Below are 56843 nucleotides of genomic sequence, written 5' to 3'. Positions count from 1 at the left end.
GCCTGGCGCGCCAGGGCGATCAGGGCGCTGGTGGAGGCGTCGTGCTGCGCGGCATCCGGTGCGGTGTCGGACTTCAGTTCGGCCAGGATGGTTTTGGCCAGGACCTTGCCCAGTTCCACGCCCCACTGGTCGAAACTGTTGATGCCCCAGATCGCGCCCTGCACGAAGGTCTTGTGTTCGTACAGCGCAATCATCGCGCCCAGCGCATGCGGGCTCAGTTCGGGCAGCAGCAGGGTGTTGCTGGGACGGTTGCCGTCAAAGGTTTTGTGCGGGATCAGCGCCGCGAGTTCCGCTTCCGGCAAGCCCTGCGCCTGCAGGTCGGCGCGCACTTCGTCGGCATCCTTGCCGCGCATGAAGGCTTCGGACTGCGCGAAGCAGTTCGCCAGCAGGGCTTCCTGATGCTCGGCAATGGCGTGCGAAGGCTTGAGTACGGCGATGAAATCGATGGGCGTGATGTCCGTGCCCTGGTGCAGCAGCTGGAAATAGGCGTGCTGGCCATTGGTCCCCACATCGCCCCAGATGGCCGGACAGGTCTCTACCGAGACGGGTGTACCGTCACGGGTGATGCGCTTGCCGTTGCTCTCCATGTCCAGCTGTTGCAGGTAGGCCGGGAAGAAGCGCAGCCATTGGTGATACGGGGCGATGGTGAGCGAGGCGCTGTCGAGGAAGTTGCGGTTCCAGATCCCGACCAAAGCCTGGATCACCGGCATGTTCGATTCCAGCGGGGCTTCGCGGAAATGGCGGTCCATGGCGTGGGCACCGGCCAGGAACTGCGCGAAGTGGTCGTAGCCGATCAGCAGCGCGATCGGCAGACCGATGGCCGACCACACCGAGTAACGGCCACCGACCCAGTCCCAGAAGGGGAACATGTTCGCGGTATCGATGCCGAAGGCCGAGACTTCCCCGGCATTGGTGGAGACGGCCACGAAGTGCCTGGCCAGATCTTCGGGCTTGCCATGCTGCAAGAACCACGCGCGCGCCGACTTGGCGTTGAGCATGGTTTCCTGGGTGGTGAAGGTCTTGGAGGCGACGATGAAGAGCGTGGTCTCGGGATCGATGCGCGAGAGCACCTCATCCAGATCATGGCCATCGACGTTGGACACGAAGTGCGCCGTCAGGCGCGCATGGCGATACTCGCGCAGGGCCGTGCAGACCATCTGCGGACCGAGGAAGGAGCCGCCGATGCCGATGTTGACGATGTCGGTGATCTCGCGTCCGGTATAGCCGCGCCAGGCGCCGCTGCGCACCCGCTCGGAGAAGTCGCGCATGTGCTGCAGAACGGTGTGAACCTCCGGCGCCACCGGCTGTCCGTCCACTTGGGCGGTGCGGTCATCGGCCGGTGCGCGCAAGGCCGTGTGCAGGACGGCGCGTTGTTCGGTAAAGTTGATCTTCGCGCCGCCAAACATGGCTTCGCGCAGCGCTTCCACGCCGCGCTCACGGGCCAGGCTCATCAGCAGGCCGAGCGTGTCGGCGTTGAGGCGGTTCTTGGAGTAATCCAGCAGCAGCCCGGCAGCACGCACGTGCATGCGTTCGAAACGGTCGGGCTGGCGCGCGAACAGGTCGCGCAGATGCCATTGAACTGCCGTGGCGTGATGTGCTTGCAACGCCTTGAAGGCGGCCGTGTCGGTCAGGGCGGTGGTGTGCATGAGTTGGAGGTCGGTTGGCGGTCGTGATCGGGTAGCAGCGAGGCCGTGCCGGTCATGTTCTCGGGACAACGCAGACGACTATACATCAAATGCCGTCAAAGTGGTAGTTTCACTACAGTTTATGACAGCCCCGTTACGTTGCTGCACGGCATCGGCGGGATGAACGTCAAAGTCCGAAGTGATACGGGTTTTGAAGCGCAATGATGGTGACCAATGAAAAGACGGGCAGCACTGGCCTGTCGCGGTGCTCTAAGTGTATGATTTCATTCGGCCAAAATTGTGTAGTAAAATTACAGTGTTAACGCTAACAGGAAACCGACAATGCCTCTCCACGCTACCTTAGCCAGCGTCACCCAACGCATCGCCGAACGTAGCCGTCCTTACCGGACCGCTTATCTCGAACGCCTGGAAGCGGCTCGCCGCAAGGGCGCACAGCGCGGCGCGCTGGCCTGTACCAACCTGGCGCACGGCTTCGCCGCCTTCCCTGCCAATGACAAGCTCAAGCTCAAGGAAGACAAGGCACCGTCGCTGGCCATCGTTTCGGCCTACAACGACATGCTGTCGGCGCACCAGCCCTTCGAGCGTTTCCCCCAGATTCTGAAAGATGCCGCCCGTGAAGCCGGTGCCGTGGCGCAGTTCGCCGGCGGCACTCCGGCCATGTGCGATGGTGTGACCCAGGGCCAGAGCGGCATGGAACTGTCGCTGTTCTCGCGCGACGCCATTGCCATGGCCACTGCCATCGCGCTGTCGCACAACATGTTTGATGCCGCGTTGTATCTTGGCGTGTGCGACAAGATCGTGCCGGGCCTGCTGATCGGTGCGTTGCACTTCGGCCATCTCCCTGCCGTGTTCGTGCCTGCCGGTCCGATGACCAGCGGCATGAGCAACAGCGACAAGGTCAAGATCCGCCAGCTCTACACGGCCGGCAAGATTGGCCGCGCCGAGTTGCTGGAAGCAGAATCCAAGTCCTACCACGGTGCCGGTACCTGCACCTTCTACGGCACCGCCAACAGCAACCAGATGTTGATGGAGGCCATGGGCCTGCACCTGCCGGGCGCCGCTTTCATTACGCCGAATACGCCACTGCGCGATGCGCTCACTGCGGCGGCCGCCAAGCAGGCCGCCAAGATCACCGATCTTGGTTCGCAATACACGCCGGTGGGCCGCATGATCGACGAGAAGGCCATCGTCAACGCCATCGTCGCGCTGCATGCCACGGGCGGCTCCACCAACCACACCCTGCACCTGGTGGCCATCGCCAAGGCGGCCGGCATCGTGATCGACTGGGATGACTTCGACAAGCTTTCTGCAGTGGTGCCGCTGATCACCAAGATCTATCCCAATGGCACTGCCGACGTGAACCACTTCCATGCGGCCGGTGGCACCGGCTTCGTACTGCGTGAACTGATCGACGCCGGGCTGATGCACGACGACGTCACCACCATCCTCGGCCAGGGGCTGCGTCAGCATTGCAAGGAACCGATGCTGGCGGCCGAGGGTGAGAATGGCCGTCCCGGCATCGTCACCTGGCATGATGCACCGGCCAAGAGTGGCGACGAAGGAGTGCTGGGCACGGTGGCCAAGCCGTTTGCTGCGGATGGTGGACTCAAGCTGCTGCAGGGCAACCTCGGCCGTGCGGTCATCAAGATTTCGGCAGTCAAGCCCGAGCATCGTGTGGTGGAAGCGCCGGCCGTGGTGTTCCACTCGCAGGAAGCCTTCATGGCCGCCTTCAAGGCGGGCGAGCTGGACCGTGATTTCGTGGCCGTCATCACCTTCCAGGGACCGCGCGCCAACGGCATGCCCGAGTTGCATTCGCTGACGCCGGCACTGGGCATCCTGCAGGACAAGGGGCGTCACGTGGCGCTGGTCACTGATGGCCGCATGTCGGGCGCATCGGGTAAAGTACCGGCGGCGATCCACGTCACCCCTGAAGTGCTGGGCGGTGGCCCGCTGGGCCGTGTGCGTACCGGTGACCTCATCCGTCTGGATGCCGATGCGGGTACCCTGCAAGCCAAGGTGGATGCGGCCGAGTGGGAAGCACGTGGCCAGGACAGCAGCGACCTGTCGGGAAATCAGCACGGCATGGGCCGCGAATTGTTCAGTCTGTTCCGCAACGCGGTGGGAACCGCAGAAGAGGGCGGCGCCACCTTCGGCCTGCCGCCGATTTTTGAGAAAGAGAAAGTCACGGTATGAAGACCACACTGGAAATCATGCGCGCCTCGCCGGTCATCCCGGTGATCGCCATCGACAAGTTCGAACACGCCGTGCCGCTGGCGCGCGCCCTGGTCGCGGGCGGCATCCGCGTGCTGGAAATCACCCTGCGCACCGAACACGGCCTGCCGGCCATTCGCGCCATTGCCGAGTCGGTGCCGGACGCCATCGTCGGTGTCGGTACGTTGACTTCGCCCGAAGAGTTCACGGCCTCGCGCGATGCGGGCGCGGTCTTTGGTGTCTCGCCCGGCCTGACCCCGGCGCTGATCGAAGCGGCCAAGCGCAGCGGCCTGCCGCTGCTGCCGGGCGTGATGACGCCTTCTGAAGTGATGGCGGCGCGCGAAGCGGGCTTCCGTCAGTTGAAGTTGTTCCCGGCCGTGCCGGCCGGTGGCGTGGGCATGCTCAACGGTATGGCCGGTCCCTTGTCGGACGTGTCTTTCTGTCCCACGGGCGGTATCACGCAAGAGACCGCACCGCAGTTCCTGGCCTGCAAGAACGTGGTCTGCGTGGGCGGTTCGTGGCTGACCCCGAAGGCGGCCATCGAGGCCGGTGACTGGGACAAGATCACCGAGATTGCCAAGGCGGCGGCTGCGTTGAAGAAGGCTTGAGTTTTCCACAGCCTTGAGAGAAGGCGGTCGCGGGTTTCTCAGGCCGCCTGATCGAATCAAAAAGCCTCGGTTTGCAGCCGGGGCTTTTTGTTTTGGTCATCTCCTGCTGCCCAGCCAGTAGGCTGGTAGTGCGATCATTTCGCGAGCGAGGGAATAGGCATCTCGGGCTTCAAAGTAGTTGGCATGTGCTGAATGAACGGTGTCGATGCCGACACGGTGTAGCGCGTAACGACTGCGCGGAATGTGGAAGAACTGTGTGACGACCAGGGCGCTTCGGAAACCATGGGCCTGCATGATGGCTGCGCTATTGACAGCCGTTGCCCTGGTGGTGTTGCCTTGCTCATCCAGAAGGATGGCCGAGCGGGGAACAGATTGTATTTCGCTCAGGTAGGCGGCCATGACTTGCGCCTCGCTGAAGCCTTCCTTGCCTGTGCCTCCGCTGACAATGATGCGCGGGAATATGCCTTGCCGATACAGTTCGGCAGTCTTGTCCAGCCTTGCGCGCAGGCGGTCAGAAGGTGTGCCGTCGGGCATGATCTTGGAGCCGAGTACGATGCCGACGTCGCTCTTCTGGATGTCATCGAGCAGACCGGTCAGTACGATGCCCAGCAGGGTGCTCAGGCCGATCAGGAGCACGCTTGTCGTGATGATGATGAGTCGTCTCATTGGATTGTTCAGGATCGTGGCTGCATGGTGATGAACCAGGAAAAAGGGCGGGCGCGATTGATTCGCTGCCCGCCCTTTTTCTTTACCTGCTTTTACTTTTCATTCCTTGGCGACCGCTGCCGGCACCAAAGGCGGCTGCGCTTGCTGCTTGAGCCTGTAAGCCAGGACCAGCAGAATGATCCCCAGCACGATCATCGGCACCGACAGCATCTGCCCCGCCGAGATGGTGATGCCACCGAAATGCACCTCATAATCCGGCACCCGGAAATACTCGGTGAAGAAGCGCGCGCAGCCATACAGCAGCGAGAACATGGCCGCCACCGCCATGCGTGGACGGGCATGGCGCGCGAAGATCCACAGGATGATGAACAGCAGGATGCCATCGACCAGCATCTGGTAGATCGGCGAAGGATGGCGCGGGATGTTGTCCACGTTGGGCCAGATCATCGCCCAGGGCAGCGAGGGATCGGCCGGACGGCCCGGCAGTTCGGCATTGATGAAGTTGCCCAGGCGGCCGGCCGCGTAGCCCAGCGGCACCAGCGGCGCGATGAAGTCCATGATGTCCATCAGGTTGCGCCCGCGCTTGCGTCCCCACAGGTACATCGCCAGCAGTACCCCGAGGAAGCCGCCGTGGAAGGACATGCCGCCCTTCCACACCGCGATCATGTCAGCCGGATGGGCAAAGTAATACGCCGGGTTGTAGAACAGGATCTCCCCCAGCCGCCCGCCCACTACCACCCCGAGCACGCCATAGAAGAGCATGTCGTCCAGGTCCTCCTTCTTCCAGCCGACGGCGGCGATGTGCGGTTGCTTGATGCGCAGGCGGCCCACGGCGATGAATTGAGCGAAGGCCAGCAAATACATGAGGCCGTACCAGTGGACGGCCAGCGGCCCGATGTGGATGGCGATCGGGTCGGGCATGGGGTGGACGAGCATGAGTTTGATCTTTCTGTTGTTGGGCGGAACGGCGGTTGGAACGCGCCAAGCGGCGCAAGTTCGCCGGGCGGATTCCCGTGCGTCGGGATCAGGTGGGCATCTCCAGCAGATCCAGCAGCGCGCGCAGCACGCCGGAAGGGTTGTCACGGCGCCAGGCCAGGCCGGTCTGGATCTCCGGTGCCGCATCCGAAAGCCGACGGTAGTCCACGCCAGGGCGTTTCAGATTCGACACGGATTGTGGCACAAGCGCCATTCCCATGCCAGCCGAGACCAGGCCGACGATGGTCTGCATCTGGATCGCCTCCTGGCCGATATGGGGTGTCACACCCGCATCGCGAAAGCACGACAGGATGGTGTCATGGAAGGCCGGCGCAATGCGCCGCGGGAAGATGATCAGCGGCAACTCGCGCAGGCTGTTGAGCGACACCGGGCCGCGTTTGCCGATGGCGCCTTCAGGCAACGCCGCAATCAGCGGCTCCGAGAGCACCGGGCGCACATCCAGCACGGCCGCGGCTTTCTCCGGCAACGGCGGCAGCAGCAGGCCGGCGTCGATCTTGCCCTGCATCAGGTCGTCCAGCTGGATATCGGTGGTGGCTTCGCGCAATTCGATCTGGACTTGCGGGTAGCGGGCGCGAAAGCGCTGCAGGAGCGGGGGCAGGATGCTGTAGTCCGCGCTCGATATGAAGGAAAGGGATAAAAGTCCGGAAGCGCCGCTGGCCGCGCGCCGGGCCAGGTCGGGCAGGGCGGCGGCCTGTTGCAGGATGCGCTGTACTTCCGGCAGCAGAGCTTCCCCGGCGGGCGTGAGGGCCACGCTGCGCTTGGTGCGCTGGAACAGGGGCGTGCCCAGTTGCTCTTCCAGCGCGGCGATGGTTTGCGACAGCGGTGGCTGGGTCATGTGCAGCCGGGCTGCGGCGCGACCGAAGTGCTTTTCTTCGGCGACGGCAGCAAAGTAGCGCAGCTGGCGCAATTCCAGGCGAGGATGGTCGGACATGGACTGATATGAGATCCGAATGAGTCGGGCGCCCATGATATCCCCGGCCCATCATGGCGACAAGCCGTGGCCGGGGCGATCTTTCCGTCATGGAATTTGATCTATGACAGATATACGCCGGAGCAGATAGAGGGGCGGCTGCGAAGCCGGGTAGAATAGCCCCGCCTGCGAAGCGCCTGGAGAATGCCGCTGCAGGCGTGACCGTCGTCCACTGCTTGCTGAGGAGCCCCCATGAAATACCTGTTGTTGATCGCCACCCTGGTGGCCGGTTCGGCCATTTCCGCCGAAGCCCTGGCCAATGCGCAACTGGCCAAGTCCAAGAACTGCATGGCCTGCCATTCGGTGGATGCCAAGATCGTCGGCCCCGCCTTCAAGGAAGTGGCCAAGAAATACAACGGCCAGAAGGATGCCGAAGCCAAGCTGACCCAGAAGGTCCTCAACGGCGGTAGCGGTGTCTGGGGCGCGGTCGCGATGCCGGCCAACAAGGGCCAGGTGACCGAGGCCGAGGCGAAGGAGCTGGTGAAGTGGGTGTTGAGCCTGAAGTAAGCCTCAGCAATACGCCATGAAAAAAGGAGACCGAGGTCTCCTTTTTTCATGCAACCATCGTCGCTTTCCGATCACTGTCAGCCTGGAAGGACCAGCATGAGCAAGCGTATTTCACTCTCAACGCTGCCGCCTTTTGATGCAGCCTTGTTCCTTGTTGATGAAGACAGCATTGACGTGTATCTGCGCGAGATACGTGCCAGCAACGATCCTGATTTACTGGCTAGCGCAATCGAAGATGCCGAACGTGCGCGCCTGATGAACCAGTCCGCTTGCCCGTTGGACTGACCGAACTGATTCATCACTACCTCGAGCATCTGCTTACTTCAACCACTCCCTGATCCGCCGGCTCAACACCTCGCAACTGATCCCATACCGGTCATGCAAGGTCGGCAGCGCCCCCGCATCGAGGAAGGCATCCGGCAGGCCGGCCATCTGGAAGCCCGCCGGCTGCACTCGGTGGCGCATCAGCGTGGTGGCGACGATCTCGCCGAGTCCGCCGATGACCGAATGGTTCTCGGCCACCACCACCAGGCGGTTCTTCTTCCTGACCTGTTCCACCACCGTGGCTTCGTCGAAGGGCTTGATGGTCGGGCAGTGCAGCACGCCCACGCTGACGTTGTCGGCCTCCAGCGCCTTGGCCACTTCCAGCGCGCGCATGGTCATGAAGCCGCTGGAGATGATGAGCACGTCGTTGCCGTCGCGGATTTCCCTGGCTTTGCCCAGCTCGAACTGGTAGTCGTATTCATCCAGCACCAGCGGTACGTTGCCGCGCGCCAGGCGCATGTAGACCGGCCCCTGGTGCGCCGCGATCTGCGGCACGGCCTGTTCCAGGTCCAGCGCATCGCAGGGGTCGACGATGGTCAGGCCGGGAATGGCGCGCATCATCGCCAGGTCTTCGGTGGCCTGGTGGCTGGGGCCGTAACCGGTGGTCAGGCCGGGCAGGGCGCAGCAGATCTTCACGTTCAGGTTTTCTTCGGCGATTACCTGGTGGATGAAGTCATACGCACGACGCGTGGCGAAGACCGCATAGGTGGTGGCGAAGGGCACCAGCCCTTCCTTGGCCATGCCGCCGGCCGCGGCCATCAACAACTGTTCGGCCATGCCCATCTGGAAGAAGCGCTCGGGATAGGCCTTCTGGAACAGGTGCAGGTCGGTGTATTTGGCTAGATCGGCGGTGAGACCGACGATCTCGGGACGGTCGGCGGCATACTCGACCAGGGCCTTGCCGAACGGCGCCGCCTGCACGCGCTGCCCCTCGGCGGCGATGGAGGCGATCATGGCCGACGTGGTCAGGCGCGGTTTCTTCTCTGCGACAGTGTTCATGCTTGGCTTCCTTGTTGATAAGTCTGGTCGAGAATGGACAGCGCCTGCTGCCATTCGGGCGGATCCACGCGGATGAAGTGGTTCTTCTCGCGCTGCTCCAGGAAGGGCACACCCTTGCCCATCAGGGTATCGAACAGGATCACGCGCGGCTTGGCGTCCTTCAGGTTGCGCGCATTGTCGAAGGCCTGCACCACGGCCGCCAGGTCGTTGCCATCGACCCGTTGCACGTACCAACCGAATGACGCCCACTTGTCGGCCAGCGGCTCAAAACCCATCACCTTGCTGGAAGGACCATCAGCCTGCTGGTTGTTGATGTCGACCAGGCAGATGAGATTGCCCAGCTGGTGATGCGCCGCACCCATGGCCGCTTCCCAGGTCGAGCCCTCGTCCAGTTCGCCATCGGACATGGAGTTGTAGACGAAGGCCGAATTGTTGTTGTAGCGCAGGCCCAGTGCCATGCCCACGCCGATGGCCAGGCCCTGGCCCAGCGAGCCGCCGGAGATTTCCATGCCCGGCGTATAGGTCGCCATGCCCGACATGGGCAGGCGGCTGTCGTCGCTGCCGTAGGATTCCAGCTCGGCGTCGGGGACGATGCCGGCTTCGATCAGGGCCGCATACAGCGCGATGGCGTAGTGCCCGTGCGAGAGCAGGAAGCGGTCGCGGCCGCTCCATTGCGGGTCGTCCGGACGCAACTGCATGGCGTGTTTGTAAGCCACGGCCAGCACATCGGCCCAGCCCAGCGCCTGGCCGATGTAGCCCTGCCCCTGGACCTCGCCCATGCGCACGGCATTGCGGCGGATGCGATATGCGCTGGCGCGCAGGTTTGCCAAATTGTCAGACATTGCGTGTCCTTGCTAGATGAATGAAAACGTAAAAATCACAGGAAACCCACCGAGAACCAAGGCACGAAGGCCACGATCAGCAGGCCCAGCACCAGGGCGCCCAGGTAAGGCCAGATGCGCTTGACCGCCACGTCCGGATGCACGCGGCCGATGGTGCAGGCGGCGTAGTAGCCCAGACCGAAGGGCGGCGCGAACAGGCCTACGCCCATGGAGAGGATGATGACCATGGCGTAATGCACCTCATGCACGCCAATGGCCTTGGCCACCGGGAACAGCAGGGGCGCGAACAGCACCATGGCGGGGATGCCTTCCAGCACGCTGCCCAGCACCACGAAGGCGGCAATCGACACCAGCAGGAAACCGTATTTGCCGCCCGGTACGCTGGTCATGGCCTCGGCCAGTGCATGCGAGAAGCCCGACTGCGTCAGCGCCCACGACATGCCGGTGGCCGTACCGATGATGAAGAGGATCGCGCCCGACAAGGCGGCGGTGTCGACCAGCATGGGATAGAGCCGCTTCCAGTCGAACTTGCGATACACCACCAGACCGGCCACCACCGAATAGGCGATGCCGATGGTGGAGACCTCGGTGGCCGTGGCCACGCCCTCGACCACGGCGGTACGGATCAGGATGGGCAGCAGCAGTGCGGGAAGGGCGATGATGAGCGTACGCAGCACCACGCGGCCCGGGGCGCGCTGGATGCCTTCCATGATCTCGGCACTGCGCCAGCGCGCCAGTATCGCCAGCAGCACGGCCAGCACGATGCCCGGCATGATGCCACCGGTAAACAGCGCAGCAATGGACACGCCCGCCACCGAACCGATGGTGATCAACACCAGCGAGGGCGGAATGGTCTCGGCCATGGCACCGGAGGCCGCCAGCAGCGAAATGAGTTCGCCCTCGTGATTGCCGCGGCGCTTCATCTCCGGCAGCAGCACCGGGGCCACCGCCGCCATGTCGGCGGTCTTGGCGCCGGAGATGCCCGAGACCAGCAGCATTGCGCCCAGCAGCACGTAGTTCAGGCCGCCGCGCACGTGGCCCAGCAGCGAGGCCAGGAAGTCCACCATGGCCTTGGCCATGCCGGTCATCTCCACCAGGTGTCCCAGCAGGATGAACAGCGGCACCGCCAGCAGGATCAGCGAGGACATGCCTTCATCGAAGCGCCCCGCCACCACCGCCAGCGGACTGCTGGTCACCGTCAGCATGAAGGCCACCGTGGCCAGGCCGAAGCAGAAGGCGATGGGAATGCCCATGAGCACCGACACCGCCAGTACCAGGCCGAAGAACACCACCAGGTTCCAGTTGCCGATGGCCTGCAGCCAGTCCGCGCCGAAGTACATGGCAGCGGCCACCAGCGCCAGCAAGGCCAGCACGCCCACCAGGTCGACCAGCTTCTGGCGCGAGATGCGCAGCAGCGACAGCGCGATCATCAACGCCGCACCGACCCCCACGGCGGCGGCCCGCACGGTGTTGGGCCAGCCCAGCGCCGGGGTCTGCACGAACATTTCGTCTTCGGCGTATTCCCACATCGGATGGATCAGGATGAGCAGCATCACGCAGGGCGCGATGATGGCCAGTGCTTCAGCCCAGGCTTTTCCGCGTTCGCTCAAGAAGCCCACCAGCACCGTGGTGCGCATGTGGGTGCCGCGCCGCAGGGCGACCGCTGCCCCCAGGTTGGCCAGCCACAGGAAGAGAATGGAGGCCAGCTCATCGGCCCAGGGTATCGGGTTGTTGAAGATGAAGCGCATGATCACGCCCGCCAGCAAGACCACTACCTCGCCCACCACCAGGGCCGCAGCGGGAATCTCGATGGCTACGCCCAGCCAGTGCTCCAGGCGCGCAGACAGCGAGCGCTCATCGCTGACCGGCTGCTCCAGCGAGAGGGCGCTCATCCCAGGCTCCCGACGGCGTTCTGCAGCAGCTTCCAGGCATCCTCGCCGAACTTGGCGCGCATGTCCTTGTAGAAGTTGGCCTGCGCCAGGGCCTGCTTGAAGGAGTCCTTGTCGGCCTCGATGATCTGCAAGCCCTTGCCCTGCAATTCATTGCGGGCGAAGCCGGCCAGTGCGGCGATGTCGGCGCGTTCATCGGTGGCGGCCTTGTCCAGCTCGCGGCGCACGATTTCCTGGATGTCCTTGGGCAGCTTCTCGAAGGCGCGGCGGTTGCCCAGGATCCAGTAGGCATCCCATACGTGGTTGGAGATGGTGCAGTACTTCTGTACTTCATAGAGCCGCGCGGTGCTGATGATGGCCAGCGGGTTTTCCTGTCCCTCCACCAGCCTGGTCTGCAGCGAGGAATAGACTTCGTTGAAGTTGATCGGTGTGGGGCTGGCGCCCAGGGCGGTAAACAGCGAGGTCAGCATCGGTGCTGCCGGTACGCGCAGCTTCAGTCCCTTCAGGTCGGCGGCAGTCTTGATCGGCTTGGTGGAGGTGGTGATCTGGCGGAAGCCGTTGTCCCAGGGCTTGGACATGGTGAGCAGGCCGACCTTCTCGATCTGCGCGCGCACATAGGCCCCCAGCGCACCATCCATGGCTTGCCAGACTTCCTTGTAGTCGTGGAAGGCAAAACCGGTATTGACGATGCCGGCCGCCGGCACCAGGGTGGACAGCACCACGCTGGCCTGGTTGAAGAATTCCACGCCGCCATTGCGGATCTGCGACATCAGGTCGGTATCCGAGCCCAGCTGGTTGGCCGGGAACAGCTTGATGTCCAGACGACCCCCGGTGGCTTCGCGGATGCGGTCGATGGCTTGCTGGGCACGCTTGTTGACCGGGTGCGACGGGTCCTGACCGGTGGCGAACTTGTAGTTGAACTCGGCTGCATGGGCAGGACGGGTCATGATGGAAAACAGCGGCAGGGCCGCACCGACGGCGCCGGCCTTGAGCAGTTGGCGGCGGCTCAGGGTGGTCTTGCCGGATTTGCTGTTGTCTTGGGTCATGTCAGGTCTCCTGTTTGTTCTGATGTGGTAAAGGATGCCGGCCAGGCCGGCGCACGAGCATTAAGCTGCGTTTAATGAATCAGCATTCCACCATTAACGTCCAGCGTGATGCCGGTGCAGTATTGCGAGAGATCGCTACCAAGGAAGACGCAGGCGCCGCCGATGTCATCGGCTCGGCCCAGGCGCGCCAGCGGAATGGTCTCGGCGATTTCGGCCTTCTTTTCTTCGGTGAGCTTGCCCTTGATGATGTCGGTGCCGATCAGGCCGGGGGTGATGCAGTTGACGCGGATGCCTTCCGGACCGAACTCGCGCGCCATGGCGCGCGCCAGGCCCAGCACGCCGGCCTTGGCCGCCGAATAGTGCGGACCACCCAGGATGCCGCCGCCACGCTGGGCCGACACCGAGGAGATGCAGATGATGGAACCGTTCTGTTGCGCGCGCATGGCCGGCAGCACCGCCTGCGACATGTAAAGCGTGCCACGCAGGCTGACGTCGAGGATGCGGTCATAGTCGGCGCCGGTGATCTCCAGCGTCTTGACCGGCTGGGTGATGCCGGCATTGTTGACCAGGATGTCGATGCGGCCAAAGTGCTTGAGGGCGGCGCCGATGGCGCTCTCGCAGGAAGCCTTGTCAGTGACGTCGGCCACCAGACCCAGGTGCTGGCTGCCGATGCGCGCTGCCGCCGCAGCCGGGTCGGCCTGCGCCAGATCCAGCACCACCACGCGGGCGCCTTGTTCGGCCATCAGGCGTGCCGTGGCGTAGCCCAGTCCGTTGATGCCTGCACCGCCGGTAATGACGGCAACCTTGTCCTTGAGCAGCATGTCGAGTTCTCCAGATGTTTGCGTTGAGGTGAGCAACAGCGGAGACAGCGCGGATGCGCGATGGCGCGTGCGGCCGCGCAGCATGCGAGGCAGCATGCAGGGCAGTGGACCATGTCTCCGTTTTTGTTCTGATGCGCATGGTCGGACTTTCCTCGCGTGACGACAAGCGAAGTCTCGTCATGTTAAAGTGACGGATCTTCATCTTAGCCAGAGAGCCCGTCCATGGCCGTTCTCCCGCCTCTACCCAACCTTCAGGCCTTCGAAGCGGTGGCCCGGCGCAAGAGTTTTGCGCTGGCCGCCGCCGAACTGCATCTGACGGCCTCGGCGGTGAGCCATCAGGTGGCACGTCTGGAATCCTATCTGGGCATACGTCTGTTCGAGCGCAGTGCGCATGGGGTGCGCATCACCACGGCGGGGGAAAGCTATCTGGCGCGCATCCAGGGGGCGATCTCGGCCATCACGGCGGCCTCCGTGGATGTGCGCCAGGGCGTCAACAACACGCTCTACATCCACAGCGCGCCCAGCATCGCCAGCCTGTGGCTGATGGCGCGGCTCAATGATTTCGCGCGCAATCATCCTGAGATCACCTTCAATCTTTCAGCGGCGCATTCGCAAAGCAATTTCGAACTGGGCGAAGTGGATATCGACATCCGCTACGGCATTCCCAACTGGCCGGGCCTGGTGGTGGAGCCCTTGTTCGAGGAACGCATCGTGCCCCTGGCCAGCCCGGCCTTCATGCGCGAATACAAGCTCAGGAAGCCCGCCGATCTGCTGGGTGTGAAGCTCATTCGCAGCAATGTGAGCGTGGTGCAGTGGGCCGACTGGTTCGGGGAGTTTGCGCAGGTGCGCGCGCCGGACCAGTTCGCGGTGCGCTTCGACCGCGCCCAGATGTCACTGGATGCGGCTACCCAGGGACTGGGCGTGGCGCTGGAGAGTGCGACCGTGGCCGCACGGCATATCGAGGAAAAGAAACTCAAACCGGTCTTTGGCCTGGAGCGCGCCATCAAGGTCAAGGCGCACTTTGCGGTTTATCCGGCGCACCATGCGCGGCGGCCGGCGGTGGCGGCGTTTCTGGAGTGGTTGCGCGAGCAGGCCGGTGGACAGGATTAGGGCCTGTTCACATTCAATCTGTGAGATGCGTTGCCCCCAGAAGGCGTGGTGGCAAGGCGCGCGTCAGGGCTGGTGGTGGTGCCACCAGCCCTGACGTGCAACGCGGCCAGCGCGCCTTCTGGGGGCAACCCTCCGGGAGAGGCCGCCAAGCGTCGCCTGCCGTTGTTGCAGCTCCTTGCCGTGGCACCACCACGGCGCGTCGCTGCGCCTAGGCAGACAACGCTTGGCGACCTCTCGCACTCACAGATTGAATGTGAACAGGCCCTAGAACGCATCTCACGCCTATTGATGAAATGGGTTCTACTGAGCCTCCGGGTGAGCAGCCTTCTGCTGTCGCGCCACTTCCTTGCGCTTCATGGCGAGATACGCTTCCCGGCTGAGCTCATGCAGCTGGCGGGGATATTGTTCGGTGGCGCCATACCAGGTAGTCAGGCGCTTCTCCAGCCGTTCGCCAGGCGGTGCCGTCAGGCCCGACAGATAGGCATCGATGGCCAGGTAGTAGCGCATGGTATTGCGCTCCACGGTCGCGCGGCTGCCCGAGACATAGAGCGGCTGCCCGTTGGCCTCGCGTTTGACGACGCTGAAGCCGACCTTGTCGCGGCCTGCCGTCATCAGGTAGGCCCGCAGCGCGATCCGGCTGGCCATGCCATAGGAATAGGCATAGCTGAAATGCAGGAAGGAGCGCTGCTCGTCCAGCGCAATCGCCTCGATTTCGATACGGTAGCGGGAAGTGTCCAGCGGCCCCTTGTCGGCCAGCATCGATGAGGAGAAATAATCGGCCGTACTGACCCCGCCGTGATAGCGCAGGTCGATGCGGTAGGTGTCGTCGATGTCCTGTTCGGTCTTCTTGCCGACCTGCATGCGCAGGATAGTCTGCCCACCCTCGCGCATGAGCCGGCAATACTTGGTGTTGAGGTGCAGGATGAGGATGTCGCACCAGTGCTCGGGACTGTCCAGCGAGCCGCGTACCTGGGCGAAGGGATAGGCCAGCACGGCATAGATGTCCCCCTTGACGTTGCCTCCGTCCTCGCGCGAATTCAGGTAGAGCGGGCGATGGTAGGCATTGTTGTTGAGCTCGCCCTGCAGTTCCTGGTACCGGCTCTTCAGGGCTGCCGCACCGTTCAGGGTTTGGGCATGGGCCCAGGTGCAGGCCGCCAGCACCAGGCCGGTGGCGACGATGAGGCGTGCGCGCAGGCGCGAGAACGGTGGCCGCACCTCGGACTGCTCTCGGATTTCAGTACATTCGTTCATAAGCTGGCACCTTCAGTCGGGCTCACAGCAGGCGGGACCAGACACTGGCGCCGAATTCCTTCATACGCTCGCTGAGGGGCCGCTGTTCCCACTGTTGCCTGGTGATTTCCTTGGAGGCGCCGAGATCCCGGTCGAACATGCTTTTCATCTGTACGCCGAATTGCGGGCTGAGGATCACGGCATTGATTTCCTGGTTGTAGACGAAGCTGCGCCAGTCCAGATTGGTGGAGCCGATGGTGGACCACACGCCATCAATGAGCGCGGTCTTGGAGTGCAGCAGCGCGTCCTGGCGTTCGTAGATGCGTACGCCCGCTTCCAGCAGTTCGCTGTAGAAGGAGCGCGAGGCGTACAGCACCAGCGAGGAATCGCTGTGCGAAGGCAGGATCAGGCGCACGTCCACCCCGCGTCGGGCGGCCGCCTTGAGCGAGTCGCGCAGTTGCGGATCGGGCACGAAGTAGGCGTTGGTCAGGTAGATCGTGCTTTCCGCATGCTGGATGGCCGAGATGAAGGTGGCGTAGATGATGCTGTAGGGATCGTCGGGCGAGCTGCCGATGGCGCGCACGATCTCGTTGCCGGCCGGTGCTACCGGCGGGAAGTAGCGGTGCTCGCCGAGGTCGGGGCCGCGCTGCCGGCCCCAGGTCTCGATGAAGAGTTTCTGGAATTCCAGCGCCACCGGACCATCGATGCGTACCTGCGTATCACGCCAGGGGATTTTCTGGCCCTGCTGGTCGAGCTGCGGCTTCTTCCTGCGGGTACTGAAGGAACCGCTGGAGTAGACGCTGCTGATGTTGATGCCGCCCACGAAGGCGGTCTTGCCGTCCACCACCAGCAGCTTGCGATGATCGCGCTGATTGACTTCCCAGTCCTTGCGGACCTGGGTGGGATTGATGGGGTTGTACTCCAGCACGTGAATGCCGGCATCGATCATGGGCTGGAAGAATTCACGCGGGGTATTGATGCAGCCTACGCTGTCGTACATCAGGTTGACCTGCACGCCTTTGCGCTGCATGGCGATGAGGAGATCGGCGAACTGGCGGCCGACCTCGTCATCTTCCATGATGTAGGTTTCCATGTTGATGTGGTGGCGCGCGCCCTCGATGGCTTGCCGCATGGAGGCATAGGTGGCCGGACCATCGATCAACAGGGTCACCTTGTTGCCGGTGACCAGCGGCGCGCCGGTGATGGCACCCTCGATGGCCACGTGCCGGTCCAGCAAGGTGTTGTCGGCATTCTGCGCGCGCAGCCGGTCCAGCACGGCCTTGGCCTGTGCCTCGGTGAGCACGCCGCGTCCGCCCTTCATCTGGATGCTGCGGGCCGATTGCGTGTCCATGTCGGGCACGATGGTGGGCAAGGAACTGCAAGCGGCCAGCAGGAGCGAACTCAGCAGCAACAGCAGCCATAGCAGCCATGTGGCGCACCCGCTCCTCAGGTGGATTTTCTTGTTGGTCATGGAAGTATCCCGGTTGGGCGCGGCCATGCAGCCCGACGCGGTGGGGCATCTGCAGGCAGGGCCGTGCGCACGAGTATAGGCCCGGCTGCCGCGCTGTTGCGCGGCGCCAGGCACGAATCGGAACTGTCCTACAGAGAAAAGCGGGGGCTGCCTACAGGATGGCGCGGCAGGTGTTGTCTGCCTGCCGCCGCAGCGATCAATAAACGTCGCGACGATAGCGGTTCTGTTCGATCAGGGCATGCAGGCCGGCCTCGCCCAGCAGGTCGGTGAGGACGGCATCGACCCCGGCGGCCATGCCTTCCAGGCTGCCACAGACATAGATCACCGCGCCCTGGGCCAGCCATCGGTGCAGTTCAGGTGCGGCCTCGCGCAGGCGGTCCTGCACATACAGGCGTTGCCCCTGGTCGCGCGAGAAGGCCAGGTCCAGTCGGGCCAGGTGACCCTGTTCCAGCCAGGCCTGCAATTCATCGCGATACAAGTAGTCGGCACGTTCGTTGCGTTCGCCAAACAGCAGCCAGTTGCGCGTCTTCGTTTCTCCGTGCTGCAGGCGGGCGCGCAGATGGCTGCGCAAGCCGGCCAGGCCGGAACCGTTGCCGATGAAGATGGCAGGGGTGTCGGCGGGCACGGGAGCGAAGCCGGCGTTTTCCACCAGACGCAGGTCGACCGCTGCATCGCTTGGTGCAAATTCGGTCAGCCAGCCCGAGGCCAGTCCCAGTCCATCTTCATGCCGGACCTGGCGCACCAGCAGGTGCACGGCACCATCCTGTGGCACCGAGGCCACCGAATACGAACGCGCGGCCAGCGGCTGCAACTGGTCGGCCAGGGCCTGTGCCTGGCGCTCGGGATGCAGCGGCAGGACGCTGCAGGCCAGGGCCTCGGCCAGCGTCCGTACTTGCCCTTGATGTTTCACCATGGCGGCGCCATCGAGTTGCAGGCGCTGCAGCAGCAGGGCGACACGATCCGGCGCGTGGCGCGGCAGGATCTCCACCAGGGCACCGGCTTGCCAGTCGGGCAGGGCACTGTCCTGCGCTTGCAATTCGAGGTGGTACAGCGCTGCGCCCTGGCTGCCCGGATTCATCAGGACGCGGCGCTTCAGCCGCCAGGTCTGCCAGGTCGGGCCCGTGGTGGGCAGGAGCTCGGCCACCCGGGTTTGCAGGCCGTGGGCGGCCAGTTCGTTTTCCCATTTGCGCAGCGCTACGCCGGCCATGCGGTCGACTTCGATCAGCGGGAACAGGGGCTGGGCGCCGCACTGGCGCAGACCGTGGTCGAGCGTGTGACCGAATCCGCAGAACTGCGCATAGTGACGGTCGCCCAGGGCCAGGATGGCGTAGTGCACGTGCGTCAGCGACTGGCCTGGCGCCTGGCGCAGGCGCTTCTCGAAGCCGCGCGCGCTGTCCGGGGCATCGCCTTCGCCGAAGGTGCTGGCGATGAAGAGGATGCGGCGGTGATGGCGCAGGCTTTCCGGCGTGCATTGCGCCAGTGATTGCAGATGCACGGCGGTACCGCTGCGGCGCAGTCCGGCGGCGGTATGCAGGGCGATGCGCTCGGCCTGGCCGGTCTGCGAGGCATAGGCCACCAGCACCGGTTCGGCGTCGCCCTGGTTGGCCGTGTCGCCCAGGCCGGCACGTTCGGCGCGCAGGGCGGCTTTCTTGCGGCGACGATCCAGGTACAGCAGCCAGCCGGTGATGCCGAAGAGCGGCATCATCAGACTGGCGATGGCCATGATGATGCGGCCCGGCAGGCCGAAGTAGCTGCCCATGTGCAGCGGGTAGATGGCGGCGATGAGCTTGCCGCCCTTGCTCTTGTCTTCGTAGCGCTCCAGTTGCCGGATCTCGCCACTTTGCGGCAGCACCACCATGCGGCTGCGGGCGCGCTCATGGGGCGCAGCGTGATCGAGGAAGAAGATCTGCACCGGCTGGGAGCCCTGTTCCGGCAGGCGCAACTGCGCACTGCGGTAGTCCGGCGCCTTGCTGAGGAAGCTGTTCCAGACCCGGGTCAGGTCCAGCGGCACGACCTGGTCCGATGCCGGGTTCTTCCGGCCCTCGCCGCGCTGCATGGGCGGCCGACGGCTCTCGCCGGCCAGCGTGTTGACGCCGTCCTTGAACCAGTCCAGCGCCCAGTAGGCGCCGGTGGTGGCCAGCAGCACATACATCACCAGCGACCAGGTACCGATGACCGAATGCAGGTTCCACAGGAAGGAGCGTCCCTGCAGCTGGAAGTCCAGTCGCAGCCAGGCGCGCAGCGACAAGGGGCGACGCGGCCAGCGCAGGTACAGGCCCGAGAGCGCCAGCATCAGCAGCGACAGCGCCAGCGTACCCAGCACGATCTTGCCGATCTCGGTAGGCAGCAGCAGCCAGCGGTGGAAACGTTCGACCAGTTCGAAGAAAGCCGCGCCTGTCACCGGCGGCAGCAGCGCGCCCGTATAGGGATCGGCATAGCGCGCCTCACCGCGCCGCACGCCCGGTGGCGGGGCGAATACCACGCGCACCGAGGCGCCCGCGTCGGTACTCAGGGTCAGGGTCGTGACACGTCGCTGCGGTTGGGCCTCGTGCAGCTTGTCCAGCAGTTGCTGGGGCGTGAGCGTGGCTTGCTGGCGTACCTCGACGTGCATCACGCCAGGGCTCATGGCCTCCATGATTTCCTCGCGGAAAGCCAGGACGGCGCCGGTCACGCCGATGGTCATCAACAGGGTGCCGGCGGTAATGCCGATGAACCAGTGCAACTGGAACCAGATCTTCTTGAACATGTATCACTAAAGCGGCGAGGGCGCATGCGCCTTGTTGGTCTTGTCAGCCGTGCCGCAGCGGGGGCGGTCGGCGGGGCAGGCCGCTATTATAGTTCAGATGAAAATGATTCTTATTGTTGTCTCGGGCGGGGCAGTGTAAGGCGCTGTCCACAAAACTTTTCGAGATTCCCCGCCAATTTGCTAGCCAAAAATGATTTGCCCGCGCGACTGGTTACGCTGGCGAGCCACGCCAGGAGCGACTGTTGCCGGTAACTCTCCTGCCATGTTCAAAAAATTCTTTTGACGGAATATGTCTTTGGAGGAATATTCGATGCAATGCGATGTAGAATTCACTGACGAATTCGAGCGTTGGTGGGAGCAACTCGACGAGGCCGAACAGATTTCCGTTGCCGCCTGCGTCGGCCTGCTGGAGAAGAACGGAACGGCGCTCAGGTATCCCTACAGTTCGGGAATTTCCGGTTCCAGGCATGCGCACATGAGGGAGCTCCGGATGCAGCACAGGGGGCGACCTTACCGCGTCTTCTACGCATTTGATCCGCAGCGGCATGCGATTCTGTTGATCGGCGGGGTCAAGAGCGGCAATCAGCGTTGGTACGAGCAATACGTCCCGCTCGCGGACAAGCTCTACGACGATCATCTCGACACATTGAGCAAGGAGGCAATCGACCATGGCAAAAAAGTTTAGCGAACTGCGCGCCCGCATGCGACCGGAGGCGCAACTGCAGGCAGAGGCAAGAACGGAATCCATGCAGACCAGCATCAAGCTGCAAGCCTTGCGCAAGCGCTTGCAAGTCACGCAGGCCAGTCTGGCAGAGCGCCTGCAGGTGCAGCAAGCCGCCATCTCGAAGATGGAAAGCCGGGATGATCTGCTGGTCAGCAGCGTCATGGATTTCGTGCGGGGTCTGGGCGGGCAGTTGGTCTTGACGGCCACGTTCCCCGACAAGACCAGCTTCGACCTGACGCCGGAACCGGTGAAGCTCGGGCGTCCGAACATGGCCGTTTCTGAAAAGCCGCGCGCCAGGATCCGCCGTCCCCGCAAGACCCCCTGAAGCATTTCCTCCTCAGCGGGCAGCCAGGCACAGGGATGGCCGCATCATCCCAGCATCATCTTCAGCATGGTCCGGGTCAACACACTGCCCGCATCCGCAGCCACATCCACCACGCTCAGGTGGTGCTGACCCGGCAGCGCCACCACTTCCACGGCATGCCCCGACTGGCGCAGGGTGGTCGCATAGAGGTCACGCTGGCGCAGGAATTCCGCTGACTCTTCCGCGCCCGCACACAGCAGGGCCTGTACGCCATTGGGCATGGCCAGCAATTGCGGGCTGGCCTGCTGGGCGTCCGAGGGCGAGAGGTGCAGCACTTCATTGAGATAGGACAGTCGCACCGGTTCCAGGTCATAGATGCCGCTGATGCCGCACACGCCGCGCACGGGCGCTGCGCCCAGCGAGGCGATCAGCGCGGCCAGGTGGGCGCCGGCGGAGTGGCCCATGAGCCAGATCGCATCCGGATCAAAGCGCAGTGCCGCCGCCTTGGCATAGAGCAGGCGCAGCGCGCGGCCGCAGTCGGCGGCGATGTCGCCCATGCGCGCCTGCGGTGCCAGCCGGTAATTGATGAGGGCCACGTTGATGTCCTGCGCCAGATAGGGCAGAGCAATCTGGCTGAACTGGTGCTTGTCCAGCGAGCGCCAGTAGCCGCCGTGGATGAACACCAGCAGCGGCCGGCCATTGGTGCTTCCGGGAAAGAAATCCAGGGTCTGCAGCGCGTCCTCGCCATAGGGCACATCGGCCAGGTGCGGATGGGCTTGCCGCGCCGCTTCTCCCTGGCGGGCGAAACGGTCGAACCAGTCCTGGAAATCGGTGATGCGCAGACGCACGTTGTACTGCTGGTCCAACGCCTGGCGGTCATAGTTGCGATAGATGTGCATGTGTCTCCTCCCTTGCCTTGCGGCCAGTGTCTTGGTTCCGGTTCAGATACCGCCCGGATTCATTCTGCAAAGTGCGCCGAGATCAGGTTGCGCAGCCAGACATTGCCCTCGTCCTGATTGTAACGGCGATGCCAGAACATGTTGGTCTGCAGCGCCGGCAGGCGCAGCGGTGGCTTGATGTAACGCAGCCCGAAGGGCGCAGCCGCACTTTCGGCCAGCTTGCGCGGCACGGTCACGACCAGGGCCGTGGTACTGACGATATAGGGCACCGCCGTGAAGTGCGGTACGCGGAAGCGCACACTGGGCAGGATGCCGGCCTTTTCCAGGTTCTGGTTGATGCGGTCGTAGGGACTCTCCAGCGAGGACACCATCAGATGCTCGGCCGCCAGGAACTCCTTGAGACCCACTTCGCCACGCCGGTCCAGCACATGACCGAGGCGGAACATGCTGACGTATTCCTGGCGGAACAGCCGCCGTTGATAGAGCGCCTCCGACAGATTGTCGAAGGCGCCGATGGCCAGGTCCACCCGGCCTGCTTCCATTTCGCGCTTCAGATCGACGGCGCCGGCGCGCACGGTGGACAGGCTCACCCCCGGCGCGACTTCGGCACAGGCCTCGACCAGACGCGGCATGAAATACACCTCGCCGACGTCGGTCATGGCGATGGTAAAGCGGCGCTCGCTGGTCTGGGGGGCAAAACCTTCCTGCCGGTTGAGCGCGCGGGCGACTTGTTGCAGCGCCGCAGCCACCGGCTCGGCCAGCTGCTCGGCAAACGGTGTGGGCTGCATGCCTTGCGCCGTGCGCACGAACAGCTCGTCGCCGAAACTGCGCCGCAGTCGCGCCAGCGCATTGGACACGGCCGGCTGCGACAGCCCCAGCCGACGCGCCACCGAGGAAATCTGGCGTTCCTGGAACACCTCCTGGAAAACCACCAGCAGGTTGAGGTCGATGTCACGCGGTTCGATGAGGGGCATGGTCGGGTCAGCCGCGCGGCAAGGCTGCGTGCGCTGCAATATTCATGAAATGAATGGATCGTATTTTCGTATTTATATCGTAAAAGAGGGACGATTGCACTACAGTGACGTCGCGATAAACACCATCAAGAGCCGCGCGGCAGCGCATGCGCATACGGCCATGCGAATCTGCCATTGTCAGCCTCAACGGCGCGGCAATGGCAGGCCAGACAACTAAAAAAAAGTAAAGACAGACGAGGAGCAAGACAATGAGCATCCACAATCGTGGCGCTCTCCCCACCGTCCATGTGGACCAGGTGGTGGAGCAGGGCCAGTTCGGTTCTTTCCAGTTCGGCCTGCTGCTGCTGTGCGGCCTGTGCCTGATCATCGATGGCTTCGACGTGCAGGCCATGGGCTACGTGGCCCCGGCCATCATCGCCGACTGGGGCGTGAGCAAGGCCAGCCTGGGTCCGGTATTCGGTGCCGGTCTGTTCGGCATGCTGCTTGGTTCGCTGATGCTCACGCCGGTGGGCGACCGTTACGGACGTCGTCCGGTACTGATCGTCTCCACCCTGTTCTTTGCGGTCTGCATGCTGGTGACGCCGCTGGTGACGACCCTCGATCAGTTGCTCATCGTGCGCTTCATCACCGGCTTCGGCCTGGGCAGCATCATGCCCAATGCGATGGCGCTGGTGGGCGAGTTCAGCCCGCAGTCCTCGCGCGTGACGCGCATGATGCTGGTCTCCTGCGGCTTTACCGTGGGCGCGGCAGCAGGCGGATTCGTCAGTGCCGCACTGATCCCGGCGCATGGCTGGCATGCGGTGTTCTGGGTGGGCGGCGCGGTGCCGCTGCTGCTGGGGCTGGCCATGCTGGTCTGGCTGCCGGAATCGATCCAGTTCCTGGTCCTGCACCGCCGTCCGCGCGCGCAGGTGAGCCGCTGGCTACGCAAGCTCGCGCCCGCTCTGGTCATCGATGACCGCACCGAGATCGTGGTCAAGGAAGCCAAGGCCGAAGGCATGCCGGTGGCGGCCCTGTTCCGTGATGGCCGCGGCACCGTTACCGTGTTGCTGTGGCTGATCAGCTTCATGAACCTGATCAACCTGTATTTCCTCTCCAACTGGCTGCCCACGCTGATCCATGATGCCGGCTATTCCACCAGCATGGCGGTGCTGATCGGTACCTCGCTGCAGGTGGGCGGCGTGGTCGGTACGCTGACCCTGGGCCGCTTCATCAACCGTTTCGGTTTCACCCGCGTGCTGGGCAGCTGCTTCCTGCTGGCCTGCCTGTCCATCGCCTTGATCGGCAAGGTCGCTGCCACACCGGTGCTGCTGTTCCTGGCGGTGATCGTGGCGGGCTTCTGCGTCGTCGGCGGCCAGCCGGCCGTCAATGCGCTGGCCGGTACCTTCTATCCGACTGCGCTGCGTTCCACCGGCATCGGCTGGGCGCTGGGGATCGGGCGCATCGGCTCGGTGGTTGGCCCGGTCATCGGTGGCCAGTTGATCGCGTTGCAGTGGAGCAATGGCTCCCTGTTCATCGCCGCGGCCGTGCCGGCCCTGATCTCGGCACTGACCATCGCCCGGTTGCATCGTACTTCCCGAGGAGTCTCCGCATGAATACCGTCACCGATTCTGCCGTCAGCCACCACGTGCATACGCGTGGCTACCAGTCCGGCTTCGGCAACGAGTTTGCTACCGAAGCCCTGCCCGGCGCCTTGCCGTCGCATCGGAATTCGCCGCAGCGCGTGGCCTATGGCCTGTATGCCGAACAGATTTCCGGCACGGCCTTCACCGCGCCACGTGGTCACAACCGCCGCTCCTGGCTCTATCGCATCCGTCCGGCTGCCGTGCATCATCCCTTCGAACCGATGGAACGCGGCCTGCTGGTGAGCCACTTCGACGACGTCGCGCCGCCACCCAACCAGTTGCGCTGGGATCCGCTGCCCATGCCGACCGTGCCGACCGACTTCATCGAAGGCCTGGTTACCATGGCCGGCAACGGCTCGCCGCAAGCGCAGAGTGGCTGCGCCATTCACCTCTACGCGGCCAATTGCTCGATGACCGATCGCTTTTTCTATTCGGCCGATGGCGAACTGCTGATCGTGCCGCAACTGGGTCGCCTGCAATTGCGCACCGAGCTGGGCGTGATCGACATCGAACCGCAGGAGATCGCCGTCATCCCGCGTGGGGTGCGCTTCCAGGTACGTCTGCCCGATGGCGAGGCACGCGGCTACATCTGCGAAAATTTTGGCGCGCTGCTGCGCCTGCCTGATCTCGGTCCGCTGGGTTCCAACGGCCTGGCCAATCCGCGCGACTTCGCCACACCGCATGCCTGGTACGAGGACCGTGAGGGAGACTTCCAGCTCATCGCCAAGTTCGGCGGCCATCTGTGGCAAGCGAAGATCGGCCATTCGCCGCTGGACGTGGTGGCCTGGCACGGCAACTACGCACCCTACAAGTACGACCTGCGCCACTTCAACACCATCGGCTCGATCAGCTATGACCATCCCGATCCGTCGATCTTCCTGGTGCTGCAGTCGCAGAGCGATACCCCCGGCGTGGATACGATAGACTTCGTGATCTTCCCGCCGCGCTGGCTGGCAGCGGAAGACACCTTCCGTCCCCCCTGGTTCCACCGCAACGTGGCCAGCGAATACATGGGCCTCATCACCGGCCAGTACGATGCCAAGGAAGGCGGCGGCTTTGTGCCCGGTGGCGGCAGCCTGCATAATTGCATGAGCGGTCACGGACCGGATGCGGCCACCTTCGAGAAAGCCAGCCGCATCGATACCAGTACGCCGAACAAGGTCGATCACACCATGGCCTTCATGTTCGAGACCCGCAACATCCTTTGCCCGACCCGTCACGCCTTGTCCGCGCCGACCCTGCAGCGCGATTATCAGGACTGCTGGCTGGGCATTCAAAAGAACTTCAACCCGGAGCGCGCATGAGCCAGAGCAGCCTGACACTGAACGAAACCCACGATCCCTCGCTGCGGAGCTGGGTCCGGAGTGCAAATGCAGAAAACAGCAGTTTCCCGATCCAGAACCTGCCTTACGGCGTGTTCCGTCGCAGCGGCAGTGAAGAAAGTTACCGCACTGGCGTGGCCATCGGTGACCAGATCCTGGACCTGCCTGCGGCCCAGGCTGCCGGCGCCTTCTCCGGCTTTGACGAAGCCACGCGCGCAGCAGCGCATGCAGCCTGTAGCGGCAGCCGTCTCAATGCGCTGATGGCGCTGGAGCCGGCGGCCTGGTCGGCACTGCGTCTGGCACTGTCGCGCCTGCTGCGCAGCGGTTCGGCGCACCAGAGCGAACTGGCTGCCTGCCTGGTGCCCCAGGCGCAGTCCGAGTTTGACGTCCCCGCCGTGATCGGTGACTACACCGACTTCTATACCTCCATCCATCACGCGACCACGGTCGGCAAGCTGTTCCGTCCGGACAATCCGCTGCTGCCCAACTACAAGTGGGTGCCGATCGGCTATCACGGTCGGGCTTCGTCCATCGCCGTCTCCGGCCAGCAGTTCCGTCGTCCGGTGGGCCAGACCAGGGCCCCCGATGCGGAGCTGCCCAGCTTTGGTCCCTGCAAGCGGCTCGACTATGAACTGGAACTGGGCATCTTCATTGGCGGCGGCAATGCCCTGGGCGAACCGGTGCCGATGGATCAGGCCGAGGACAAGGTGTTCGGCCTGTGCCTGTTGAACGACTGGTCCGCACGCGATGTGCAGGCCTGGGAATACCAGCCGCTGGGCCCCTTCCTGTCCAAGAGCTTTGCTTCCACCATTTCGCCCTGGATCGTGACCCTGGAAGCACTGGCACCTTACCGTTGCGCCTGGACGCGTCCGGAGGACGATCCACAACCGCTGCCCTATCTGGATGCACCGACCCTGCGCCAGAGTGGCGCCTTCGATATCGAACTGGAAGTGCTGATCCAGACCGCCGCCATGCGTGAAGCCGGCAGTGCGCCGCAGCGGCTTTCGCTGGGCAATTATCGGGACGCCTACTGGACCGTGGCGCAACTGGTCACGCACCATACCGTCAATGGCTGCAATCTGCGTCCGGGCGACTTCTTCGGTTCGGGGACCCTGTCCGGACCGGCAGCCGATCAGGCCGGTTCGCTGCTGGAGCTGAGCAGTGGCGGCAAGTCGCCGCTGACCCTGGCCAATGGCGAGAAGCGCGTCTTCCTGGAAGATGGCGATACCATCATCCTGCGCGCAGTAGCGCGCCGCGATGGCCTGCCGACCATCGGTTTCGGCGAGGCGGCCGGGACCGTGCTGCCTGCGCGCAGCCTGGCATGATCCGATCTTCTTTTCTGGAGCAAGCAAGCGCATGACGACTCTCTACAGCTATTTCCGCAGCTCGGCCTCCTATCGCGTGCGCATCGCGCTCAATCTCAAGGGCGTGGCCTACGAGACGGCGGCCGTGCATCTGTTGAACCAGGGCGGTGAGCAGTTGCTGCCCGCCTTCACGCAATTGAATCCGCATGCGCTGGTTCCGGTGCTGGCCGACCAGGGCCGCTTGCTCACGCAATCCATGGCGATGCTGGAGTATCTGGACGAGCGCTATCCCACGCCATCGCTGTTGCCTGGCGACGCCTTTGCGCGCGCGCACATCCGTGAGCTTTCGCTGGCCATCGCCTGCGAGATTCATCCGCTGAACAATCTACGCGTACTGCGTTATCTCAAGCACACGCTTGCAGTGGATGAAGCGCAGAAGACGGCCTGGATCCAGCACTGGATCAAGCTTGGTTTCACGGCGCTGGAGCAGCAACTGGCGGCCGACACCACGCGCGGCCATTTCTGCGTGGGGGATGCGCCGACCATGGCCGATTGCTTCCTGATTCCGCAGATCTTCAACGCACGCCGTTTCGAAGTGGACATGGCACCGTACCCGACGCTGTGCGCCATCGAGGCTGCCTGCAATGCGCTGCCCGCTTTCGAGCAGGCGCATCCGGCACGGCAGCCCGACGCCGCGTAAGCGTTCAGCCCGGGCTGCGGCGCGGTACCAGCAGGTTGCCGGTCATGATGAGCACGGCTTCGTCGTGCTGGTTGTAGGTGGTCACACGATGGTTGAGGAAACCCTGCTGCGGCTTGGATTGCGAGGTCTTGATGCCGAGCACTTCCGCTTCAAGACGCAGCACATCGCCCGGACGTGTCGGACGCGGCCAGCGGAATTCATCGAAGCCGGCACCGATGATGCCGCCCTGGATGTGCAGGGTATCGACCAGCAGGCGCATGGTCAGCGCGGCGGTATGCCAGCCGCTGGCGGCCAGGCCGCGGAAGAAAGTCTGCTGCGCCGCCGCTTCGTCGAGGTGAAAGGGTTGGGGATCGTATTGTCGGGCGAACTGCTTGATCTCTTCGGCGCTCACGGTGAGCGTGCCCGGCGAGCGCAATACCTGGCCGGGTTGGAAGTCATCGAGGTAGTTGAGGGTGGTCACTGTGTCTCCATTCCTGGTTTGCACGCTGCAAGGTGCTTGTTGTCGTCATGAGGTAGACAACCAGTATAACGATACCGCGCCATCTATGGACGGGCGGCCAGCCAGGTGGTGATTTGCTGGTGCTGGTGCATCCGGCAGAAGGTCTGTGGTGAACGCCACGCGATCAGTTGGCCGATCAATCGATACTCGGCCTCCAGCGCACGATGGAATATCGGTTCGTGATGGGCGATGCGGTTACGCAATTGCCGGATCGTTTCCAGTGCATCATGGATGGCCTTGCGATGTTGTGCCACTGAGCGGTGCGCATCGAGATGCGGGAAGACGCGTCGCAGGTGAGGGTTCCATAGCCTTCCATCATGCCGTGCCGCGAACATGCGTTGCCAGAATCCATTGGGCTTCGGATGAAGCGGAGCAACTTGGGATTTCTTCGATGCAGCGGCGACGCGCTCCCTGCAAACGGGTGTCACCGCTTCCCCGGCCACGCCATCTGGCGCGACCCTGTTCATCACGACGACTTGGACAACTTCGCCAGCTGCTGCGTCAGATAGCTTTGCCGCGACTGCATGGTCGCCAGCGTGAGATTGAGCCGGTTGAACTGGTTGGTGTAGTTGTCCTTCAGGTTCTGCAGTCGTGTATTGGCGGCGCTCTGCTGGTCGGTCACGATCTTGAGGCTGTCCTGCAGCCCGCGGGTCTTGGCGGCCAGCGTGCCGCTGTCGCCGAGGATGCTGTCCATCACCTTCTGCAGCTTGGGTACCACGCCGCCGGCGCCGCTGAAGAGATTGCTGACCGCCTCGAAATCCTTGTTGCCCGCCGCCGTCAGCTTGCTGGCCTCCAGCGCCAGCGTGCCATCCTTCTGGAACGAGATCCCCACCTGCGAGAGATTCATGCGACCGTCCGCGCCCAGCGCACCCAGCATGGTGCTGCGGATCTGCGCCATCATGCTCAGTACCGAGGACTCGGCTGCCAGCGGGGAGCCGGTACTGGCCTGGCCCTTGGTGGTGGACGGGGTCTGCCTGGTGAGGTTGGCGACCGCCTTGGCCAGCGTATTGTAGGCGCTCACGAAACTGTTGGCCGCCGTGGTCAGACCGCTGGTGTCGTTGGTGACGGACAGCGAAAAGTCGTCGGCCGGGGTGGTGAGCTTGGTCAGATTGAGCGTCACCCCCGAAATCGCATTGCTGACCTTGTTGGTCGTGCTGGTCACGGCCACGCCATCGATGGTCAGCCGGGCATCCTGCGCCTTGGCCAACTGCCCCATGCTGCTGCCGGCCAGGTCGGCGTAGTCATTGCTGCCGACCAGCTTGATGGGCGCATTGCCGGCCGGGGTCAGCACCAGATGGTCCTTGCTGCCGTCATTGCTGATGCTGGCGGTGACCCCGGTGCCGGCATCGTTGATGGCCTTCATCACGTCGTTCAGTCCGATCGCGCCGCTGTTGTCGAGATCGCTCGGGGTGATGGTGAAGGACGTGCTGCCCACCTGCAGCGTCAGGCTGCCCGTGCCATAGGTCTGGTTGGTCGCCACGCCGGTGGTGGTGACGGTGCCGCTCGGGTCGAAGTTGAACACCGCGAAATTGCCCGTGCCGCTCACCCGCAGGCTGTTGGCCGCACCGCTGTCCTTGGCGGTCAGCACCAGGTGGTCGTTGCTGCCGTCGCTGACGATGGCCGCATTCACGCCCGCCTCGCTGGCATTGATGGCGTCGCGCACGCCGGCCAAGGTGTTGGACTTGGGCTGGATCAGGGTGGTCGAGCCGTTGCCGGTCTTGATGGCCAGCACGCCATTGTCGAAGGTCGTGCCCGGTGCGATGCCGGCCGAACTGACCTTGACCGCCTGCGCCAGCTGGTTCACGCCGATGCTGTACTTGCCGGCGGCGGCCTTGGTGGCGTCGCGCGGGGCCTGGATCTGGGTGACCGAGCCCGCGACCGCCGGGTCGTAGTTCAGCCCCGCCAGCGAATTGTTGGCCGTGAGCTTGATGGTGTTGGCCGTGCCGCCGGTATTGGCTTCCAGCACCAGATGGGCGCCGCTGCCATCGGTCACGATGGAGGCCGACACGCCCGCCTTGGCGGCGTTGATGGCGTCACGCACCCCGGCCAGCGTGGCATTGGCCTGCAAGGTGATGAAGCGGGGCGAGCCGGTGCCGACCTTGATGGCGATGGAGTCGCCGGCATTGAAGGTGGTGCCGCTGGCATAGCCGCCGGATTTGAGCTTCTGCGCCAGGACCTTGGTCGAATCGTCGCTGTTGGCCTCGGCCGTGAACGGATCGGTGGTCAGGTTGCTGCCGGCGCCGGCGTTGGAGACGGTAGTCTTCTGGGCGCTGAAGCTGGCGGCCGTCATGAGCTTCAACGCACTCTGGTAGCTCGATAGCGCATTCTTGAGCGAACCATAGGCGGAGATGAGCGTATTGAACCCGCTTTCCTTGGCCTTCAGTGGTGTGAGTCTGGATTTGCTCTCCACCGCAATGAGCTGATTGACCAGCGTCGCGACGTCAAGCGGACCGGCCGATGTCGATACCGTCCCCGTGGAAGTTGCCATGTTGACCCCTGAATAACGATGATTTTCTTGTAATTTGAGAAACTGACGGTCCGTCAGCACACCCGAAGGTTAACGGCGCATCTTTACAAAAGTAAAGGGCAGTTTGCTGACCGATGGTGGGGATTTCCGGGGGTTTTTGTGGAGATTCGATGGAGATGCTGCAAGCGGGCCGTTGCGGCCTGTCGTGATGGCGGCTCAGGCAGCCGCCAGGGGCAGGCGCGCGGGGACGGCGCTTGCGGGGCGAAGTGAAGGAACTTGCGCAGAAGGGGCCGCGCGGCCCGCCAACGGGCGATGGCCCGCCAGCGGACTCAGGTCTGGATGAACTTTTCCAGCGGGTAGTGGTGCTTGATGAACGGCGACTTGATGACGATGTAGCTGAAATACTTCTCGATGCGCAGGTTCTGTTCCAGCAGCGACTCGATCACGCTCTGGTAGTGCACCACGCTGCGGGTCATGAACTTGAGCAGGTAGTCATAGCCACCGCTGACCAGATGGCATTCGATGATCTCATCGACATTGCGGATGGTGGCTTCGAACTTGGCGAAGTCTTCGCGGCGATGGTCCGACAGCGTCACTTCGGTGAAGACGATCTGGACGTCGGCCAGCTTTTCCAGGCGGATATAGGCGCCATAGCCGCTGATGTAGCCAGCCTTCTCCAGGCGCTTGACGCGGATCAGGCAGGGGCTGGGGGAGAGGCCGACGGCGTCGGCCAGGATTACATTGGTAATGCGGCTATTTTGCTGCAGGTGACACAAAATCCTCAGATCGATCCGGTCCAGTTTCAACGCGCCGTTAGTCATCATGTTGCCTCGGGTTATTCGACTCAGCCTGCCGGTCTTGCGCGCGTGTGTCACGCAGCGAAGTCCGGCAGGATGTAGCAGGGCATTTTAACCCCTCCCGCCGTGATTTCCCCATCGGACAGGAGGCGATACTCGCATTGGCCGCTTCAGCGCACGGCCTGGCGAACCTCGGCTTGGGCCAGCACTTCATCGAGGATGGCCCGCAGACGCGCAAACATCAGCGCAAAATCGTCTTCGGTATAGCACAGCGCCGGTGCGAAGCCGAGGATGTTGTCGCCAAAGGCGCGGAACACCAGCCCGTGCCGATAGGCCACCTGGAAGATGCGATCATGCAGCTTCAGTTCCGGCGCGAAGCGCGCCTTGGTCGTCTTGTCGGCCACCAGTTCCAGCGCACCCAACAGGCCCCGGCTGCGGGCATCGCCCACCAGCGGATGATCCAGCAGCGCGCGCAGGCCACCGGCAAACACCGGTTCCAGACGGCGGCCGTTTTCCAGCAGGCCGCCTTCCTCATACAGCCGCAGGACCTCCAGCGCCACCGCCGCACTGACCGGATGGGCCGAGTAGGTCTGGCCATGGCCGACCACGGTGCTCATCGGGGCACCATCGGCGATGCCGTTGTAGATGCGGTCCGACATCATCACCGCACCCATGGGCGCGTAACCCGCGGTCAGGCCCTTGGCCATGGTCATCAGGTCGGGCTGCACGTCCTCATCCAGGCAGGCGAACATCGGACCGGTGCGGCCGAAACCGGTAATGACTTCGTCCACCACGAACAGAATGTCCAGTGCATTGCAGGCCAGCTGCATGGCCTTCAACCAACCCTTGGGCGGCACCACCACGCCACCCGAGCCCTGGATCGGTTCGCAGAAGAAGGCGGCGACATTGTCCGCGCCCAGTTCGGCGACCTTGTCGCGCAGCGATTGCACCGAGGCCGCGATGATCGCTTCGTCGCCCTGCAGTTCGCTGCGGTAGGGATAGGGCGAGGGCAGGTAATGCTGGGTCGGCAGCGGCAGGTTGAAATTGAAATGGAAATTGGGCAGCGCCGTCAGGCCCGCCCCCACGGAAGACGAGCCGTGATAACCGCGTTGCAGCGAGATGAAATGCTTCTTGCCCGGCTTGCCGATGGAATTGTGATAGTGCGTGATGTAGCGAATGGCCGCATCTACCGCGTCCGAGCCGCCCAGCGTGAAGTAGACGTGCTTCAACGATGCCGGGCTGATGTCCACCAGCTTCTTGGCCAGCAGGATGGCCGGTTCCGAGGCGAAGTGGAAATAGCCGGTGGCATACGGCAGGCGCTGCATCTGCTCGGTGGCCGCGCGGATCACGCTTTCCTGGCCATAGCCGGTATTGACGCACCACAGGCCCGAGAAGGCATCCAGCAACTGCTTGTCCTGGTGGTCGGTCAGGTAGGCACCCTGGCCGGACTTGAGGATGATGGGCCCCAGCTCTTCATGTTCGCGGAAGCTGGCAACAGGGTGGATCAGGTGGCTGCGGTCAAGCGCGGCCAGGGCGGAAGTTTGCATAGAGATGGACTCGCTGAAGATGCGTTGAACAAGGCCGTGCAGGCAAACGGCACAACCGGCATGTGTTCTATCCTATGCCCCTGGCCTCGCAGCCGATGCGCAAGATGCGGGGCTGAAAAAGCATCTTCATGGGTTTTGCGGGCCGCTGCGGCATTTTCTGCGGCAGCAGCACGACCACCTCAGCCCAGCGCCTGATTGACGATGGAAAACAGCTGCATGCCCGCATCGCGCGCCGGCGCTTCACCCTTGCACATGCGCGTGACGTGGTCCACGCAGGTCAGGCCCAGCTTGTCGAACCAGGCCGGCAGGCCGCTCGATTCGAATACGTCGATGCGGATGAACGAATCCGAATAGGTATTGATCCAGTGCGCGATCAATCCCTTGGCACGTTCCGCGTCCGGCGCCACCACCGGCCCGATCACGCGGCCATGGCCGAAGCGGCGCACCAGCGCAAAGCCCAGCATCTCGCCATCACGGTCCAATGCCACGCCTTCGGACATCTCCAGCAGTGCCAGCAGCAGCTTGCTGCGATCCATGCCGGTGGCTTGGGCATCCAGTTCCAGCAGGCGATGCACGTCATTCTTGCCCATCGGCCGCACGCGCTCGCCCGGTGGCAGTGAGACCAGCACCGGTTGCGCCGAGGATCCCTGGAACTGGTGCAGCACATCCTGCTGCACGAAACCCAGTTGCTTGTAGAGCGGCATGCCGGCAGCCGTGGCATTGACGATGAGGCTGCGGCCATTGACCTGGCTGGCGGCGTGCTGCATGAGCCGCCGTCCGAGGCCGCGCCGCTGCAATTCAGCCTGCACCAGCAACATGCCAATGACTGCGTGGTGCTCGCCATAGGTGGTGCAGACCACGCTGCCCACCGTGCGCAGCGGGGCATCCGATGCCGTATTTTCGAGCAGGTAGCCTTGCCCCATCTGCAGCAGGAAATTCCAGTCTTCCAGCCGGTGCGGCCACTTGAAGCGCAGCGACAGCCGGTGGCAGTGGCCCAGGTCATCTGCGGCCATGGGCCGCAAGAGCAGATCGGGCAAGGGCGCGCGGACGGTCTCGGGATCGTGGGTGGACAGCGCGGGCATGGGGACTCCTGTTGGTTTCAGTGGGAGGGGCGGCAGTGCAAAGCCTGCCTCAGAGCTGGCCCTGGCAAACGTATTTGGTATGCAGGTAATCATCCAGGCCATGTACCGAACCTTCACGGCCATAACCGGATTCCTTCACACCGCCGAAGGGCGCGGCTTCCGCCGCCAGCGCACCTTCGTTGACGCCCACGATACCGCTTTCCAGGGCATCGGTGACGCGATGGATGCGGCGCACATCGGTCGAGTAAAAATAGGCCGCCAGGCCAAAGGGCGTGGCATTGGCGGCGAGGATCACTTCCTCTTCGGTGGCGAAGCGGGTGATTGGCGCCACCGGTCCGAAGGTCTCTTCGCAGCTGCACTGCATCGCGCCGGTGACGTTGGCCAGCACGGTAGGCGCGTAGTAGTTGTCGCTTTCAAAGCCGGGACCCTGCAGGCGCTTGCCCCCGGTGATCACGCGCGCACCCCGTTCGATGGCATCGCGCACGTGCTGGTCGATCTTGGCGATGGCGCGGGCATTGATCATGGGGCCGATCTGCGAGGCAGCATCGGTGGCCGGACCGACCTTGAGCGCTGCGACCCGCGCGCCCAGCTTGGCCACGAAGGCTTCATAGACCTTGTCCTGCACGTAGATGCGATTGGGGCTCACGCAGGTCTGGCCGCCATTGCGGAACTTGGCGGCCATCACGCCATCGATGGCGGCATCCACATCGGCATCGTCAAAGACGATGAAGGGCGCGTTGCCCCCCAGTTCCAGCGAGAGTTTCTTGAGCGTATTGGCCGAATGACGCGCCAGGTGCTTGCCCACGGCGGTCGATCCGGTGAAGCTGATCTTGCGCACGCGCCCGTCGGCCAGCCACACGTCGACCACTTCCGGGGTGCGTTCGCGCGAGGCGGTGACGATGTTGATGACGCCAGCCGGCACGCCTGCTTCCAGCGCCAGGCGGATCAGCGCCAGCGAAGTCAGCGGCGTATCCTCGGCCGGCTTGCAGACCACCGTGCAGCCCGCAGCCAGGGCCGGGGCGATCTTGCGGGCGATCATCGCCGCCGGGAAATTCCAAGGCGTGATGGCCGCCACCACACCGACCGGTTCCTTCAGCGCCATCATGCGACGACCACTGACCGGTGCCGGGATGATGTCGCCATTGGCGCGCGTGGCTTCCTCGCCGAACCATTCCACATAGCTGGCGGCATAGGCCACTTCACCCTTGGCTTCGGCCAGCGGCTTGCCCTGCTCGCGCGAGATCAGGCGACCAAGGTCTTCCTGGTGCGCCAGCAGCAGGTCGTTCCAGCGCTTGATGATGGTGGCGCGCTGCTTGGCCGGCGTGGCACGCCAGGCCGGGAAGGCGGCGACGGCGGCATCGACGGCGGCGCGGGCATCGGCAGCACTGCCGTCAGGGACGGTGGCGAACACCTGGCCGGTGGCCGGGTCGGTCACCTCCAGCACACGGCCATCGGCCGCAGCGCGCCACTCGGCGCCGATCAGTTGGGTGCCGGGCATCAGGTCCTGGCGTTGCAGAGTCAGAGTCAGAGAGGTCATGGTGAGCATTCAGCAAAAGTTAATGCAGCTATCAACGAGCATTCAATAAAAGTTAATGCAGCCGGCGGCGCGTCATCACGCCAACTTGTCCTTGATCTGGTAATACAGGCCGATCACCGGCAGGAACCAGGGCGGGCCGAAGTGACCGGGGATGGCCGGCCACTCGCGTTCACGCCAGGGGTTGGCCAGCGTGTCGCCGGCCAGCACCCGCGCCATGCACTGGCCCATGTGTACCGACATCTGGGTGCCATGGCCGCTGTAGCCCATGGAGTAATACAGGCCATCGCGTTCACCGGCTTGCGGCAGGCGGTCGCGGGTCATGTCGACCAGCCCGCCCCAGCAGTAGTCCAGGCGCACCTGGCCCAGTTGCGGGAAGGTCTGGTGCAGGCCCTGACGCAGGATCTCGCCGCTGGCCGCATCGGATTGCGGGCTGGAAATCGCAAAGCGCGCCCGGCCACCGAAGACCAGGCGGGTATCGGGCGTCATGCGGAAATAGTGGTGGATGTTGGCCACCGTGGTGTAGGTACGTTGCTTGGCCAGCAGGGCCGCAGCGCGTTCGGCACCCAGCGGTTCGGTCACCACGATGAAGCTGCCGACGGGCACGATGCGCCGGCGCAGCCAGCCGAAGCTGCCATAGGCACCGTGACGGCTGGCACCGGTGGCCAGCAGCACCTGCTTGGCGATGACGGTGCCGCGCGCGGTGTGGACGCGATGCGCGTGCGTGTCACCGATGCGTTCCAGTCGCTGCACTTCGGTGCCGGTATGGATGGCCGCGCCATGGCGCTCTGCCGCCGTGGCCAGGCCGTAGGCGAAGCGGCCCATGTGCATCTGGCCGCTGCGTTTGTAGAGCAGTCCGCCATGGAAGCGCTCGCTCTGCACCTCGGCCTGCACGCGGGCCGCATCGAGGATTTCCACGTCACTGTCCACGCCATCGGCGATGAGGCGGTCGGCGCTGCGTTGCAGGGCCTCCATCTGATAGGGTTTGGTGGCCATCTTGAGCTTGCCGTGGCGCAGGAAATCGCAGGCTATCTGTTCTTCCTCCACCAGCCGCGCCACCGTATCGACCGCGTCGTCATAGGCGTGATACCAGGCCCGCGCGCGCTCCACGCCGACCTTGGCCGCGACCTCCGCATAGTCCACCGCCAGGCCGTTGTTGACGTGGCCGCCGTTGCGCCCCGAGGCTTCGGCGGCCACGTGCGGGCCGGCTTCCAGCACGACTACCGAGGCGCCGCGTTTTGCCAGTGCCAGAGCGGCCGACAAGCCGGTGAAGCCGCCGCCGACGATGGCCACGTCGACCTGCCTGGGCAGCTCGCGCGTGGGGGAGATGAACAGCGGTGCAGAATCGGTCCAGTAGGATTCCAGCTTCATGGTCGGGGCTTCAGGGTCAGGAAGTGAATGGGGGCAGGGAAGGGGCGCTGACGCACTTCGCCATGCCATCAAGGATAGAACGCATTGGCCAGAGAGGTGACGCGAACTGCCCGCGGCCTGCGGCATGGCGTGCCGTTGTGTCGGGGGCGTTCGGCATTTTGTTTGCCATGCGGCATCTCCGGTCGGGGGCAGTTGGACTCAGTAACCGCGCCGGCGGTCGATCAGGCCCAACAGGGGCAGGCCCGCGCGATGGCGGCGCAGGTTCTCCAGCACCGCATCGACGGCGCCATCGGGCTGGGTCATGCTGGCGATGTGGGGCGTGAGCACGATGTCGGGATGCGTCCAGAACGGGTGGCCCTGCGGTAAGGGTTCGGTCTCGCAGACATCCAGTACGGCCGCACTCAACTGGCCGTCATTGAGGGCGGCCAGCAGATCGTCTTCCACCAGATGGCCGCCGCGTCCGACGTTGACCAGGGCGGCTCCGCGCGGCAATTGCGCAAACAGCGCGCCATTGAGCAGGCCGCGCGTGTCCTCGGTCAGCGGCACCAGACACACCAGCACATCGGTGCGGGCCAGGAAGTCGCGCAGGCCATCGCTGCCGCTGTAGCAATCGATGCCGTCCATCTGGTGCGCCGAACGGCTCCATCCTGCGCAGGGAAAGCCCAGTCCGTGCAACTGCTGCAGCACGGCGCGACCCAGCATGCCCAGTCCCAGCACGCCCACGCGGCAGGCCGAGGCCGGGCGCACGCGATGGGCGCGCCATACCTGGTCGCGCTGCTGGCGCGCGTAAATGCGGCTGTCGCGATGCAGGCCCAGCACGGCGTGCGTCACGTACTGCACCATGCCGGCGGCAATGCCGGGCTCGGTCATGCGCACCACGGGCAGCTCCGGCGGCAGGGTGGACATGTCGAACTGGTCGATGCCGGCCCCCACCGAGAACAGGATTTCCAGGTTGGGAAAGCGTTGCGCGATATCGTCCGGCGGCGTCCATGCGGCCAGATAGCGCACGCTGGCGCCATCGCCTTCATGCGGCCAGATCTGGAAGGGCAGTTCGGGTGCCTTCTCGGCAAACAGTTGCGCCCATTCGGCGCCGCGTACCGGATCGGCCTTGTAGAGAAAAGTCATGGTGGTCTTGTCGGGGCCGTTCAGCCCAGTGCCTGGTTGATCATGGAATAGGTGCGCCACTGTGTCGCAGGTGCGGGCGGGGTGCCACGGCACATGCTGACCACGTTGTCCACGCAGGTCAGGCCGATCTCCTCCAGCCAGGGCTTGAGTCCGGTACGACCCGGCACGTCGATGCGCAGATAGGCGCCCGGACAGGCGTTGACCCAATGGGCGATGAGTGTCTTGGCATCCTCCACATTGCTGGCGATGACCGGACCGATCACGCGGCCACGACCGAACTCGCGCAGATAGGCCACGCCCTTGACCTGGCCCGCCTGTTCCAGCACGGCCACTTCCGAGCTCGCCAGTAGCGGCTCCAGCAGGGCGCTGCGGTCCATGCCGCTGGCCTGACGATCCAGCGCCAGCAGGAGCGGCAATTCCTCCTTGCGCAGCGCACGGATGCGGGCATCCGGCGCCAGCACCGGGGTGGCCCGTGCGGTGGTGCTCTGGTGCTGGCTCAGGGTATCGGTGACGACAAAGCCCAGCTTTTCATAGAGCGGGCGTCCGGCCTCGGTGGCATTGAGGATGACATTGCGCGCCCCGGCATCCTGCAGCAGGCGCTGCATCATGGCACGGCCCAGGCCCCGGCCTTGCAGGGCATCGGTGATGATGACCAGACCCAACGAGGCGTAGTCCTCACCCAGCGGACAGAGCATGCCGCTGCCGGCCACGCTGCGCGTGCCATCGGGCTGTTCCAGTTCGACTGCCCAACTGCTGCTGACCTGATGATGGAACTGCCAGTCGGCCAGTCGATGCGGCCAGTACAGGTGCAGACTCATGGCGTGGCAACTGGGCAGGTCCTCCGGGCGCATGGGACGCAGGGTGGTCTGGATGGCCTCACTGGCCGGGAGTGTGCTTTCGGTGGTCATGCAGCGTGTCCTTGTCGATACGGTGGCGAGGCGGATGAAGTCCGGGGTAGATCGACCCTGCTCCGCCAAATCATATAAATGGTTTCTGTCTTCCAGCCTTCTTGCGTTGCCGAGCCCGTCCGCAGGCCGGGCCCGCAACGCTACCCCAGCGATGATGCACCCGGTGCGGCACAGAGCGGCGGTCTTCGGACCCGCCAATTCGCAATCTTATGGCGATCTGCCCCCTCTTCTCGGCACAAAATTGGGCGCCATCGGCAGTAGCATGGTGCAGCCCCGCAGGCTCTGCCCAGGCAGTGCAGCGAGGCGTGCAGGCCGGTGCCGATGATGAACGGCCTGTACGAATGCAGCCCCGGAGACGGACCGGCGGGCGGACACGATTCGCACCAGCTTGGTGAAAATGCCCCAAAGCGGCGCACCCGACTCGCATTGCTGCACTGCTCGGCAAGCTATGCTGATTGGACCGCCGAAAACACATATTTCTGTTTCGCGGCCCGGTCAAAAAGGAATAAACCGCAGGTTTCGCTATGTTGTAATCCTTCTCATGCACTGACCCGCAATCCCGCAAGCAAGCAGCATCCAGCGCAGGGCCGACAGGTGATGCGCCCCCCCATTTTTGACAGGACGATTTTTCATGAGCATTTTCAAGCCCAAGTTCATTACCTTCGATTGCTACGGCACCCTGACCCGTTTCCAGATGTCGGAAACCGCCCAGAAGATCTATGCCGACCGTGTCTCGGCCGAAGACATGCCGTTCTTCCTGCGCCAGTTCGCGGCGTACCGCCTGGATGAAGTTCTGGACCAGTGGAAGCCCTACGAACAGGTCTGCAAGAACGCCATCACCCGCACCTGTGAACGTTGGGGCATCAAGACCAATGACGAGGAAACCGGTGCCTTCTACAAGGCCGTGCCGACCTGGGGTCCGCACGCCGACGTACCGGCGGGCCTCTCCAAGGTGGCCAAGGAATTCCCGCTGGTGATCTTCTCCAATGCCGACGACAGCCAGATCATGCACAACGTCGAGCAACTGGGCGCACCCTTCCACAAGGTCTTCACCGCCCAGCAGGCCCAAGCCTACAAGCCGCGCCTGCGCGCCTTCGAGTACATGCTGGACAACCTGAACTGCAATCCGGAAGACGTGCTGCACGTTTCTTCCAGCCTGCGCTACGACCTCATGCCGGCTTCCGACATGGGCATCAAGAACAAGGTCTTCGTGGCCCGTGGTCATGAGCCCTCGACCCCGCACTACGGCTACACCGAGATCAAGGATATCTCCGGCCTGCCGGGCGTACTCGGTCTGTAAGACAGAGGGCGGCGGGAGCGCAAGGCTCCCGCGCAGTTCTCGCATTTCCCCGGCGTGCTCCCGCCCTGGTATCAATGTTGCGAGGAGTGTGGCGGGACCAACAGGCGGTCTGCTCTCCGGAGGGATCTGCAAAACGCAGACGGCAAAGCAGACCAGTGGTCTTCGTGGTTGAACTTTTATCGTGAGGCATTTCATGAGCAAGCAGGAAAACGGACATCACCCCCAAGAGGGTTCCATCATCACCGGCGACGCGCTGGAACACGTGCAGGGCGGCTTCACCCGCCGCGACATGATGCGTACCCTGCTGGCCGGCAGCCTCATGACGGTCGGCGGCACGGGCCTGTTGACCGCCAGCGGCAGCGTCATGGCGCAGACCGGCAAGCGCGGCGGCAAGATGCGCATCGCTACCCAGACCAGCTCCACCGCTGACACACTCGACCCGGCCAAGACCGCGCACTCCACCGACTACACCCGGGTGCACATGTTCTACAACGGCCTGACCAAGCTCGATGGCAAGCTCGCGCCGCAAATGGTGCTGGCCGAAGAAATGCTGACCACCGACGCCATCACCTGGACCGTCAAGCTGAGGAAGGGCGTGGTCTTCCACGACGGCAAGCCGTTCACCCCGGCTGACGTGGTCTATTCCATCATGCGCCACAAGGATCCGGCCACCGCGTCCAAGGTCAAGGTCGTGGCCGACCAGTTCGAGTCGGTCAAGGCCACCGGCCCCAACGAAGTCCAGATCAAGCTCACCAGCGCCAACGCCGACCTGCCGGTGATCCTGGCCACCGCGCAGTTCCTCATCATCCGCGATGGCACCACCAACTTCAGCACCCCCAACGGGACCGGCGCCTTCAAGCTCAAGGAATTCACCCCGGGCGTGCGCACCATCGGCGTACGCAACGAGAATTACTGGAAGCCGGGCCTGCCCTACCTGGACGAAGTCGAACTGTTCGGCATCCCCGACGAAGCCGCGCGCGTCAATGCGCTGCTCTCCGGCGACGTGCACTGGATCAACGACGTCAACGCCCGCTCCACCGGCCGCGTCAAGGGCACCCCGGGCTACACCGTCATGGAAACCAAGTCGGGTCAGTACACCGACCTGGTCATCCGCCAGGACCAGGCACCGGGCAACAGCATGGACTTCACCCTGGGCATGAAGTACCTGCTGGACCGCGAACAGATCAAGATGGCCGCCTTCCGTGGCTATGCCGTCACCGCCAACGACCAGCCGATCGACCCGACCAACCGCTTCTACTTCGCCGGCCTGCCGCAGCGTCCCTACGATCCGGACAAGGCCAAGTTCCACCTGGAGAAGGCCGGCGTGCTGGGCAGCACCATCCCCATCGTGGCCTCGGTGGCCGCCACCGGTTCGGTCGACATGGCCGTGCTGATGCAGCAGAGCGCCGCCAAGATCGGGCTGAAACTGGATGTCAAGCGCGTGCCTGCCGATGGTTACTGGTCCAATCAGTGGATGAAGGTGCCGGTCGGCTTCGGCAACATCAATCCGCGCCCCAGCGCCGACATCCTGCTCACGCAGTTTTTCAAGTCGGATGCACAGTGGAACGAATCGGGCTGGAAGAATCCGCAGTTCGACCAGTTGGTGGTGGCCGCCCGCGGCGAGACCGATTTCACCAAGCGCAAAGCCATGTATGCCGACCTGCAGACCATGATCCACGAGAAGTGCGGCCTGGGCATCCCGGTCTTCATCATCAATCTGGAAGGCATGAGCACCAAGGTCAAGGGCATCGATCCGGTGCCGCTGGGTGCGTTCATGAACTACACCTGCGCCGAGTACGTCTGGCTGGACGCGTGAGTACGGGAAAGTCTCACGCCTGACGCACGCTGTCAGTGGAAGTCGCGCGGGACCGGTCCATCTTGATGGCCGGCCCCGCCACTCGTTACCGAGGAAAGCTATGAATGGAATGGTCCTGCGTCTGATCGTGCGTCGCCTCCTGCAGGCGGTGCTGACGCTGCTGCTGGTCTCGGCCGGCATATTCTTCATCACCAACCTGTTGCCGGGCGACGCCGCCCAGACCGCGCTGGGCCAGGCGGCCACGCCCGAGACGGTGGCCGCACTGCGCCTGCAATATGGTCTGGATCTGCCGGCCCCGGTGCGTTACGCGCACTGGCTGGGCAATCTGCTGTCAGGAAATCCCGGCATGTCACTGGTCAACAATGTGCCGGTGGCGCAGATGATTGGCGGCCGCCTGCCGGCCTCGCTCATGCTGGCCGCCGTGACGGCCCTGGTGTCGGTGCCGCTGGCGCTGTTCCTGGGCATCTTCTCGGCCATGTATCGCGGTTCCTTCTTTGATCGCGCCGTCAACGTCAGTGCGGTATCGATGGTGTCGGTGCCGGAATTTCTGGTGGCCACCGTGGCCGTGATGATCTTCGCGGTCAAGCTGCGCTGGCTCTCGGCCCTGTCGCATGTGGGCGATGCAGACACCCTGGGTGCTTTCGTCAAGGCCTATGCCATGCCGGTGCTGACCCTGTGCTGCGTGATCGTGGCCCAGATGACGCGCATGACGCGCGCCGCCGTGATCGACCAGTTGCGTTCGTCCTACGCCGAGATGGCCTTGTTGAAAGGTGTCAAGCGCACCCGCATCGTGCTGCGCCATGCCTTGCCCAACGCCATCGGGCCGATTGCCAATGCGGTGGCGCTGAGCCTGTCCTACCTGCTGGGCGGTGTCATCATCGTCGAAAGCATCTTCAATTACCCCGGCATCGCCACCTTGATGATCGATGCCGTGACCACCCGCGACATGCCGCTGGTGCAAGCCTGTTCCATGATCTTCTGCGCCGGCTACCTGCTGCTGGTGCTCACCGCCGATGTGCTGGCCATTGTTTCCAATCCAAGGTTGAAGACCCGATGAAAGCTCTCCACGACTCTACCGGCAGCGAAGCCGGCGCGCCTGTGGCTGCGGCCACCGCACCGGCCAGGCGCGTACGCCGCCACTCGACCATGGCCTGGATCGGCATGGCCATCGTCGGCTTCTGGATCCTGATGGCCATCATCGGCCCCAGCCTCTCGCCCTATGACGCTACCGCCATCGTCGATACCGACGTGTTCTCCGGCATGAGCCACAAGTTCCTGTTGGGCAGCGACTACCTGGGCCGTGACATGTTGAGCCGCATCCTCTTCGGCACCCGCGCCACCATCGGCCTGGCCCTGCTGTCGACCCTGGTGGCCAGCCTCTCCGGCACGGCCATCGCGCTCTTCGCGGCCTTCTCGGGCGGCTGGCGCGATGCCGTCATCAGCCGTGCACTCGATGCCCTGATCTCCATTCCCAGCAAGATGTTCGCGCTGATGATGGTGGCCACCTTCGGTTCCTCCATGTTCCTGCTGGTGCTCACCGCCGCCATCACCTACATGCCCGGCGCCTACCGCATCGCGCGTTCGCTGGCAGTCAACGTGCAGGCCATGGAATACGTGCAGGCCGCACGGGCGCGCGGCGAGGGCGTGTGGTACATCATGACGGTGGAAATGCTGCCCAACATGATCCGTCCCGTGATGGCCGATTTCGGTCTGCGCTTCGTCTACGTGGTGCTGCTGCTGTCGGGCCTGAGCTTCCTCTCGCTGGGCGTGCAACCGCCGGACGCCGACTGGGGCTCGCTGGTACGCGAAAACATTTCCGGCCTGGGCGAGGGTGCCCTGGCGGTGATCATGCCGGCGCTGGCGATTGCCTCGCTGACCATCGGCGTGAACCTGTTGATCGATAACCTGCGCAGCAAGCGCGCTGCCAAGGAGTAAGCCCGTGAAGCAATTCGATATCTTCCTCGGCAAGGAAAACGGCGCCGGTGCCGGCGGTGCGGCTGGCGCAGCAGCGCAGCGGCCACTGGTGGAGGTGCAGGGCCTGCGCGTGAATGCCCGCAAGGATGACGGCAGTGAGGTCGAGATCGTCAAGAACGTCTGCTTCACCGTGGCGCCGGGCGAAGTCGTGGCCCTCATCGGTGAATCCGGTTCCGGCAAGACCACCATTGCGCTATCCCTGCTGGGTTATGCGCGCGCCGGCTGCCACATTGCCGGTGGCCAGGTGCGCATCGGTCAGCGCCAGATCGACCAGATGGATGAGAAGGCCCTGCTGGCCATGCGCGGCCACCACGTGGCTTACATCGCCCAGAGTGCAGCGGCCGCCTTCAACCCGGCCCGCACGCTCATGGACCAGGTGATCGAAAGTGCCCTGCAGCACGGCGTGATGGACAAGGCCAGCGCCATGCGCAAGGCGGTCGATCTGTTCCGCGCACTGGCCCTGCCGAACCCCGACAAGATCGGCGAACGTTATCCGCACCAGGTGTCCGGCGGCCAGCTCCAGCGCGTGATGGCGGCCATGGCCCTGATCACCGACCCGGAGCTGGTCATTCTGGACGAGCCCACCACGGCGCTGGACGTGACCACCCAGATCGAAGTGCTGCGCGCCTTCAAGAAGGTGGTCAAGGAAATCGGCACCACCGCCGTCTACGTCTCCCACGACCTGGCCGTGGTGGCGCAGATGGCCGACCGCATCATCGTGCTGCGCGATGGCGCCGTGCGTGAAGTCGGCAGCACCGGCCAGGTGCTGCATGCGCCCGCCGACACCTATACGCAAAGCCTGATCGCCGCTGCCTGCCCCGCTGCACGCGTGGTGCAACTGCGCGAGATCCTGCCAGAGACCGTGCCGGCACAAGCCAAGGCCCCGCTGCTGCGCATCAGCGGCCTGGTCGCCGGTTACGGTGCGCCGGATCGCCTGGGCCTGCCGGGCGTACGCATCCTGGACGACATCAACCTCACCATCCAGCGCGGCAGCACCGTGGGCATCATCGGCGAATCCGGTTCCGGCAAGACCACCCTGGCGCGTGCCGTGGCCGGCATGATCGCGCCGGCGCGCGGCAGCATCCAGCTCGATGGCGAGAATCTCTCGCCCACGCTCGAAGGCCGCACCCGCGAACAATTCCGCCGTGTGCAGATCGTGTTCCAGAATGCCGACACGGCGCTCAATCCGGCGCATACCATCGGCCGCATCCTGAACCGTCCGCTGTCCTTCTATCACGGCCTGAAGGGTGATGCCATGCGCCGCCGTACGGCCGAACTGCTGGATCTGGTCAAGCTGCCTTCCAGCGTGATCGACCGGCTGCCGGCCGAACTGTCCGGCGGCCAGAAGCAGCGCGTGAACCTGGCCCGCGCCCTGGCGGCCAAGCCCGATCTGATCCTGTGCGATGAAGTGACCTCGGCGCTGGATACGGTCGTGGCCGCCGCCATCCTGGAACTGCTGGCCGAACTGCGCCGCGAGCTGCAGGTGTCCTACATGTTCATCAGCCATGACATCAGTACCGTGCGCGCCATCTGCGACGACATCGTGGTGCTCTATGCCGGCCGCATGGTGGCCAACCGTCCGCGCGAAGCGATGATGGCACCGCCTTACCACCCGTATTCGCACCTGCTGCTGTCGTCGGTCCCGGCCATGCAGCAAGGCTGGCTGGAGCAGGTGGCCGGCGCCGGCCAGCACAAGCTGCCGCCCATCGGTGCGGTCGATCCTTCCCCCGAGATCTGCGCCTTCCTGCCGCGCTGTGCGCAGCGCATCGATGGTGTGTGCAACGTGGTGCCGCCGCGCCGCCGCAATATGGAACATGGCGGAGAGATTCTCTGTCACCGCTCGGATGCCGATCTGCAGCAGTCGCAGAGGCCGCTGGTGCCGGTGGACGGCATCACGGTCTGATCCCCGCGTGGTCACCCTCTGTCTGCCTGGCGGCTGGCCAAGCCTGGCGGGAGAGGCAGCTTCACAGCATTAAGCCAGGCTTAATGCTGGATTCGAAGAGCATTAATCACAGCCACATGCCGGCGCCGTAGCATCGTCTGACATGAAGAAGAGATTCGGGCGGGACTGCAAGAGACCAGCCGAGCTGGCCAGACGGTCCCGCCCACCCCAAGGAAACAGGAGAAAAAATGACTGCAGCGTTGGTGTTGTACCGTGCCTCCGGCACCCCCGTATCCACCCCATTCCATCCGGGCGCGCTGGGCGCCTCCGACCCCTTCGCCGCCATGCGCGAGATTGCCTGGCAGGGCATTGGCGGCATGAGCGCAGGCCGCCTGCGTTTCGAAGGCAGCCTCGACATCGCCCGCTTCCCGCACCAGGAAACCCTGGTGGTGGTGCAAGGCGAGCTGACCCTCGAAACCGAAGGCGCCGCGCCCCTGGTGCTCAAACCTGACAGCGGCGTGGTCATTGCCACCGGCGCCACCGTACGTCTTTCGGCCAGACAGCCCACGCTGGTGGTGTTCTGTGCTGCCGACTGCCCGCAGCCGGTGCAGCCGGGCGTGTTCCCGCTGGTGGCCGAGGCCAATTTCAAGCCCTCGGCCAATTCGCTGCCCAAGGAAATCCTGCTGGGCGAGGTACCCACCTGCCGCAGCGACAACGTGATCGATGAAAGCTCCATCGGCTGCAAGATCGGCACCTGGGATTCCACCCCTTATCACCGCATCGTGCGTGCCCATCCGGTCAATGAATTCATGCACATCCTCGATGGCGGCGTGCGCTTTGCCGAACCCGATGGCAGCGTGGTGGCCGTCGAGCGGGGTGATGCCGTCTTCGTGCCGCTGGGTGCGGCCATCGGTTGGGAGAGCAGCCAGCGCGTGGCCAAGTTCTACGTGGTGCAGACCGTGCCGGCCGAAGGAGGCAAGTAAAATGTCACCCCCGCTCGTACAGGTCCAGAGTCCCACGATTCCCCCGGCCTCGGCCGATGTGGTCGTCATCGGTGGCGGCATCATCGGTATCTTCACCGCCTACTATCTGGCCAAGCGCGGCATCTCGGTGGCAGTGGTCGAGAAGGGCCGCATCGGTGCCGAACAATCCAGCCGCAACTGGGGCTGGTGCCGCCAGCAGAACCGCGACGCGCGCGAACTGCCCATGGCCACCAAGAGCATCGATCTGTGGGAACAGTTCTCCGCCGAGACTGGCGAAGATACCGGTTTTACACGCTGCGGCCTGCTCTATCTCTCCAACGATGATGAAGAAATCGCCCGCTGGGCAGCCTGGGGCGACTTCGCCAAGACCGCCGGCGTGACCACTTACATGCTCGATGCCAAGCAGGCTGCTGAACGCGGCCATGCCACCGGACGCGCCTGGAAAGGCGGCGTCTTCTCGCCCACCGACGGCACCGCCGACCCGGGCAAGGCGGCACCTGCCGTGGCACGTGCCATCATGAAGCTGGGTGGTCACGTGATCCAGCAATGCGCCGCACGTGGCATCGAAACCGAAGGTGGCCGCGTCTCGGGCGTGATCACCGAAGCCGGTGTCATCAAGACCAAGGTCGCCGTCATGGCCGGTGGTGCATGGGCTTCGTCGTTCTGCCATCAGCTGGGGATACGCTTCCCGCAGGCGTCGGTGCGGCAATCCATCATGAGCGTGGCGCCCATGGAGCAGCCCCTGCCGGGCGCGCTCTACACCTCGGGCGTAGCCGTCACCCGTCGCAGCAACGGGTCCTATGCGCTGGCCATCAGTGGCCGTGCGCGGGTTGATCCGACCATGCAGTTCCTGCGCTTCTCGCCGCAGTTCCTGCCGATGTTCGCCAAGCGCTGGCGCAGCCTGTCGCCGGGCGGGCTGGAAGCCTGGCGCAGCGGCCATGAGACCTTGTCGCGCTGGCGCATGGATGCGCCCACGCCCATGGAACGCATGCGCATCCTGGATGCGTCGGCCGATCCGGTCTCGATTCGCGCCACCCATCGCCGCGCCGTCGAATTGCTGCCACAGCTGGCGCAGGCCAAGGTCACGCATACGTGGGCCGGTTATGTGGACAGCACGCCTGATGGCGTGCCGGGCATCGGCGAGCTGCCGCAGACACCGGGCCTGATCCTGGCGGCCGGTTTCTCCGGTCACGGCTTCGGCATCGGGCCGGGCGCGGGCCACCTGATCGCGGACCTGGCCAGCGGTGTGGAGCCCATTGTCGATCCGCGTCCCTATCACCCCAGTCGTTTTTCGGATTCGTCCTGGGGCAAGGTGGCCGATTTCTGAAGCAGTTCAGCGCCGCCAGGGCACGGGCTGGAAGGCCCGCTTGGCGGCATCGAGGAAGACGCGCTGGCGCAGCGTGAGGCCCTGTCGGCCCGGCAGCAGCGCCATGATGGGTGCGGGATCGAGCTGCCAGCCGGGCAGCACGCGTTTGAGACTGCCGTCGGCCACCAGATGCGCGCAGTCCCATTCGGAACGTGCCACGAAGCCTTCGCCATCGAGCGCCCAGTCGCGCGTGATGGTGCCGTCATTGGAAGACAGCGCGCCATTGAGCTTGACGGTCAGCGCCTTGCCGGTGCGGCGGCCAGCACTGTCGACGGGCGTCAAGCGCAGGCGGCTGAGGTCGTCGTCGTTCTCGCGCAGGCTGAGGTAGGGATACTCGGCCAGGTCGGAAGGATGCTTGATGCGCTGCATCCGTTTGGCCAGCACCGGCGCGGCACACAGCAAGCGCGCATTGGGCGCGAGGAAGTGCCCGACCCAGGAAGAGCCCTTGACGCGTCCGATGGAAATGATGGCATCAGCGCCGGTGGAGGCCGCCAGCGGGCTTTCGGCCAGCAGCAGCGAGATGTTCAGCTTGGGATGGCTGCGGTGCAGATCTCGGATCAGCGGTGCCACGTAGCGGCGTCCGAAGCCGAAGGGTGCGACCACGCGCAGCGAACCGCTGACGTTGGCCAGGTTGCCGCCGGCCCCGCGATCCGATTCGCGCGAGACGCTGGCGGTGATGGATTCGATGCGCTCCAGGATGTCCATGGCTTCCTGCACCAGGCGCTGGCCTTCGTCGGTGAGCGCGAAGCCGCGTGCGGCGCGATTGGCCAGGCGCACGCCGACGCGGTCCTCGATGCGCTGCAGGCGCACCGTCACCGCCGGTGGCGTCAGGTCGAGCAGGCGGGCAGCACCGGCCAGCGAACTGGCCGAGCCCAGGGCACGCAGCAGCTGCATGTCATCGAGTTGCAGCATTAAAAACCTCTTAATGGTGAATTGAACGAACATTAAACATCGCTGAAGGTGTTTTGGCTACAGTCCATCACAGGAAATGCGTCGGTTATCCTGACCGGCCTTCCTTCCACTTCAGCCTGGCCCATCATGAACAACACCGCACACACCACCCCCGTCACCCTCAACCCGACCGGCCTGGCCACACCGGGTGGCCACTACAGCCACGTCGCCATCGGCAACGGCATGGTCTTCATCTCGGGGCAGTTGCCCATCGATGCCAGTGGCAACAAGCTCACCGAGGCCAGCTTCGAGGTCCAGGCCCTGCAGGTGCTGGCCAATGTGGAAGCCGCACTCGCCGGGGCCGGCAGCGACATCGGCAAGCTGCTGCAGGTCCGCATCTATCTCACCGATGTGGCGCACTGGCCTGCCTTCAACGAGATCTACGCACGCTGGGCCGGCAGCGCCCGCCCGGCGCGCGCCGTGGTGCCGGTCCCGGCGCTGCACTTCGGCCTGCAGGTCGAAGTGGAGGCCACGGCACTGCTGTGACACTGCGCCGCACGCGCAACCAACCCGAAACAAGGACAACCCGACATGACCCGCACCGCCTCCACCGACACCGTCTCCCCGCTGGCGCACCTCAAGCGCAACGGCCGCCTGGATCACTTCTACATCGATGGCCAATGGCAGCGCCCGCAAGGCGAGGGAGTGGCTGCCGTGGTCTCGCCGGCCACGGAGGAACGCGTCTGCGAGATCGCACTGGGCAACGCCGCCGATGTGGAGCAGGCCGTGCAGGCCGCGCGCCGGGCGTTTGCCGCGTGGGCGGCGACCTCGCCGCTGGAGCGCGCCGCGCTGCTGGGCCGGGTGCATGCGCTGCTGGTGGAACGTACCGAGTTGTTCGCGCAGGCACTGACGCTGGAGATGGGCGCCCCCATCACCTATGCCCGCACCGCCCACGTGCCGCTGGCCGCCGAACACCTGCGCGTAGCGCGCGACAACCTGGCGGACTATCCCTTCATTCGCCCGCGCGGCACCACGGCCATCGTGCGCGAGCCGATTGGGGTCTGTGCCCTCATCACGCCCTGGAACTGGCCGATCTACCAGATCACCGCCAAGGTTGGCCCGGCACTGGCCGCCGGTTGCACCGTGGTGTTGAAGCCCAGCGAACTCTCCCCGCTGTCGGCGCTGCTGTTTGCCGAGATCGTGCATGAGGCCGGCATTCCGGCTGGCGTCTTCAACCTGGTCAATGGCAGCGGTCCCGAGGTCGGTGCGGCCATGTCCTCGCATCCGCAGGTGGACATGATTTCCATCACCGGTTCCACCCGCGCCGGCGTGTTGGTGGCGCAGGCCGCAGCCGTCACCGTCAAGCGCGTGGCCCAGGAGCTGGGCGGCAAGTCGCCCAATGTGGTGTTGCCCGATGCGGACCTGGAACGTGCCATTCCGCCCGGCGTGGCGGCCGCTTTCCGCAACATGGGCCAGTCCTGCAGCGCGCCCACGCGCCTGATCGTGCCGCGCGCGGCGCTGGATCGCGTGCATGAACTGGCGCTGGCAACGCTGGCCCAGATGAAGGTGGGCGACCCCACCGATGCCGCGACGACCCACGGCCCGCTGGCCAACCGCGCGCAGTTCCTGCGGGTGCAGCAGATGATCGAGGCCGGCATGCAGGATGGCGCGCGCCTGCTGGCCGGTGGCGCCGGACGTCCGGACGGTCTGGAGCAGGGCTACTATGCGCGGCCCACGATCTTCTCCGACGTGCATACCGACATGGTGATCGCCCAGGAAGAAATCTTCGGACCCGTGCTGGCCATCCTGCCCTACGACACCGTGGAGGAAGCCGTCGCCATCGCCAACGACACCGTCTATGGCCTGGGCGCGCACGTGCAGGGCAGCGACAAGGACCAGGTGCGCGCCGTGGCCGCCCGCATCCAGTCCGGCCAGGTGCACCTGAACTATCCGGCCTGGGACCCGCAGGCTCCCTTCGGCGGCTACAAGCAGTCCGGCAACGGGCGCGAGTATGGCGTGGAAGGCATGGAGGAATACATGGAAGTGAAATCGATCCTGGGCTACTACGCCTGATCTCCTTCATCACCGCCGTCACGACGGCATGAACACATGAGCATCATGGAACACACCGAACATCCGCAAGACACCTTTCACCAGCACCGCGCCCACTGGGCCGGCCTGCGCCGCGACCTGCACGCGCATCCCGAGCTGCGTTTCGAGGAACATCGCACCGCCGACGTGGTAGTGCGGGAGCTGCAGGCGCTGGGCTATGAGGTCACGCGCGGCCTGGGCGGCACCGGCGTGGTGGCCAGCCTGCCGGGCAGCGATCCGCAACGCGGGATCGTGCTGCGCGCCGACCTCGATGCCTTGCCCATCGTCGAGGCCAATGACTTTGCGCACGCCTCGTGCAGCCACGGCATCATGCACGCCTGCGGCCATGACGGCCACACCGTCATGCTGCTGGGCGCGGCACGCGTACTCAAGCAGCAGCCGATTTTGCCGGGCAGCGTGCACTTCGTCTTTCAGCCGGGGGAAGAGGGCGGGGCGGGAGCGCGCAAGATGATCGATGACGGACTGTTCGAGCAGTTTCCGACCGAAGCCGTGTTCGGCATGCACAACTGGCCCGGCTTGCCGGCCGGGCAGTTCGGCCTGCGCACCGGTCCCATCATGGCTGCCGGTTCGCGCCTGAAGATCACCATCACCGGCAAGGGCGCCCATGCGGCCCAGCCGCACCTGGGGCTGGACCCGATCCCGCTGGCCTGCTCCATGGTCTTGCAGTGCCAGACCATCGCGGCGCGCCACAAGGACCCGGTCGACCCTGCCGTCATTTCGGTCTGCATGTTCCATGCAGGCGATACGGATAACGTCATCCCGGACCGCGCCGAATTGCGCGGCACCATCCGCACCCTGTCCTCCACCTTGCAGCAGAAGCTGCAGGAAGACATCCGCCGCATGTGCCATGCGCTGGCCGACGCCTATGGGGCCAAGGTCGAGGTGGAATTCTTCCAGTACTACCCGGCCACCATCAACACCCCGGCCGAGACCGACTTCTGTGAAAGGGTGATTCGCCAGACCTTCGGTGATGCACGCATCCGTACCGGCATCCCGGCCAACATGACCTCGGAGGATTTCGGTTTCATGCTGGAGGAGCGGCCCGGCACCTATGTCCTGATCGGCAATGCGCCGCAGGACCGCGCCTCGCATTCGCTGCACCACCCGCACTACGACTTCAACGACGACATCATCGAAGAAGGCGTGCGTTACTGGGTGGCGCTGGCGCAGTCCTGGTTTGGCAGCGGCCTCAAGGGCGGCGCGCTTACCAGCCGTTGAAGCGCGGCCAGGTCGCCACGCTGCCGTCGGTGGCGATGGCCCGGTATTCCTGATATTGCGCCCCGGTGGCGCAGGCATGGTTGGGCAGAATACGCAAACGCGTACCGATGGGCAGGTGCTCTGCGATCTGCGCATCCGGACTGCCCTGGCGCGACAGGATGCCGTGTTCCTGGTTGGCCCCGCTCATGAGGTAGCCCTCCAGCACCTTGCCATCTTCCGTACAGACCTGGCCATAGCCGAAGTCGTGCCTGCGTCCTTGCGTGCCGCGGTCGCGACTCATGGCCATCCATCCTGCATCGACGATGGCCCAGCCTTTTTCGGGCTGGTGGCCGATCACGGTGGTCAGCACGCTCAGGGCGATCTCGTCCATGGTATTGACGCCCACGTTGTGCATCACCAGGTCGAACATGGCATAGACACCGGCACGTACTTCGGTCACGCCCTGCAGGTGTTCGGCGCGTAGCGCGGTCGGGGTCGAGCCGATGCTGACCACCTCGCAGGGCAGGCCGGCTTCGCGCAGGCGTTCGGCGGCCCGGACGGATCCGGCGCGTTCCTGTTCGGCCACGGCGATGAGGGCGGCGTCGTTGTCGTAGTCATAGCTGGAGCCGGCATGGGCGATCACGCCGCCGATACGCATGCCGCCGGCGTGGAGCACCTTGCCCACGGCCAGCAGGGTGGCGTCTTCCGGGGCGATACCGGAGCGATGGCCATCCACGTCGATTTCAATCCAGACTTCGAAGCATTCCTCTTGCGCCTGCCCGAACGCCACGATGGCTTCGGCGCAGGCCACGCTATCGGCCACGATCTTGAGGTCGCAGCCCTGGCGGCGCAGCGCCAGCGCCTGCCCCAGCTTGGTGGGCGCCATGCCGACGGCGTAGACGATGTCGGTAATGCCGGCAGCAAAGAACTGTTCGGCTTCCTTGAGGGTGGAAACGGTGATGCCGCGCGCACCGGCCTGGAGTTGCGCCTGCACCACCTGCTGGCACTTGGTGGTCTTGACGTGCGGACGGAAGCGCACGCCCAGCGCATCCATGCGCTGCTGCATGCGGGCGATGTTGTGCTCCATGCGGGAGATGTCGATCAAGGCGGCGGGCGTGGGCAGGGTGGCCAGGCTCATGGGAAACTCCTGAAGAGGGTAGGTCGATGAGCATCGACTATAGGAGATCGGGATTGCGCTGTGCTTAATGCTCGGTGAATCGAGCATTAAGCTGTGTTTAATGCACCGTCCTGCGGTCCACGCGCCGCGTCAGGCCTGCTGGAACTGCCGTATCGTCTCCAGCACGTTCACGGTGGCCTTGTCGAGGTTGGGGAGGGCGCGATGGGCCACGCCGATGTGGCGCTTGAGCACCGGCGACAGAGGCACGATGCGCACATCCTTGTGGCGGTCCAGCTCGGCGGCCAGGGGCTGTTCCAGCGGCAGGATGGCCGCGCCGTAACCGGCGGAGACCAGGCTCTTCATGGCTTCGTTGTAGTTCAGTTCGATACGTGCGCGCGGGTTTTCCCCGGCCTCGGCAAACCAGGCCATGGTGAGCCGGTACATCTGCGTGGTGGCGTCGTTGAAGATCATGGGCTTGTCCATCAGCCAGCTCGGCTTGATGGCGGCGGGCGATTTCCAGGTGGCTGGCAGGAAAGCCATCATGCGGTCGCTGCGCCAGTGCGTGATCTGGATCTCCTTGGAGGCCGTGATGGGGATGGCGACCAGGCCGATGTCGAGCGTGCCTTCCTGCAGGCGCGCCATGGTCTCGTTGGAGCCCATGATGTTGACCTCCACGTCGATGCCCGGGAAGCTGTTTTCCAGCTGGCGCAGTACGCGGGGCAGCAGGTTCACCACCACGCCCGTCGACGTCCCGAGGCGCACCCGGCCGACCTTGCCTTCCACGTGTTTCCTGGCAACATCGAGCAGATCGTCGGCATCGCGCAACAGGCGCCGGGCCCGGTCGATCACCAGCGCGCCCAGCGCCGTGGCCTGTACGCGACGGCTGCCGCGCATGAGCAGGGCGCTGCCCAGGCGTTCTTCGAGATCGCTGACATGCAGGCTGATCGTGGGCTGGGCCAGGTGCAGCGCATTGGCGGCAGCCGAAAATGTGCCGAGGTCGACGATGGTGACCAGCGTGCGCAACTGGTCGAGGCTGAGTTCTCTCATCAGGGTTCCTGATAGTGGCGGTTATTGGGGTGAATTTTACCAATGGCTTCGAGCGCTGGTGGCAGGACCTCCATATCCGTGCGGACAGCAGGAGCTGGCATTGACTGAGTCGAGAACGTAGTGCTTGCGGCGCCGGTTCGTCATGTCATACCGGTCAGTGCCGTTTGGATAAATGAAAGAGACATGAATGCTATCAAAGGTATTTCTCATCAGATCAAAAAACTGATCTTCGAAAGCAATCAAATCTGCCAAAACCCCTGCCATTAAGTTTCTTGGAAATGAGACATTTCTGATATTTCAGAAAGAGACAAGAAAATAGACTGCGCCTCGAATCGATAAGGCATCCGGCCCGGGTCGATCTCGCAAAAAGGGGCGATCCATGAACCGTCAGCGCTACCAGTTGGTCTTCAATCGTCATCGCGGCATGCTGATGGCGGTTGCGGAAACCGCTTCGGCCATCAGCGGCCAGAAGTTGCCGACGGCACGTGGGGGAGCCGGTACGGTGGCACCGGCATCGTGGAAATTTTGCGCGCTGGTCTTGGCCCTCGCACTGACGTGGCAAAGCGTGGCACATGCGCAGATCCTGATAGACCGCAACGCACCGCGCGAAGAGCAAGCGATGGTGCTCAAGGCGGCCAATGGCGTGCCGGTAGTCAACATCCGGCAGCCCAACGCAAGAGGACTCTCGGTCAACAGCTACCGGCGCTTCGATGTCGATGAGCGGGGCGCCATCCTCAACAACGCGGGCGGCTCCAGCAAGACCGAACTGGGCGGCTACATCGCCGGCAATCCCTGGATGCCCCAGGGTGGCGCGCAGGTCATTCTCAACCAGATCAACTCATCGGACCCGAGCTACCTGCGTGGCTTCATCGAGGTCGCCGGCAACCGGGCGCAGGTGATCATCGCCAACCCCTCCGGCATCACCTGTGCCGGTTGCGGCTTCATCAATGCGCAGCGTGCCACCATGACCACGGGGACGCCGGTCATCCGACAGGGCAACCTGGAGAGCTATCGTGTTGGCGGCGGCGTCATCAGCTTTGAAGGATCCGGCCTGCGAGCCGGTGGCACGACATATGCGGAGGTGATCGCCCGAGCGGTCCGTGTTCATGCTGCCTTGCGCGCCGGAGAGCTCCGGCTCACCACCGGTCTCAATACGGTCAGCGCCGATCACGCGCAGATCACGCCGGAGAGCTCATCCGGCCATGCACCGTCGATGCGCGCCATCGACGTGGCCGCACTGGGCGGCATGTATGCCGGCCACATTTACTTGACCGCCACCGAGCATGGTGTGGGCGTGCACAACGGCGGCACCTTGGCAGCCACCGAAGGAGAGCTGGTCGTCACGGCGGCGGGCCGTCTGGAAAACACCGGGACCATCGCTGCTGGCCGGGATGTGCAGATACGCAGTGCGGGCGTGCTCATCAACCAGGGCAGGCTGGGGGGAAGGGCCGGTACCGTGCTGGAAGTCGGTTCCCTGGAGAACACCCGCACCGGTCGTATCGACAGCACCGGTCACACCAGCGTGCAGAGTGGCGGTTCGATACGCAATGCGGGCAGTCTGCTCGGGGATGGCGGTATCACGATCCGTGCGGCGGCGATGGAGAACACCGGTGACGTGCTGACATCGGGCGCCCTGCTCCTGCGCGTCCGTGACACACTGGACAACAGCGGCACTGTTGAGGCCAAGCAATCCGTCTCATTGAAGGCGACGGCCCTTAACAACAGAGGAACATTCACCGCCGCGGGCAGCATGAAGCTCTCGCTGCAACAGGGCTTGAGCAACACCGGAGAGATCGGCGCCAACGATGCGCTTACCGTTAATGCGGCCACGCTGGAAAACCACGGCAGGCTCCGTTCGGCCGAGAGTTCTCTGGTGCTGGCGACAGACGGAAGAACC

Annotated in this window: 50 protein-coding genes (1 of these 50 running past the window's edge); 22 read left to right on the top strand and 28 right to left on the bottom strand. The window is 64.3% G+C overall.

What is annotated here, in order from left to right:
- Nucleotides 1-1646, bottom strand: the 5' portion of a protein-coding gene (gene pgi / locus ACODSZ_RS10935; protein ID WP_488927576.1) for a glucose-6-phosphate isomerase. The gene continues 34 nt to the left of window position 1, outside the view; the window shows 1646 of its 1680 coding nt (coding positions 1-1646); its start codon is at nt 1644-1646; its stop codon lies off the left edge, out of view.
- Between the two features lie 321 nt (nt 1647-1967).
- Between pgi and edd the strand changes: the two genes are divergently transcribed.
- Together edd and ACODSZ_RS10925 are read left to right on the top strand one after the other, a co-directional pair.
- On the top strand, nt 1968-3839 hold the full coding sequence (edd, locus tag ACODSZ_RS10930) for a phosphogluconate dehydratase (protein WP_008326212.1): 1872 nt from the start codon (nt 1968-1970) through the stop codon (nt 3837-3839).
- Nucleotides 3836-4465 carry a bifunctional 4-hydroxy-2-oxoglutarate aldolase/2-dehydro-3-deoxy-phosphogluconate aldolase gene (locus ACODSZ_RS10925; RefSeq protein WP_488927575.1) on the top strand — a complete coding sequence of 210 codons (630 nt, stop codon included), beginning with the start codon at nt 3836-3838 and terminating at the stop codon, nt 4463-4465. The genes edd and ACODSZ_RS10925 overlap by 4 nt, the downstream gene beginning before the upstream one ends.
- 96 nt (nt 4466-4561) lie before the next feature.
- On the opposite strand, the gene ACODSZ_RS10920 is transcribed toward ACODSZ_RS10925, so the two are convergent.
- From ACODSZ_RS10920 to ACODSZ_RS10910, 3 genes are all read right to left on the bottom strand, one after another.
- Nucleotides 4562-5131: a YdcF family protein gene (locus ACODSZ_RS10920; protein ID WP_488927574.1), complete on the bottom strand. Its 570-nt coding sequence runs from the start codon at nt 5129-5131 to the stop codon at nt 4562-4564.
- A gap of 99 nt (nt 5132-5230) precedes the next feature.
- Nucleotides 5231-6067 (bottom strand): prolipoprotein diacylglyceryl transferase, encoded by an 837-nt coding sequence (lgt, locus tag ACODSZ_RS10915; RefSeq protein ID WP_008326215.1) that lies wholly within the window; start codon nt 6065-6067, stop codon nt 5231-5233.
- Nucleotides 6068-6155: 88 nt separating this feature from the next.
- Nucleotides 6156-7058 carry a LysR family transcriptional regulator gene (locus ACODSZ_RS10910; RefSeq protein ID WP_175342811.1) on the bottom strand — a complete coding sequence of 301 codons (903 nt, stop codon included), beginning with the start codon at nt 7056-7058 and terminating at the stop codon, nt 6156-6158.
- A 231-nt stretch (nt 7059-7289) separates the two neighbouring features.
- On the opposite strand from ACODSZ_RS10910, the gene ACODSZ_RS10905 reads away from it, so the two are divergent.
- Nucleotides 7290-7604 carry a c-type cytochrome gene (locus tag ACODSZ_RS10905; RefSeq protein ID WP_008326217.1) on the top strand — a complete coding sequence of 105 codons (315 nt, stop codon included), beginning with the start codon at nt 7290-7292 and terminating at the stop codon, nt 7602-7604.
- A 96-nt stretch (nt 7605-7700) separates the two neighbouring features.
- A complete protein-coding gene (locus ACODSZ_RS10900; protein ID WP_488927573.1) occupies nt 7701-7889 on the top strand; it encodes a helix-turn-helix domain-containing protein in 189 nt (62 codons plus the stop codon).
- A 33-nt stretch (nt 7890-7922) separates the two neighbouring features.
- Here ACODSZ_RS10900 and ACODSZ_RS10895 read toward each other — a convergent pair whose 3' ends face one another.
- The 5 genes from ACODSZ_RS10895 to ACODSZ_RS10875 form a co-directional block, all read right to left on the bottom strand.
- On the bottom strand, nt 7923-8927 hold the full coding sequence (locus ACODSZ_RS10895; protein WP_175342813.1) for a transketolase family protein: 1005 nt from the start codon (nt 8925-8927) through the stop codon (nt 7923-7925).
- A complete protein-coding gene (locus ACODSZ_RS10890) occupies nt 8924-9769 on the bottom strand; it encodes a transketolase (RefSeq protein WP_488927572.1) in 846 nt (281 codons plus the stop codon). Before ACODSZ_RS10890 ends, ACODSZ_RS10895 begins: the two co-directional genes overlap by 4 nt.
- Nucleotides 9770-9804: 35 nt before the next feature.
- Complete coding sequence (locus ACODSZ_RS10885; RefSeq protein ID WP_008326232.1) at nt 9805-11661, bottom strand: TRAP transporter large permease; 1857 nt, start codon at nt 11659-11661, stop codon at nt 9805-9807.
- Nucleotides 11658-12704 carry a TRAP transporter substrate-binding protein gene (locus ACODSZ_RS10880; protein WP_008326233.1) on the bottom strand — a complete coding sequence of 349 codons (1047 nt, stop codon included), beginning with the start codon at nt 12702-12704 and terminating at the stop codon, nt 11658-11660. The genes ACODSZ_RS10885 and ACODSZ_RS10880 overlap by 4 nt, the downstream gene beginning before the upstream one ends.
- A 71-nt stretch (nt 12705-12775) precedes the next feature.
- Nucleotides 12776-13525 carry an SDR family NAD(P)-dependent oxidoreductase gene (locus ACODSZ_RS10875; RefSeq protein ID WP_488927571.1) on the bottom strand — a complete coding sequence of 250 codons (750 nt, stop codon included), beginning with the start codon at nt 13523-13525 and terminating at the stop codon, nt 12776-12778.
- A gap of 222 nt (nt 13526-13747) precedes the next feature.
- Here ACODSZ_RS10875 and ACODSZ_RS10870 point away from each other — a divergent pair, with 222 nt between their 5' ends.
- On the top strand, nt 13748-14635 hold the full coding sequence (locus ACODSZ_RS10870) for a LysR substrate-binding domain-containing protein (protein WP_175342816.1): 888 nt from the start codon (nt 13748-13750) through the stop codon (nt 14633-14635).
- Between the two features lie 300 nt (nt 14636-14935).
- Here the strand turns inward: ACODSZ_RS10870 and ACODSZ_RS10865 are convergent, their stop codons facing one another.
- The 3 genes from ACODSZ_RS10865 to ACODSZ_RS10855 all read right to left on the bottom strand — a co-directional run bounded on the left by ACODSZ_RS10865 (nt 14936) and on the right by ACODSZ_RS10855 (nt 20082).
- Nucleotides 14936-15886: a hypothetical protein gene (locus ACODSZ_RS10865; RefSeq protein ID WP_488927570.1), complete on the bottom strand. Its 951-nt coding sequence runs from the start codon at nt 15884-15886 to the stop codon at nt 14936-14938.
- Between the two features lie 22 nt (nt 15887-15908).
- Nucleotides 15909-17336, bottom strand: a complete 1428-nt coding sequence (cls, locus tag ACODSZ_RS10860) for a cardiolipin synthase (RefSeq protein ID WP_488927569.1) — start codon at nt 17334-17336, stop codon at nt 15909-15911.
- Between the two features lie 196 nt (nt 17337-17532).
- On the bottom strand, nt 17533-20082 hold the full coding sequence (locus tag ACODSZ_RS10855; protein ID WP_488927568.1) for a PepSY domain-containing protein: 2550 nt from the start codon (nt 20080-20082) through the stop codon (nt 17533-17535).
- A 310-nt stretch (nt 20083-20392) separates the two neighbouring features.
- Between ACODSZ_RS10855 and ACODSZ_RS10850 the strand changes: the two genes are divergently transcribed.
- Nucleotides 20393-20767: a type II toxin-antitoxin system RelE/ParE family toxin gene (locus ACODSZ_RS10850; protein WP_175344886.1), complete on the top strand. Its 375-nt coding sequence runs from the start codon at nt 20393-20395 to the stop codon at nt 20765-20767.
- On the top strand, nt 20751-21131 hold the full coding sequence (locus tag ACODSZ_RS10845) for a helix-turn-helix domain-containing protein (protein ID WP_175344887.1): 381 nt from the start codon (nt 20751-20753) through the stop codon (nt 21129-21131). The genes ACODSZ_RS10850 and ACODSZ_RS10845 overlap by 17 nt, the downstream gene beginning before the upstream one ends.
- A 44-nt stretch (nt 21132-21175) precedes the next feature.
- On the opposite strand, the gene ACODSZ_RS10840 is transcribed toward ACODSZ_RS10845, so the two are convergent.
- From ACODSZ_RS10840 to ACODSZ_RS10830, 3 genes are read right to left on the bottom strand one after another with little or no spacing between them, the layout of a single operon-like run.
- Entirely contained in the window at nt 21176-22009 is an 834-nt protein-coding gene (locus tag ACODSZ_RS10840) for an alpha/beta hydrolase (protein ID WP_008326249.1), read from the bottom strand.
- 59 nt (nt 22010-22068) lie between these two features.
- A complete protein-coding gene (locus ACODSZ_RS10835) occupies nt 22069-22983 on the bottom strand; it encodes a LysR substrate-binding domain-containing protein (RefSeq protein WP_008326250.1) in 915 nt (304 codons plus the stop codon).
- Between the two features lie 7 nt (nt 22984-22990).
- A complete protein-coding gene (locus ACODSZ_RS10830) occupies nt 22991-23239 on the bottom strand; it encodes a hypothetical protein (protein ID WP_488927567.1) in 249 nt (82 codons plus the stop codon).
- On the opposite strand from ACODSZ_RS10830, the gene ACODSZ_RS10825 reads away from it, so the two are divergent.
- The 4 genes from ACODSZ_RS10825 to maiA are packed head-to-tail and all read left to right on the top strand — an operon-like array spanning nt 23232 to nt 27931.
- Nucleotides 23232-24575 carry an MFS transporter gene (locus tag ACODSZ_RS10825; protein ID WP_175344888.1) on the top strand — a complete coding sequence of 448 codons (1344 nt, stop codon included), beginning with the start codon at nt 23232-23234 and terminating at the stop codon, nt 24573-24575. The two genes, ACODSZ_RS10830 and ACODSZ_RS10825, sit on opposite strands and share 8 nt — an antisense overlap.
- Nucleotides 24572-25909, top strand: a complete 1338-nt coding sequence (gene hmgA / locus ACODSZ_RS10820; RefSeq protein WP_175344889.1) for a homogentisate 1,2-dioxygenase — start codon at nt 24572-24574, stop codon at nt 25907-25909. The genes ACODSZ_RS10825 and hmgA overlap by 4 nt, the downstream gene beginning before the upstream one ends.
- A complete protein-coding gene (gene fahA, locus ACODSZ_RS10815) occupies nt 25906-27252 on the top strand; it encodes a fumarylacetoacetase (RefSeq protein ID WP_175344890.1) in 1347 nt (448 codons plus the stop codon). Before hmgA ends, fahA begins: the two co-directional genes overlap by 4 nt.
- 31 nt (nt 27253-27283) lie before the next feature.
- On the top strand, nt 27284-27931 hold the full coding sequence (gene maiA / locus ACODSZ_RS10810; RefSeq protein WP_488927566.1) for a maleylacetoacetate isomerase: 648 nt from the start codon (nt 27284-27286) through the stop codon (nt 27929-27931).
- Nucleotides 27932-27935: 4 nt separating this feature from the next.
- On the opposite strand, the gene ACODSZ_RS10805 is transcribed toward maiA, so the two are convergent.
- The 10 genes from ACODSZ_RS10805 to ACODSZ_RS10760 all read right to left on the bottom strand — a co-directional run bounded on the left by ACODSZ_RS10805 (nt 27936) and on the right by ACODSZ_RS10760 (nt 39261).
- Nucleotides 27936-28391: a MaoC family dehydratase gene (locus tag ACODSZ_RS10805; protein WP_488927565.1), complete on the bottom strand. Its 456-nt coding sequence runs from the start codon at nt 28389-28391 to the stop codon at nt 27936-27938.
- 83 nt (nt 28392-28474) lie between these two features.
- Nucleotides 28475-28897, bottom strand: coding sequence for a hypothetical protein (locus ACODSZ_RS10800; protein ID WP_488927564.1), 423 nt, complete (start codon nt 28895-28897; stop codon nt 28475-28477).
- The gene (fliD, locus tag ACODSZ_RS10795; protein ID WP_175344893.1) at nt 28897-30918 is read right to left on the bottom strand and encodes a flagellar filament capping protein FliD; all 2022 of its coding nucleotides are present in this window, start codon (nt 30916-30918) and stop codon (nt 28897-28899) included. Before fliD ends, ACODSZ_RS10800 begins: the two co-directional genes overlap by 1 nt.
- 308 nt (nt 30919-31226) lie before the next feature.
- Complete coding sequence (locus tag ACODSZ_RS10790) at nt 31227-31721, bottom strand: Lrp/AsnC family transcriptional regulator (RefSeq protein ID WP_081486017.1); 495 nt, start codon at nt 31719-31721, stop codon at nt 31227-31229.
- A gap of 143 nt (nt 31722-31864) precedes the next feature.
- Nucleotides 31865-33241 (bottom strand): aspartate aminotransferase family protein, encoded by a 1377-nt coding sequence (locus ACODSZ_RS10785; RefSeq protein ID WP_488927563.1) that lies wholly within the window; start codon nt 33239-33241, stop codon nt 31865-31867.
- Between the two features lie 179 nt (nt 33242-33420).
- Nucleotides 33421-34323 carry a GNAT family N-acetyltransferase gene (locus ACODSZ_RS10780; protein ID WP_241822647.1) on the bottom strand — a complete coding sequence of 301 codons (903 nt, stop codon included), beginning with the start codon at nt 34321-34323 and terminating at the stop codon, nt 33421-33423.
- Between the two features lie 49 nt (nt 34324-34372).
- On the bottom strand, nt 34373-35869 hold the full coding sequence (locus ACODSZ_RS10775) for an NAD-dependent succinate-semialdehyde dehydrogenase (protein ID WP_488927562.1): 1497 nt from the start codon (nt 35867-35869) through the stop codon (nt 34373-34375).
- A gap of 66 nt (nt 35870-35935) precedes the next feature.
- A complete protein-coding gene (locus ACODSZ_RS10770) occupies nt 35936-37228 on the bottom strand; it encodes an NAD(P)/FAD-dependent oxidoreductase (protein WP_488927561.1) in 1293 nt (430 codons plus the stop codon).
- A 198-nt stretch (nt 37229-37426) separates the two neighbouring features.
- Entirely contained in the window at nt 37427-38353 is a 927-nt protein-coding gene (locus tag ACODSZ_RS10765; protein ID WP_299537012.1) for a 2-hydroxyacid dehydrogenase, read from the bottom strand.
- Nucleotides 38354-38373: 20 nt separating this feature from the next.
- Nucleotides 38374-39261 (bottom strand): GNAT family N-acetyltransferase, encoded by an 888-nt coding sequence (locus ACODSZ_RS10760; protein WP_008326282.1) that lies wholly within the window; start codon nt 39259-39261, stop codon nt 38374-38376.
- Nucleotides 39262-39892: 631 nt separating this feature from the next.
- On the opposite strand from ACODSZ_RS10760, the gene ACODSZ_RS10755 reads away from it, so the two are divergent.
- The 7 genes from ACODSZ_RS10755 (at nt 39893) to ACODSZ_RS10725 (ending at nt 48543) form a co-directional block, all read left to right on the top strand.
- Nucleotides 39893-40561, top strand: a complete 669-nt coding sequence (locus ACODSZ_RS10755; RefSeq protein WP_008326284.1) for a haloacid dehalogenase type II — start codon at nt 39893-39895, stop codon at nt 40559-40561.
- Nucleotides 40562-40754: 193 nt separating this feature from the next.
- Nucleotides 40755-42377, top strand: coding sequence for an ABC transporter substrate-binding protein (locus ACODSZ_RS10750; RefSeq protein ID WP_175344898.1), 1623 nt, complete (start codon nt 40755-40757; stop codon nt 42375-42377).
- 100 nt (nt 42378-42477) lie between these two features.
- Nucleotides 42478-43434 carry an ABC transporter permease gene (locus ACODSZ_RS10745; RefSeq protein WP_008326288.1) on the top strand — a complete coding sequence of 319 codons (957 nt, stop codon included), beginning with the start codon at nt 42478-42480 and terminating at the stop codon, nt 43432-43434.
- The gene (locus ACODSZ_RS10740) at nt 43431-44312 is read left to right on the top strand and encodes an ABC transporter permease (protein ID WP_034349852.1); all 882 of its coding nucleotides are present in this window, start codon (nt 43431-43433) and stop codon (nt 44310-44312) included. The genes ACODSZ_RS10745 and ACODSZ_RS10740 overlap by 4 nt, the downstream gene beginning before the upstream one ends.
- 4 nt (nt 44313-44316) lie before the next feature.
- Nucleotides 44317-46254: an ABC transporter ATP-binding protein gene (locus ACODSZ_RS10735; RefSeq protein ID WP_488927560.1), complete on the top strand. Its 1938-nt coding sequence runs from the start codon at nt 44317-44319 to the stop codon at nt 46252-46254.
- 227 nt (nt 46255-46481) lie between these two features.
- Nucleotides 46482-47216, top strand: coding sequence for a cupin domain-containing protein (locus tag ACODSZ_RS10730; protein WP_488927559.1), 735 nt, complete (start codon nt 46482-46484; stop codon nt 47214-47216).
- Between the two features lies 1 nt (nt 47217).
- Nucleotides 47218-48543 (top strand): NAD(P)/FAD-dependent oxidoreductase, encoded by a 1326-nt coding sequence (locus ACODSZ_RS10725; protein WP_008326302.1) that lies wholly within the window; start codon nt 47218-47220, stop codon nt 48541-48543.
- Nucleotides 48544-48549: 6 nt separating this feature from the next.
- Here the strand turns inward: ACODSZ_RS10725 and ACODSZ_RS10720 are convergent, their stop codons facing one another.
- Nucleotides 48550-49494, bottom strand: coding sequence for a LysR family transcriptional regulator (locus tag ACODSZ_RS10720; protein WP_488927558.1), 945 nt, complete (start codon nt 49492-49494; stop codon nt 48550-48552).
- A 126-nt stretch (nt 49495-49620) separates the two neighbouring features.
- Here ACODSZ_RS10720 and ACODSZ_RS10715 point away from each other — a divergent pair, with 126 nt between their 5' ends.
- From ACODSZ_RS10715 to ACODSZ_RS10705, 3 genes are read left to right on the top strand one after another with little or no spacing between them, the layout of a single operon-like run.
- Nucleotides 49621-50019 (top strand): RidA family protein, encoded by a 399-nt coding sequence (locus ACODSZ_RS10715; protein ID WP_488927557.1) that lies wholly within the window; start codon nt 49621-49623, stop codon nt 50017-50019.
- Nucleotides 50020-50064: 45 nt separating this feature from the next.
- On the top strand, nt 50065-51546 hold the full coding sequence (locus tag ACODSZ_RS10710) for an aldehyde dehydrogenase family protein (protein ID WP_488927556.1): 1482 nt from the start codon (nt 50065-50067) through the stop codon (nt 51544-51546).
- A 45-nt stretch (nt 51547-51591) separates the two neighbouring features.
- Complete coding sequence (locus ACODSZ_RS10705) at nt 51592-52803, top strand: M20 aminoacylase family protein (protein ID WP_175344907.1); 1212 nt, start codon at nt 51592-51594, stop codon at nt 52801-52803.
- Here the strand turns inward: ACODSZ_RS10705 and ACODSZ_RS10700 are convergent.
- Nucleotides 52790-53920 carry a DSD1 family PLP-dependent enzyme gene (locus tag ACODSZ_RS10700; RefSeq protein ID WP_488927555.1) on the bottom strand — a complete coding sequence of 377 codons (1131 nt, stop codon included), beginning with the start codon at nt 53918-53920 and terminating at the stop codon, nt 52790-52792. The two genes, ACODSZ_RS10705 and ACODSZ_RS10700, sit on opposite strands and share 14 nt — an antisense overlap.
- 129 nt (nt 53921-54049) lie before the next feature.
- A complete protein-coding gene (locus ACODSZ_RS10695) occupies nt 54050-54946 on the bottom strand; it encodes a LysR family transcriptional regulator (RefSeq protein ID WP_488927554.1) in 897 nt (298 codons plus the stop codon).
- A 379-nt stretch (nt 54947-55325) separates the two neighbouring features.
- On the opposite strand from ACODSZ_RS10695, the gene ACODSZ_RS10690 reads away from it, so the two are divergent.
- A partial coding sequence (locus ACODSZ_RS10690) for a two-partner secretion domain-containing protein (RefSeq protein ID WP_488927553.1) occupies nt 55326-56843 on the top strand: 1518 nt, incomplete at its 3' end.

It is taken from the genome of Herbaspirillum sp. FG34 (assembly GCF_057809315.1).
This window is presented reverse-complemented; position numbering and strand designations above follow the sequence as displayed.

Coding starts and splice junctions, on each gene's coding strand:
- ACODSZ_RS10800 (WP_488927564.1), bottom strand. CDS start 28,897: ATGAACAGGGTCGCGCCAGATGGCGTGGCCGGGGAAGCGGTGACACCC.
- ACODSZ_RS10710 (WP_488927556.1), top strand. CDS start 50,065: ATGACCCGCACCGCCTCCACCGACACCGTCTCCCCGCTGGCGCACCTC.
- ACODSZ_RS10885 (WP_008326232.1), bottom strand. CDS start 11,661: ATGAGCGCCCTCTCGCTGGAGCAGCCGGTCAGCGATGAGCGCTCGCTG.
- ACODSZ_RS10870 (WP_175342816.1), top strand. CDS start 13,748: ATGGCCGTTCTCCCGCCTCTACCCAACCTTCAGGCCTTCGAAGCGGTG.
- ACODSZ_RS10905 (WP_008326217.1), top strand. CDS start 7,290: ATGAAATACCTGTTGTTGATCGCCACCCTGGTGGCCGGTTCGGCCATT.
- ACODSZ_RS10825 (WP_175344888.1), top strand. CDS start 23,232: ATGAGCATCCACAATCGTGGCGCTCTCCCCACCGTCCATGTGGACCAG.
- hmgA (WP_175344889.1), top strand. CDS start 24,572: ATGAATACCGTCACCGATTCTGCCGTCAGCCACCACGTGCATACGCGT.
- ACODSZ_RS10705 (WP_175344907.1), top strand. CDS start 51,592: ATGGAACACACCGAACATCCGCAAGACACCTTTCACCAGCACCGCGCC.
- ACODSZ_RS10920 (WP_488927574.1), bottom strand. CDS start 5,131: ATGAGACGACTCATCATCATCACGACAAGCGTGCTCCTGATCGGCCTG.
- ACODSZ_RS10765 (WP_299537012.1), bottom strand. CDS start 38,353: ATGACTTTTCTCTACAAGGCCGATCCGGTACGCGGCGCCGAATGGGCG.
- ACODSZ_RS10875 (WP_488927571.1), bottom strand. CDS start 13,525: ATGCTGCTCAAGGACAAGGTTGCCGTCATTACCGGCGGTGCAGGCATC.
- ACODSZ_RS10925 (WP_488927575.1), top strand. CDS start 3,836: ATGAAGACCACACTGGAAATCATGCGCGCCTCGCCGGTCATCCCGGTG.
- fliD (WP_175344893.1), bottom strand. CDS start 30,918: ATGGCAACTTCCACGGGGACGGTATCGACATCGGCCGGTCCGCTTGAC.
- ACODSZ_RS10835 (WP_008326250.1), bottom strand. CDS start 22,983: ATGCCCCTCATCGAACCGCGTGACATCGACCTCAACCTGCTGGTGGTT.
- maiA (WP_488927566.1), top strand. CDS start 27,284: ATGACGACTCTCTACAGCTATTTCCGCAGCTCGGCCTCCTATCGCGTG.
- ACODSZ_RS10785 (WP_488927563.1), bottom strand. CDS start 33,241: ATGCAAACTTCCGCCCTGGCCGCGCTTGACCGCAGCCACCTGATCCAC.
- cls (WP_488927569.1), bottom strand. CDS start 17,336: ATGACCAACAAGAAAATCCACCTGAGGAGCGGGTGCGCCACATGGCTG.
- ACODSZ_RS10715 (WP_488927557.1), top strand. CDS start 49,621: ATGAACAACACCGCACACACCACCCCCGTCACCCTCAACCCGACCGGC.
- ACODSZ_RS10755 (WP_008326284.1), top strand. CDS start 39,893: ATGAGCATTTTCAAGCCCAAGTTCATTACCTTCGATTGCTACGGCACC.
- ACODSZ_RS10910 (WP_175342811.1), bottom strand. CDS start 7,058: ATGTCCGACCATCCTCGCCTGGAATTGCGCCAGCTGCGCTACTTTGCT.
- ACODSZ_RS10770 (WP_488927561.1), bottom strand. CDS start 37,228: ATGAAGCTGGAATCCTACTGGACCGATTCTGCACCGCTGTTCATCTCC.
- ACODSZ_RS10845 (WP_175344887.1), top strand. CDS start 20,751: ATGGCAAAAAAGTTTAGCGAACTGCGCGCCCGCATGCGACCGGAGGCG.
- ACODSZ_RS10730 (WP_488927559.1), top strand. CDS start 46,482: ATGACTGCAGCGTTGGTGTTGTACCGTGCCTCCGGCACCCCCGTATCC.
- ACODSZ_RS10850 (WP_175344886.1), top strand. CDS start 20,393: ATGCAATGCGATGTAGAATTCACTGACGAATTCGAGCGTTGGTGGGAG.
- ACODSZ_RS10745 (WP_008326288.1), top strand. CDS start 42,478: ATGAATGGAATGGTCCTGCGTCTGATCGTGCGTCGCCTCCTGCAGGCG.
- ACODSZ_RS10720 (WP_488927558.1), bottom strand. CDS start 49,494: ATGCTGCAACTCGATGACATGCAGCTGCTGCGTGCCCTGGGCTCGGCC.
- lgt (WP_008326215.1), bottom strand. CDS start 6,067: ATGCTCGTCCACCCCATGCCCGACCCGATCGCCATCCACATCGGGCCG.
- ACODSZ_RS10775 (WP_488927562.1), bottom strand. CDS start 35,869: ATGCTCACCATGACCTCTCTGACTCTGACTCTGCAACGCCAGGACCTG.
- ACODSZ_RS10880 (WP_008326233.1), bottom strand. CDS start 12,704: ATGACCCAAGACAACAGCAAATCCGGCAAGACCACCCTGAGCCGCCGC.
- ACODSZ_RS10725 (WP_008326302.1), top strand. CDS start 47,218: ATGTCACCCCCGCTCGTACAGGTCCAGAGTCCCACGATTCCCCCGGCC.
- ACODSZ_RS10890 (WP_488927572.1), bottom strand. CDS start 9,769: ATGTCTGACAATTTGGCAAACCTGCGCGCCAGCGCATATCGCATCCGC.
- ACODSZ_RS10750 (WP_175344898.1), top strand. CDS start 40,755: ATGAGCAAGCAGGAAAACGGACATCACCCCCAAGAGGGTTCCATCATC.
- ACODSZ_RS10695 (WP_488927554.1), bottom strand. CDS start 54,946: ATGAGAGAACTCAGCCTCGACCAGTTGCGCACGCTGGTCACCATCGTC.
- ACODSZ_RS10865 (WP_488927570.1), bottom strand. CDS start 15,886: ATGAACGAATGTACTGAAATCCGAGAGCAGTCCGAGGTGCGGCCACCG.
- ACODSZ_RS10830 (WP_488927567.1), bottom strand. CDS start 23,239: ATGCTCATTGTCTTGCTCCTCGTCTGTCTTTACTTTTTTTTAGTTGTC.
- ACODSZ_RS10760 (WP_008326282.1), bottom strand. CDS start 39,261: ATGACCACCGAAAGCACACTCCCGGCCAGTGAGGCCATCCAGACCACC.
- ACODSZ_RS10900 (WP_488927573.1), top strand. CDS start 7,701: ATGAGCAAGCGTATTTCACTCTCAACGCTGCCGCCTTTTGATGCAGCC.
- ACODSZ_RS10840 (WP_008326249.1), bottom strand. CDS start 22,009: ATGCACATCTATCGCAACTATGACCGCCAGGCGTTGGACCAGCAGTAC.
- edd (WP_008326212.1), top strand. CDS start 1,968: ATGCCTCTCCACGCTACCTTAGCCAGCGTCACCCAACGCATCGCCGAA.
- fahA (WP_175344890.1), top strand. CDS start 25,906: ATGAGCCAGAGCAGCCTGACACTGAACGAAACCCACGATCCCTCGCTG.
- ACODSZ_RS10780 (WP_241822647.1), bottom strand. CDS start 34,323: ATGCCCGCGCTGTCCACCCACGATCCCGAGACCGTCCGCGCGCCCTTG.
- ACODSZ_RS10700 (WP_488927555.1), bottom strand. CDS start 53,920: ATGAGCCTGGCCACCCTGCCCACGCCCGCCGCCTTGATCGACATCTCC.
- ACODSZ_RS10855 (WP_488927568.1), bottom strand. CDS start 20,082: ATGTTCAAGAAGATCTGGTTCCAGTTGCACTGGTTCATCGGCATTACC.
- ACODSZ_RS10790 (WP_081486017.1), bottom strand. CDS start 31,721: ATGATGACTAACGGCGCGTTGAAACTGGACCGGATCGATCTGAGGATT.
- ACODSZ_RS10895 (WP_175342813.1), bottom strand. CDS start 8,927: ATGAACACTGTCGCAGAGAAGAAACCGCGCCTGACCACGTCGGCCATG.
- ACODSZ_RS10740 (WP_034349852.1), top strand. CDS start 43,431: ATGAAAGCTCTCCACGACTCTACCGGCAGCGAAGCCGGCGCGCCTGTG.